Source organism: Alloalcanivorax profundimaris (genome assembly GCF_015265435.1).
Classification (GTDB): Bacteria; Pseudomonadota; Gammaproteobacteria; order Pseudomonadales; family Alcanivoracaceae; genus Alloalcanivorax; species Alloalcanivorax profundimaris.
The window spans coordinates 56934-113239 of the sequence record NZ_JABJWH010000005.1; the positions used below are offsets into that span (position 1 = coordinate 56934).

Sequence of the window (56306 nt, forward strand, 5' to 3'; positions counted from 1 at the left end):
CGCCCGGGTGCCCGAGCCGGAGGACACCGGCGCCGGCGGCTGTTTCACCGTGGAGCGAATCACGCTGACCACGCCGGGCCAGGAGCCGGTGCCCTTCGGCCACTGGCTGAGCGCGCCGCTGGCGCCACTGCGCGGGCAATGCCTGAGCCTGGATGACATCCGCGCCCTGCAGGCGGCGTTGAGCAACCTGCTGATCGATCGTGGCTACGTCACCAGCCGGGTGCTGCTGCCGGAGCAGGACATCGGCGACGGCGAACTGACGCTGCGGGTGGTGCCGGGCAGGGTGGAAGGCTGGCGCGGCGAGGGCCTGCCGGACCGGGTACTGGAATGGGCCCTGCCGTTGCGCGACGGCGACCTGCTCAATCTGCGCGCCCTGGAACACACCGTGGAAACCCTGGCCCGGCTGCCGCACCTGGACGCGGAGATGGATCTGGCGCCGGGCCAGGCGCAGGGCGGCACCGTGATCGTCGGCCACGCCAATTGGCCGCGACGCTACCAGGGCAGCCTGATTCTCAACGAAAAACACTACGGCGACGTCACCCACGGCACCGGCCAGCTCAACCTGGACTGGGGCAGCCCTTTCGGCGTCACCGATCGCTTGTCATTGGGCGTCAACGGCGACCTGGATCAGGAGTTCTCCGACCGCGCCTGGGGCGCCAGCCTGGACTACGACATCAGCCTGGGCTACTGGAATCTGGCCGTGGGCTACAGCCGCCAGGCCTACCAGAACGAGGTGGCGGGCATTTTCCAGCGCTTCGATTCCTCCGGTCTCACGGAAATTTCCCGCTTCGAGCTCACCCGGCTGCTGCACCGCTCCCAGCGCACGCGGTTGTCCCTGGCGTTGCTCGGCGCTTACACCGACGTGGACAACCGCATCGAGGAGACCACCATCCAGGTGAGCAGCTATCAACTGCGCACCGGCGGCCTGCGTCTGAGCGGCAAGTCCCGGCTTGGCCGGGTGCAACTGGCCGGCAACCTCACCGCCGAACGGGCCTGGACCGCCGGCCCGGCCACCCGGCTGCCGGACGGCGCTGAAGTGGCCGACGCGGTGCATGACCGCTACCAACTGTTTCTGTCCGCCACCCGTTTCATCCAGCCGCTTTACGGTGCCCTGCAGTTGCGGCTGAACAGCCAGTACAGCCGCCACGAACTGTTCCCCTCGGAACGCTTGTCCCTGGCCTCCAGCGCCGCCGTGCGCGGCTACGACAGCCTTTCGGTGAGCGGCAACAGCGCCACCGCCGGCAGCCTGCAATTCGATTTCTACCCGCCGATCACCGGCCCGGTAAGCCTCAAGCCGTTCGTCGCCTACGACCTGGGCGTGGTGCCCGACAACGGCAACGAGGACGACTTTACCCGCCTGGCCTCGGCCACCGCCGGGCTCGGCCTCGGCTACCGCGACATTCAGTTGACCACCCAGATCACCTGGCCCATGGAGCAGCATTCAACGGAGATGACGGATCATGAATACACAGTCCTGGCGAGCCTGTACGTCCAATTCTAACGCCCACGGAAGGGCGCGGCGCGGCCTGGTTTACGGCCTGTCGCTACTGCTCATCTGGCAGCCGCTGCTGGCGGCCGCCGACGGTGTCACGCCCACCCGGGGCGCCACCGACCGGGCCGGCAACGGCGTGCCGGTGGTCAATATCCGGAACCCCAACGGCGCCGGTGTCTCGCAAAACTTCTACCAGGATTTCAACGTCGACGAGCGCGGGCTGATCCTCAACAACGGGCGCCAGCTCAGCCGCACTGAGCTGGCCGGTTACATCGAGGCCAACCCCAATCTGCGCAACGGCAGCGCCAAGGTGATCCTTAACGAGGTGATCGGCGCCAACCCCTCGGCGTTGCACGGCTATCTCGAAGTGGGCGGCGCCAAGGCGGACATCGTGGTGGCCAACCCCAATGGCATTTCCTGCCAGGGCTGCGGCTTCATCAACACCGACCATGCCACCCTCACCACCGGCCGCGCCATCATGGACGAGGACGGCGCCCTGCGCGCCTTCGACGTGCAAGGTGGCCAGGTGCGCATCGGCGAGGACGGCGCCACCACCACCAACGTGGACCGTTTCGACCTGATCGCGCGCTCGGTGTCGATCAGCGGCGAGATCAACGCCGACCGGCTCAACGTGGTGGCCGGTCGCCAGCAAGTGGACCGGGAAAGCCTCGCCACCCAAGCCCATGAGGACGACGGCGACGGGCCGGAGTTCGCCATCGATTCCGCCGCCCTGGGCGGCATGTACGCCAACCGCATCCGCCTGATCGGCAACGACAAGGGCGTGGGGGTTCGCCTGGACGCGCCGGTGGCGGCCCAGAATGGCGACGTTACCCTGAGCGCCAACGGTCAGCTGCGTTTCAAGGAAATCAGCGCGTCCGACTCGATCCAGCTCGCCGCCAACGACGTCACCGCCGAAGGCAATCTGGTGGCCGGCGACCGCATCGACGTGCAGGCGGAGGCCTACCACGCCGTGGCCGGCACCACCTCCGCCAACCATCTGAAGATGGCGCTGGGCAGCGTGCGCCTGGATCAGGACGCGCGCTGGCTGGGCGTGGAAGACCTGACCCTGGACGCGGGCACGGTCGATAACCAAGGGGAACTGGCCGGCGCCGAGGTGACCGTGGGCGCCGAGGGCCACCTGGACAACGGCGGGCAAATTCTCGCCGACGGGCAGGCCGACGTGCGCGGCGGCACCCTGGACAACAGCGGCACCGTCTCCGCCAACGGCGACGTGGCGCTGAGCGCGGACGGCGCCCTGCGCCAGGCCGGCTCGGTTACCGCCGGCGGTGGCGCCCGGCTGGACGCCACCGAACTGACCCTGGACGACGGGTCCGAAACCATCGCCAACGGGACCCTGGCGGTGAGCGCCGACACCGTCACCAACCAGGGCCTGGCCCACGGTGGCGAACAAACCACGGTCACCGCCACCAACCTGGAACACCGGCAAGGGCGCATCCAGTCCGCCGGCGACGTCACCCTGAACGTGGCCGACCGCCTCGACAACCGCGCCCTGGTGACCGCCGGCTCCACGCTCACCGTGGACGCCGGCGAACTGGACAACCAGGGCACCCTGGTGGCGGAGGAGCAACTGGCGGTCTCCGTGGACGATGCGCTCATCAACCAGGGCGCGCTGCAGAGCCTGGGCGACGCCGGGATTGAGGCCGGCTCCCTGGACAACAGCGGCCAGGTGCTGGCGGTGGGTGACCTGGCCATCGACACCGAGGACGCGCTCGCCAATACCGGCGCCGTGCAGAGCGAAGGCAATCTGGCTGTGAACGCGGGCGGCCTGGACAACGACGGCGAGCTGCTCACCAACGGCGACCTGGCGGTCCATACCGACGGTGCGCTCACCCAACGCGGGCAGATGATGGCCGGCGGTAACGGCACTCTCAGCGGCGGCGAGCTTAACAATGACGCCGGCCTGATCAGCGTGGCCGGAGACCTGACTCTGGAACAGGCCGCCATCACCAATACCTCGACCCTGGAAGCCGGCGGCGTGCTGACCCTCACCGAGAACGTGGCGTCGCTACGCAATGAAGGTACCGTGGCCGGCGCCCAGGGCCTGTCACTGGCCGCCGATGAAATCGACAACCGCGCCGGTGCCATCCTGCGCAGCGGCGGCAACGCCGTCGTCACCGGCGAGCGCCTGACCAACCACGGGCTGGTGTTCGCCGCCGGCAACCTGGCGCTCCAGGTCGACGAACTGCTCAACGAACGCGCCGCCCAGGCCAGCGGCCAGGACGGCACCCTGGGCGCCGCCGGCGATGTGCTGTTCCAGGGCGAGCGACTGATCAACCGCGACGGCGCCCTGATCGGCAGCGGCGGCGCCATGGCGCTGCTCGCCTCGGAGCGCGTCACCAACGACCGCGCCGACATCGTCGCCAACGGCAACCTGCTGATCGCCGCCGACCAGGAGCAGGGCAAGACCGGCGAGGTCATCAACCATTCCGGCACCATTACCACCAACGCCGGTGACCTGGCGATTTTCACCCACTCCCTGGACAACAGCCGGGAAGTGACGCTGGGCAAAAGCGACCCCCTGACCATCGCCCAGCTGATGGAAATGATGCAGGTCGGGCTTGTCATCGATGACATCACCTTCAGCGAAGACGATTTGGCCTTTATTTATGACCCGGATCTGGAGTCGTCGCTGGTTCGCTTCGCCACTAATGGCGCGCAGCGTTTCCGCTGGGTGGATTACTGGGTTGAGGAATATACGGATTATATCAACGACGAGATGAGCGGCCTGCTTTCCGATGATGACATCCAGTATATTCAAGAAACTTTGCGTGGTCCCTCCTGGGAAGTGGAAATAGAAGGGGTATGGCATGAGATTTTTGACGGAGGCGGGGAGGCCTTCGGGGGAACCGACACAAACAAGATTCGAAATCCGCTGGCTGAAACCTTCTATCTAGTTGTCCGGGTTACTCAGCTTCTCAAGGAGCGGGCGCCGCTAAAATACCAGCGTTTCCTGGCCCATACCCGGGCCAAACTGGATGAGGATGGCGGAGGCCTCTACCTGCGTAACTTCACCTGTGGGGCTACCCGGAATGACTGGCGAACGGGAAATGAAGCCTGTGACAACGGCTCGATTCATTACTTCCGCTTTGGCTCCCAGGCCTACGACGACGTCATCGATCCGTCCTCCGAGGACGTACAATCAGTCCTCTCCTCCGCCGGTAATCTGACCATCAACGCGGACGTGCTGCGCAATGAATACAGCACCCTCGCCGCCGCCGGCGATCTTCACCTTGAGGGCGGCCGTCTCATTAACAAGGCGGTGGAGTTGAAACGTCATGCCTCCCTGAGCACTGGCCGCCGCGATTGGCACAATGCTGGTGATGCGCCCAACCCGGGCGCGGGCATGGTGAGAACGGATACGCAGCCTATCAGCGTCGATCTGGGCGAACAGGTGGCCAGTGTGATCTCCGCCGGCGGCAACGTGACCCTGGATTTTCAGGAAGAGGCGGGCAACTACACCGAGGAGCGCTTCGACCAGGAAGTGGTCTTCGACGACGGCGATTATCAGGACGAGGACGGCGGCGGCAGCGCCGGCGGTGGCGGGGAAGAGGGCGGCGACTCGCCCGGGCCGGTGTCCTGGGATCTCAGCGACGACAGCCGGGTCATCGACACCCTCAACGCCGGCCTGCGCGACATCCTCGACAACCGCAGCAGCCTCTACACCGTGGTGGACGACGCCGACCACCCCTATCTGATCGAAACCAACCCGCTGTTCGCTTCCCTGGATGGCTTCCTCGGCTCGGACTACCTGCTCGACCGCCTGAACACCGACCCGGACCGGCAACTGCGCCGCCTCGGTGACAGCTACTACGAAACCCAACTGGTCCGCGACGCCATCCTCGCCGCCACCGGTCGCCGCTTCCTGGACGCCGACGTCCAATCCGACCAGCAGCAATACCAGCGCCTGATGGACAACGCCCTCTCCGAAGCGCAACGGCTGGAGCTGTCCATGGGCGTGGCGCTCACCGCCGAACAGGTGGGCAACCTGCGCCAGGATCTGGTGTGGATGGAAGAGCGCCAGGTGGACGGCCACGCCGTGCTGGTGCCGGTGCTCTACCTGGCCCCGGGCAGCAGCCGGCTCACCGCCGAAGGCGCGGTGATCGCCGGTGACACCATCAACGTGCGCGCCGGCGGCCTCGGCAACAGCGGCATCATCGCCGCCGCCAACGGCCTCAATGTACAGGCCGGCAACAAAGGCGTGGTGAACCTGGAAGGTACCTTGCAAGCGGGCACCGGCCTGGCCATCGATTCCCTCGGCGACGTCAAGAACCAGAGCGGTACCGTCCGCGCCGGCCAGGTCTCGATCCGCAGTCAGGGCGACATCGTCAATGAGTCCTGGACCGAGCAAGTAGTCACCGAGTGGGACCACGGCACCCATCGCCGCACCGACCACGGTGACGCCGGCCTGATCCAGGCCGCCGACACCGTTTCCCTGGACGCCGGCCGCGACATCGTCGTCACCGGCAGCCGCGTCCAGGGCGACGCCGTGGGCCTCAACGCCGGCGGTGACGTGCGCATCGAAAGCCAGACCCTGGAACGGGGCTTCGACGGCCGCGCCAACGGCGGCCGCTACCAGACCCAGACCATCGAGCAGATCGCCAGCCAGGTGGACGCCACCGGCGACCTGCTGATCAGCGCTGGCGGCAACATCGGTGTCACCGCCTCCGACGTCAGCGCCGGCGGCAGCGCCAGCCTGGCCGCCGGCGGCGACGTCATCATCCAGTCCGCCGCCAACCGCGACTACGAAAACTACCACCGCGAAACCAGCCACGAAGAAAAACAATACACCCACGACACTGTCCGCCAACGCAAAGCCAGCGTCAGCGCCGGCGACGATCTGCGCATCGACGCCGGCCGCGACCTGCTGGTGGCCGGCAGCGACCTGAGCAGCGGCGACGACATGGGCCTCGCCGCCGGCGGCAGCATCGCCTTCCTGGCCACCCAGGACCGCGACTACCACTTCTCCATGAGCGAGAAAGACGGCGACTACGGCGCGCACAGCTTCAAGCGGGACGAAGTCACCCACGTGGACAACGTCACCAGCACCGCCACCGCCGGCGGCGACCTCACCCTGACCAGCGGCGGTGACCAGCTCTACCAGGCCGCCCGCCTGGAAAGCGGCGGTGACACCACCCTGAAAAGCGGCGGCCACATCACCTTCGAATCGGTGAAGGACCTGGTCCAGGAAAGCCACGAAAAAAGCCAGGGCGACCTGGCCTGGCAGAAGATGGAAGGCGAAGGCTTCACCGACGAAACCCTCCGCCAAACCGAAATCGTCGCCGCCGGCAACCTGGCCATCGACGCCGCCGAAGGCCTCCACATCGACGTCAAACAAGTGGACCAGCAAACCGTCGAGCAAATGATCGACGGCATGGCCGCCGAAAACCCGGACCTGGCCTGGATGAAGGACGCCTACCAACGCGGCGACGTGGATTGGCGCCAGGTCCGCGAACTCCACGACAGCTGGGAATACAGCAGCCAGGGCATGGGCCCCGCCACCGCCCTGGCGGTGACCATCGTGGTCACCGCAATGACCGCCGGCGCAGGCGCGGCAGCGGGCGGCGCCGTGGCCGGGGGCACCACCGGCGCCACGGCCACCGCCATCAGCTCGGCCACCTCCGCCGTGGTGACCAGCGCGGCCAGTACCGCCGCCGTCAGCACCATCAACAACGGCGGTGACCTGGGCGCCACCCTGGACACCCTGGGCAGCGGCGACACCCTGCGCGGCCTGGCCGTCGGCGGCGTCACCGCCGGCCTCACTTCGGGCCTGCTGGACCCGGCCTTCGACAACATGGAGTTCGGTAAAGCCGCCGGCATCCAAAGCGACCCGATCAACTCCATCACCCGCGGCTTCGACCTGGGCACCGCCCAGGGCGCCCTGGGCTTCGCCGCGCACAGCGCCGGCCAGGGCCTGATCAACGCCGGCGCCACCGCCGCCATCCAGGGCGGCAGCTTCCAGGATCACCTGATCGGCAATCTGGAAAGCCAGGGCAATAACGTGCTTTCCGCGTTGGCGTTCAATCAGGCGGGCTCTTTCGCCGATTATTTGGCGGAAACCGCTGGGTCAGGTGGCCACACCGCGGGATTTGACCTGTTCGTTGAAGGTGGGTTTGGCAGGACCGGTTTGCACGCCTTCACCGGCGGTGCGGTCACGGAGCTGACCCAGGGGGACTTCATCACCGGTGCGGCTGGCGCGGGTTCCAACCAGTTGCTATCTGGGGCTTTCGGCAACCTTTCAGGTGGTAACAATACGGTGCGAACCGCCGGCGCGCAGTTGGCGGGTCTGTTGGGCGCGGTCTCGACTGGAGGGGACGTGGAGACCGGTGCCTGGATCGCTAAACAGGCGGACACCTACAATCGGCAGCTACACAAGGCCGAACTCAAGCTCATTGCGGATCACTACCAGGACTACGCCGACGAACGGGGCATATCCGATGAGCTGGCGTTGAAAGAGCTGCTTTATCAAGCCCAGAGTCAAGTGGATGGCGCCTATGCGGGAGATAGCGGTCAGCGTGATCTGGCCATCCTGCGTGGCTATGATCAACAAGCCGCCGGTGATTTCCTCTCGACCCTGGCAAGCCAATCAGGAACCATCGTCCATGACGACGGTGAAGTAACAGCGCTCTTCGAAGCGACAGAGGAGCAATACGGCGATAGCTACGTTAACGCGACGCATCTCCATGATATCGAAGACGGGGCCTATGGCGAACAAATGTTTGGCTATCCCGCACCGATTCTAAAGAACATGGAATCCGATATTGGCGCCGGGAATTACCTCGATGTCATTGGGGATGCGCGGCTGGATGCATCAAACGAGATGTTCTCTCAGGGAGCGACCGTCCTCGGCGGAGCAGTATTGACACCTGTCGCCGCCAGTATCGGTAGCGCGGCTACTGTACAAGCGCCCTTCTGGGGTGGGGTTGGGGCTCAAACTGCTGCAACCGGTTCTCGCGCGCTGGGCGCCAGGTTGATTGTAAATGCGGCTGCGGCGGAGGAAGGCATGGCGGTAGGGGCATTGAGGGCCAACATTGTCTTGACTGATATGGTTTATGGGTCTGGATTATTATCGGAGTATTATGTCTTTGGAACTGGTATGGCCGGATTTGTCGATGGCTTTTACGGTGGGACTCCGGGGCCTCCTGCGTATGTGCCTGATGGATTACCCAGTCACCCTGTGTTTGCGCCATATAAAGCTAGCCAGGAGGCAGGTGCTATGTTGAAAGATGCTTTTCATTTTTATACGCAGAAGGTGGGTGATGACTGATCAAATTTCTGCCTTTAAGATTCTTTTTGTGCTTTTCTTTGTCGCGGGTCTTTCGATTTTTTTGGTTCTGAGGAGGCGCAGAGTTTTTGTCTCCGATCGTGCTTGTATGTATGTCAGCATGGCTGTTGCTATTCATTTATATAACCTTCTGCCTGTTATTGTGGAAGGGGGTGTTGTTTCTTATCGCGATGGGGAAAAAGTTAGCTCTTTGGAGGTTTTTGGTTTTTTGTTTTTGCTTTCTCTTGTTCCTTACTGGATAGCCGTTTTGTCAGAGCGCTCGCTAAAGAAAACATTGGGTAAGCAAAAAAAATAAGGGGCGTATTTGGGGGTGTGTTCAGTTTTCTAATGAAGGGGGCGTATTGTCTTCCCGCTTGCCGCGATGTTGGTTCTGGGAGGCAGCGCCACAACAGACCCAGGAGAAGAGGGATTATCAATGTCCAACCACGCCGCTGATTTAGTTGGGAAGTCGTTTCATGCTTCCATCGGTGAATCATGGGGTTTTGAGTCTGGTGCTGGCCAGGATCGACTGGAGGGGAAGATTCAGAAGGTGCTTTTTCGATAGGTCGGGAGGTCCGCTGCTTCTCTGTAAGGTGACTCCATTTTCATCGTTTTGGAAAAGATTGGTTGTGTCGTGGTGGTGATAGGAGTAACCAAGATCTCATTGATGTTCTGAGTAAGTCCGGTTTGCGGCGTTTATTTTTATGTCCCGGCGATCGGGAGGAGGATTTTTAGCTGAAGATGCTAAGTCCGCTCTCAGTAGAGAAAAAGATTGCAGCTTTTTAATTGGAAATATGAAGCTGAAATGGTCGCTTTGGATTTAATGGATTGATCAGGAGTATTATGTTGGCTGAGGTGATGGTCCTTTTATTTATTCTTCTGGAGGTCGTGTTTGTGGTCCTCTATGTGAGGTTTAGGTTTGAGGGGGTTGGCGAATTTAAGGATTTGTTTTCAATTGTGCATCCGTTTTCAAATAAGCATATATATGGAAAAGTGCCGGACGAATTTCTTCCAATTTTTGAAAAAATAAGAAGGGCGCAGGTCTGCGTGTTTTTTGGCGTATTGTTCTTTTGGTTGTTTTTTTAAATTTTAATGATTATTGGAGAGTGTAGATGAAAAGGATGTTTTCGCTTGCCGCGATGTTGGTTCTGGGAGGTTGCGCCACGGTGAAGCCGGTGGCGCTGGATGTGAAGGCCTTGGAGGGCAGGGGGATTGATAAGGTGGCCGCCACCGAACATCCGATGCCGGTGATGTCGGCGATCACGCCGACCAAGGCGCAGTTCGGGTTCCTGGGTGGCCTGGCGATGAACGCCGCCGGCAAGAAGATCATCGAGAGCCACGATGTGGCGGACCCGGCTTCCTCCGTGTCCCGCAGTCTGGCGGGCCAGCTGGCGACTATTTTTGGCGGCGAGGCGTTGCCGCCGGGTGGTGTGGTTGAGGGGGCGGACGCCGCCGAGATCGTGGCGGCGAGCGGCGACGCGGATGTGGTGGTGGACGTGCGGACCAGTGTCTGGCAGTTGATCTATTACAAGTCGGCCTGGGGCACCTATTCGATCACTTACCGGGCCAATGCGCGTTTTATCGACGCGGCGTCCGAGGCGGTGCTGGGGACCGGTAGTTGCGCGGTTCGTCCGGAGAAAGGTTCCGAGTGGACAGCGGCTTATTCGGACTTCGAGGAGAATCGGGACGGCATCCTGACCCGGACCCTGAGTCATGTGGCGGAGCAGTGTGCCGAGCAGATCGGCGGGCAGCTGGCGGAGTACCAGGTTGGGCGTCGCTAGCTAGAAAAAGGCCGGGTCGCGGTTTTGATCGCAGCCCGGCCTTTCATGTCCCTTAACTCTTAATCCTCGATCATGGCCACGGAGTAGGGCGTGCCGCGTTCCCGGGGGAGCAGGAGCAGGGCGGTGCGCTCTTCGGTGTCGCCGTGGAGGCCCTGGAACAGGACGCGGTAGGTGAGCACGGCCTGGACGTAGGCGCGGGTTTCCCGGAAGGGGATGGACTCGATCCAGACGTCCACGGGCACGGCGTCGTCTTCTTCCTCGGCGAGCCACCGTTCCACCCGGTTGGGGCCGGCGTTGTAGGCGGCCAGGGCCAGGATGCGGTTGCCGTTGAACTGTTTGAGCAGGTCGGCGAGGTAGCGGCTGCCCAGGGCGAGGTTTCTTTACGACGGAGGGCGTCTCGGTTGGTGGGGCTTATCTTAGTAGTCAACTGAAAGGAACGGACGCGACGCCGGCAATGCTGGGTGCCGGCGCTGGGGCTGGTGCGATGACGAGCGAGAGTGTCAGTTCGGTGGTTCAGGAAGGAGTAAATAAAAATGAAAGATGAAACTAAGTGTCCTGGCTTTAAGGAGTTTTTTGTTTTGGTTCTTTCCGGTTTCTTTATTGTTTTCATTTCGATTTTTCTGGCTAGGTTTGGGGTTTATATTTATCACTTTTTTGAAGGAAGGGGGTGGCGATTTGACTTTGCTTATGAAATTTTGTCTTGCGCAAAAAAAATCTATATTGGGTGGTGGTTTTTTTGGGGCTGGTGCCTGGGTGTTGTCGAGGTATTATTATGAAAAGGATAAGCGTAATTAATATAAATAGATTGGTGTCGAGGCCTGAGTGGATGGAAAATGATGAAAGGTGAAGTTTAATGCTCGGCCGGCAGGTAACTTTCTGGTTTATTGTTATTTGAGTTTTGATGAAAGAGCTGCTGTAACTTTTGAAACATGTCCTGTTTTATGAATGGTTGCCATGAGAGGATAGGCGAACGAAGGTCGTATTAATGATGCCTCTTCATATGATCATCCAAAGACTGTATGGAAATTCGAATCCGTTCTGTGTTTATTTGTTGGGTGGGGTGATCTGTGCTTTTGCTTGTTGGGTTTTGGGGGTTTTTTGCTACATGCATTGTTTGGGTTTTTCTTTATCTTTACTTTAAAGAACCGACGCCTGAGGAGGATAGGAATTTCTTCTATTTTTTTAGGAGTTCGCCGCTTTTTTCTACTTCTGATGTTAGGCGGTTGGTGCCTGGGGATAAAATTCATTATTTTGAAATCTTGATTAAAGTTAGAGTTTTCTTTTTTGCTGTTTTGGTTTTGGGTTTTTTGACTGGGTGTTGCTTGGATCAGAATTGGCCATATAGATAAACGCGGAGTGGTATCCGGTCGCTAGCGCGCCAATACGCGCTTTATCGGAGGGGCTTTAGAGGCGGTATTGGGGGCTGGCAGTTGCGCGGTTCGGTCGGAGTTAATCACAAAAAAAGCCGGGTCGCGGTTTTGATCGCGACCCGGCCTTTTATGTCCCTTAAGTCTTAGTCCTCGATCATGGCCACGGAGTAGGGCGTGCCGCGTTCCCGGGGGAGCAGGAGCAGGGCGGTGCGCTCTTCGGTGTCGCCATGGAGGCCCTGGAACAGGACCCGGTAGGTGAGCACGGCCTGGACGTAGGCGCGGGTTTCCCGGAAGGGGATGGACTCGATCCAGACGTCCGCGGGCACGGCGTCGTCTTCTTCCTCGGCGAGCCACCGTTCCACCCGGTTGGGGCCGGCGTTGTAGGCGGCCAGGGCCAGGATGCGGTTGCCGTTGAACTGTTTGAGCAGGTCGGCGAGGTAGCGGCTGCCCAGGGCGATGTTGGTGTTGGGCTCCAGGATCTGCTGTTCGCCGGGCACGGCCTGGCCGGCTTCCCGGGAGACCTTGCGGGCGGTGCCGGGCATCAGCTGCATCAGGCCCAGGGCGCCCACCGGGGAGCGGGCGTTGGGGTAGAAGGCGCTTTCCCGGCGCGCCACGGCCATGGGCAGCCAGGGGTCCAGGTCGTTGCGGCGGGCGGCTTCCTGGAAGCGTTCGCGGTGGGCGGCGGGGAAGCGCCAGGCGAGCACGTCCCAGGCGCGGGCCTGGATCGAGGCTTGCACCGCCAGGTCGTACCAGCCGGCGTCCACGGCGTATTGGGCGAGCTCCCGTTGGCGGCGTTCGTCGCTGTGCCACATCAGCCAGTTCCATTCGCTCCAGGCGAGGCCGGGTTCGTCCTGTTCGCGCAGCAGTTTGACGCGGGCCAGGGCGGGCAGGTCCGGCAGGGCGCGGTCGCCGGTGGGGACGGCGTTGCCGAAGCGGTAGGGTTCGCCGAGGCGGTCGGCGGCCAGGAAACCGTAGAAGTTGCGTTGCCCGGCGGCCTGTTGCCACAGGCTCTTGGCTTTGCCGTCATCGCCGTTTTCCTCGGCGGCGCGGCCCAGCCAGTACAGCCAGCGGCTGTCGTCGCGCTCGCTTTGCGGCAGGCGCGCGATCCAGTCCGGAAGCTCGTCCCAGTTCCGTTCAATGACGGCGCGGCGGGCGCGCTGGTCCAGCAGGTCGTTGCCGCCGTGTTCGCGCAGCCATTGGTCCAGCCAGTCGCGGTTGTCTTCCACGCCACGGATGGTGGAGTACCAGGCGATGCGCTGGCCGGCGCGTTCCACCAGGGCGGCGTCGGTGAAGCCCAGATCGCCGCGTTTGTCCTCGAACCATTCCCGGGCGGTTTCGGTGTCGGTGTAGGCGAGGCGGCGGAAACCGGCGGCGAGCAGCACCTGGCGTTGATCGTCCGGCAGGTCCTTGGGCAGGTCGGTGAGGGTTTCCGGGTCGCCGTAGAGGTCCAGCAGCAAGTCGGCGGCGGTGGCGTAGGCGCTGTCGTCGAGCATCGGACGCAGGTAGCGCATCAGGCCCGGGCTGCGTTCGTAGAAGGCCAGGTCCATGCGCTCCCAGATTTCCTGGTCGCCGATTTGCCCGCGCTGGCGGGCGGCGTTGAAGATCGGATCGCAGGCGGAGGGGCGGGAGTTGCCGGATAGCCACAGTTCGCGGGCCTGGTTCAGGGCTTCCTGGTTGCCGGCTTGCCATTGGGCATGCCAGTACAGACAGCGCAGCTCCGTGGAACGGGGGGCGCTGTCGTAGACGGCGCGGGCGGCGTCCCAGCGTTGATCCCGGGCGTAGGCCACCAGGGCCAGCTGGCGGATGTCGTTGGGCAGCGGGGAATCCGGGTAGCGCTCGGCGTAGTCCTGGACCCGCTGGGGGTTGAGATCGGGCAGGGCGGCGCGCAGCCGGTGAAAATCCAGGTAGGCCTGCAACGGGTGCGCGTCACCGAGGCGGGCCTGGGTGCGGCTGAGGGTTTCCCAGTCATCGTTGCGGGCGGCGTGCAACGCTTCCTGGAAGGGGGTATCGGCGGCCTGGGCCGGCATGGCGACGATCAGGGCGAGCGCGGCCAGAACTGCGGAACGGAACATCCTTGCCTCCACGACTGCATCTGTTCGCCCTATTCTAGCCAGGAGCGGGCGGGCCCGCGTCGTGTTTATGTAAAACTTGGCGGCCGGCGCCGCGCGCCTGGGTCTGGCCGCGCCGCTTCCTTTATACTGCCGCCTTCATTCATGGCGGGAAGAGGCATGGAAAACAGCACGCAATTGCTTCGGCGGCAGGAGCAACTGCTCGCCGGACGGCGCGCCCTGGTGGTGGAAGCGAACGATCCGGCTTTGGCGGCGCTGCCCGCCGAGCAACTCTATGTGCACGCCGACGACTACACCGTGGGTGCTCATCAGTGGGCACCTCTGCCCACGCTGCCGGACGACGTGGACCTGGTGATCCTGCCGCTGCCCAAGGCCGCCGAGCGTCTGGAGTTGCTGCTGCGTGCCCTGGCCGGTGCCGTGGACGCGCCCCTGGAGCTGTGGCTGGTGGGCCCGGCCAAGGGCGGCATCCGTGGCGGCGTGACGCGCCTGTCCCGGTTCGCCGACGAGGTGACGCTGGTGGACAGCGCCCGCCACTGCAAACTCTATCGCGCCCTGCTACGGCCCGGGCCGGCGCTGACCCTGGAGGACGTGGCGTCCTGGATCGAGGTCCGCGACCTGCGGGTGGTCAGTTATCCGGGGGTATTCAGCCACGGACGCCTGGACGAGGGCACGGCCTTGCTGCTGGATGCGCTGGACGACGGGCTGCCCCGGGGCAAGGTGCTGGACATGGGCTGCGGGGGCGGCGCCTTGAGCGCCACCCTGGCCCATGGCGGCTGCCACGTGACCGCCACGGACGTGAGCGCCACCGCGGTGGCCGCCACCACCGCCACCCTGGAGCGCAATCATTTGCAGGGCAAGGTGGTGGGGGGCGATCTTTACGATGGCGTCGCCGGCCGTTACCAGGCGGTGATCACCAACCCGCCGTTCCACGATGGCCGCGAACGCACCACCGCCATCACCCGTCGGCTGATCGAGGAGGCCCCGGACCACCTGGAGGGCGATGGCGTGCTGTGGATGGTGGCCAACCGGGAGCTGCCCTATGTGCAATGGCTGGACGGTGCCTTCAAGCACGTTCAGGTGATGCGCGAGACCAACCGCTTCCGGGTTTACCGGGCGGTACGCTGAGGGGCGCTCAGCGCACATAACCCGGCCCCCGGCTGCGCGTGCGCAGATAGCTGGCGAAGCGGGGCAGGCCGTTCTTGGTGTGGCCGTGGAATTGGTAGGTGACGATGCTGCCGATCGGCGGTGGGTTCTCCCGCTCCGCGTCACTGAAGCCGGTGCCCAGCCGGAAATGCTGCCCGGCCGGAGTTTCCACCAGCAGGGCGCCCATCATTCCCTCCAGCCGGCCCTCGCCGGGCAGGTGCGCCACCACCCGCCCCTCGGCGTCCCGGTAGGGCTTCAGTTTGAGCAGGTCGTCGGAGCGGTAGCCCCGGTAGGGGGCGCTGCCGCGATGCAGCATCAGCCCCTCGCCGCCGGCGGCCACCACCTGGTCCAGCCGGGCCATCAGTTGCGACCGGGTCGCCACCCGTTGCTGGGGCACCGGCTTCAGGTGGGGCGCCGGATGGGCCTTCAGAAGGGCACGCAGTGCGCGCAGCCGGCGGTCGAAGGGACCCTCGGCGCGGGGCAGATCGAACACCATGTAATAGATGTTCTCCCACTGCTCGGGCTGGGGCTCGGTGCGGCGCAGCGCGCCCATCAAGCGGGCGAAGGTGCCGCGTCCGCGCCACAGTTCACCGTCCAGGGGTTGGTCCGGGAAGCCCTCGGTGAAGCCGGGCGGGGTGCGGATCACGTTGCCGTTGCGGCTCACCAGCCGCTCACCGTCCCAGTAGGCGCGCACGCCGTCGAACTTTTCGCTGACCCAGTAATCGGTCAGGTCCACGTCGTCCTGGTAGACATTGGCCAGCATCAGCGCCGGGGTGGTTTTGCCGTGGCCCACGGTGGCCGCCACGGTGAGAAACACCACGATCACGGTGACCACGAAATACACAATCGGTCGGGACATGCTTCCTGCCTCCCTGTTCGTGTTCAAATCCTGAACAGGCAGTCTCGGCCGCCGGCGCGGTGCCGGCTATCGGCATGGCGCTGAAAGTCGTGTAAGCGAAATCCCAAGCCGGATGGTGCTTTTCGTCGGGTTTCGTAGGCGAAAACCCCGGTTCGTGCTCTCCCGCCGGCGCCAAACGAAAAAGGGCCGCATTGCGCGGCCCTTTTCGATTTGGAGCGGGTGAAGGGAATCTGCCGCTCCAAACGGAGGTTGGTAGGCAACGATCAATCAGCCAATGCCTGGATAACATGCTGGGGGTCCTTGTGAATCGCCCGCAGCAGTGCCTTGGCGGGTCCCGTTGGTTCACGTCGTCCCTGCTCCCAGTTACGGAGCGTGGCAAGTTGCACGTCGATCACTTTGGCAAACTTGGCCTGGCTGAGACCGGTTGTCTGGCGGATAGCCTTCACCTGCATTGCATCCACGGTGAACTCCCGTGAAGGCTGACGCTCACCACGGTGGATTTCATCCATCTGCTGCACGCTTTCCATGAGGTCATCAAAGATTTTGCCCATAGTGATTACCTCCATTGCTCGATAATGTGTTTGAGCGCCTTGCGCTCGGCCGCGCTCAGATCATCTTTTTCGTTTTTCGGATAGATCAGCAGTAACGCGATCTGTGAAGCCGACACGAAATGATAGTAGATAACCCGTGCGCCGCCCCGTTTCCCGCGTCCACTGGTGGCGACCCGTACCTTGCGGAGTCCGCCGGTTCCCTGGATCACGTCACCCATTTTGGGGCTGTCGGCGAGATCCTGCTGGAAGGCGGCGTAACTCTCGTCATCAAGCAGATCACGCAGGCGCTTGGTGAATACCGGGGTCTCGATAAAGATCATGGGAGAATGGTACGCCAGTGGCGTATATCACGCAATAAGGGTCCGAAGCCCCGGGTGGTGATTACGCTAGTGCGTGAGGCGATTGCCTTGAATCCGCTCTCTTTCGTCACTTCTTCGACGCCGAAGGGTGGTGAAGGGTTATAACCCGTTGATAAGGAAGGGAAAATTCTGGAGCGGGTGAAGGGAATCGAACCCTCGTCGTAAGCTTGGGAAGCTTCTGCTCTACCATTGAGCTACACCCGCGATGGGCGGCTATTACACCGGGAAACCGGGCCGCTGTCCAGGGGGTGGGAGAAGCTCCTGTTTCGACGCTTGGCCCTACACGGCGACCGTTTCGCGGCTGAAGCCGCTCCCACGGCGAGGGTTTGTCGCGGTAGGAGCGGCTTTAGCCGCGATAAGGCCTTTAGCCGCGCTTGGGCTGCTTGACCATGCGCAGGTAGGGTTTCTTCTCGTCCCAGCCTTCCGGGAACAGCTTGGCGGCTTCGTCGTTGTTCAGGGACGGGACGATGATCACGTCGTCGCCTTCGTTCCAGTTCACCGGAGTGGCCACCTTGTAGCCATCGGTGAGCTGCAGGCTGTCGATGACCCGCAGGATCTCGTCGAAGTTGCGGCCGGTGCTGGCCGGGTAGGTGATGGTCAGACGGATCTTCTTGTTGGGGTCGATCACGAACACGCTGCGCACGGTGAGGGTGTTGTCGGCATTGGGGTGGATCATGCCGTACAGATTGGACACGGTGCGGTCGGCGTCGGCGAGCAGCGGGAAGTTGAGGGCGGAGCCCTGGGTTTCCTCGATGTCGCCGCACCAGGCGTTGTGATCGTCCAGCGGGTCCACGGACAGGCCGATGGTCTTGACGTTGCGTTTGTCGAATTCCGGTTTCAGACGCGCCACTTCACCCAGTTCGGTGGTGCACACCGGGGTGAAATCCTTGGGGTGGGAGAACAGCACCACCCAGCTGTCGCCGGCCCAGTCGTGGAAGGAAATGGGGCCGTCGGTGGAGTCCTGTTTGAAATCCGGGGCGGTATCGCCGAGTTGCAGTGCCATGTCGTGCCTCCTGGTCAGTGGAATCGCGAATCCGTTGAATACGAATGTCCCAAACATAGAGGCTTGCGCGCCACCTTTAAAGGGGGCGGCAAAGAAGGAATCGCGCTAAGCAAATAGCGCCGGGGGGTACCCGGCGCGGGCTTATACCGTGGCCACCATCTGCAGACGGTTGAGGGTGCGTTCCTCGAGGCGGTCCAGGCGCTCGCGGCAGGCGCGGAAGGTGCGGCTGATGCGGGTGGTGTTGCCGATCATCCACAGCTTGGGCCAGGTGGTTTTCTCGCCGGCGCGGACGAAGGCGCGCACGTCGTCCAGGGACGGGTTGCTGAGCACGCGCAGGGCATTGAGCGGTTGGCGCGGCGGGATCAGGTTGATGTCGCCGATGTAGCGCTGCTTCACCACGGTCTGGGCCTTGTCGACGATCAGCCCCAGGTCGTTGGAGTGCACCCGGCGGCGCACCAGCTCCAGGGCGTAGTGCAGGTTCATGGACACATTGCGGATCGCCCAGTCGCCCAGGGTGCTGAGGCTGGAGTTGGTGCTTTCGCTGCGCGGCAGGAAGGGCACCACGTGGGGGTTGGTCTGGCTGACGATGGAATGGTTGACGCCGAACAGCCGCGACAGGCGGCGGATCGGCAGGTCGTCCTGGATCGAGCCGTCCACGAACTTGCGGCCGGGGATGTAGGGCACCCGCTCGCCGTCCAGGCTCTTGGCCCACAGGGTCACCGGCGGGTAGATGCCGGGAATCGCGCAGCTGGCCAGGGCCGCCTTGCGGATCAACACGTTGGGCGAGGTGCGCCAGTTGAGCAGGCGGGCGTGCTGGTTGCGGTCATAGGGGCTGACCGTGATGTTGATCTCGCGGCCGGTCTTGCGGTACGCCTCCTCGAAGGTCAGATCCTGGATGTTCTCTTCCAGGCAGGCCTCCAGATGGTCGCCGTCGAGCACCGGGGTGCCGCGCAGCACGCCTTTCCAGCCGATCGCCTTGAACGCTTCCAGGTACAGATTCTCCGGCTCCAGTTTGGCGGCCAGTTCGTTGTCGTTGTGGGTGCCGACCACGGCGGCGACGATGCTGCCGGCGCTGGAGCCGGAGATCACAGAGGGCAGCAGGCCGTGCTCCCAGAGCGTTTTCACCACGCCCACGTGGAACAGGCCCAGGGCGGCGCCGCCGGAGAGCATCAGGCAGCTTTGCCCGAAGGCGGCCCCGGTGGTTTCAAAGAAATCCAGCTTCTGCTTCAGACCGAAATTCTTGAAGTCGCCGTCGCAGACGTACTCCAGCGCGGTGCAGACCTCGTCCAGATAGCGTTCGATGAGTTGCTTGGTGCCCACCCGGGTGTGGCCGTAGAGGGCCGGGTTGGAGATGTTGCCCAGGTTGCCGTGCAGGCCTTCGTGGAGGTGGAAGACCAGTTTGTTGACGTCGCCGCGTTCCCGGGCCTGGCGGATCTGCCAGAGCCGGTTGCGGATCAGTTCGTAATCGTAGTGCGGAGAACGGTCGATTTCCTTCCAATCGTCGGCGCCGGACAGCCGGTCGTGCTCGCGGCTGGCCTCCAGCCATTCCTGATGGGTGCTGGCGTGCTCGATGGCGCGCTCAAGCTGCTTGAGCGTGCGTTTCATTGGCGATTCTCCCTGGCACTTTTGTTGTGTTTGCGGGCCAGTCTAGCGGCGGGCGACGCGGCTGTTGGGCTTGGATTGTCCGACAAAACATTAATATTGACATCGAGCGATGTCAAAAAAGGGAAACCGGGAAACCCGGCGATACGGTCAACCGGCGTCCCGCGGGGCGCGGCGCCATTGGCCCGGCGTCTGGCCGGTGCGCCGTTTGAAGCTGCGTTGAAAGCAGCGGATGTCGGCGTAGCCCAGGTCCTCGGCGATCTCGCCCTGGGGGCAGTCGCTGTCGCGCAGATGTTGCTTGGCGCGCTCCAGGCGCACGTCGTCGAGGATGCGCTGCCAGCCGGTGCCCTCGGCGGCCAGCCGGCGGTGCAGGGTGCGGGTATTCAGGCGCAGGGCACGGGCCACCTGGTCGCGGTCCGGCAGGCGCCCACCACCCAGGGCCTCCTCCAGGCACTGGCGCACGCGCTGGCCCAGGCTGGTGGCGATGCCCAGGGCTTCCAACTGGCGCGCGGCGTGAGCCTCCAGGGTGGAAAGCAGCGTGGGATCGGGCTGGCGCAGGGGGTAGTCCAGCAGCCGGCGCGGGCCGATCAGCGCCGAGTAGGGGCGGCTGAAGCGCACCGGACAGCGGAACACCCGTTCGTACTCGCGCTGCTGGTGCAGGAAGCGGGGCCCGGGATGCTCGAACCACACCTCGCCGGGGGCCAGCTTCAGGTCGCCGGTGAGCCAGCGGGTGTAGTGCAGCCAGGAGCCGAACACGTTCTCGATCAGGTGCCGGCGGGCCGGCTGGCGGGGGTAACGGCAGTGCCAGAGGATTTCCGAGTGTTCATCGTGCAGGCGGGTTTCGGTGGTGCCCATGTCGCCGACCAGCTTCTCGTAGCGGGACACCTTGGACAGTGCCTCGCCCACGGTGCCGGCGCTCATGGCGATGTAGCCCATCACGTTGTAGGAGCCGGGCTGCACGTGTTCGCTGGTGTGCAGCCCGAACAGCGGATCGTCGCCGCGGCGCACCAGCTCGTTGAGCAGGCGCTCGAAGCGGGCCCCGCGGATGCGCGCCTCCGGGTCGGAGAGCTCGCCGGCATCGATGCCGGCGGCGGCCAGGGCCTGGTCCACGTCCACGCGCCGGACCCGGGCGCTGGCCAGATACTGGCGCAGCGCCGCCACCGAGATGAAACCCAGCGGATCCATGCCGGCGGTCAGTCCAGTTCGAAGGTGATCTGCACGGTGGCGGTAACGTCCTGTTCGCCGGGGCGGTAGCTCTGGGCGCTGTCTTCCTTGGTGCTGGCGGCGCGCATCATCACCGGCTGGGGCATGCGGTAGCCCTGGGCGTTGATCTGCATTGCCTCGCCCAGTTCACGGCCGGCGGCGCGGGCCAGGATTTCCGCCTTGTCGCGGGCATCCTTCACGGCGTTTTCCAGGGCCTGGTGGGCGAGCTCGTCGGCGTTGCTGATTTCGCTGCCGGCGGGGCGCAGTTCCTTGAGGCCCAGCCCGGCCAGGCCGTCGGCCAGCTCCGCGTAGCGCTCCACGCCGGACACCTTGAAGGTGACCTCGCGGCTGACCTGGTGGCCGATCAGTTTGCGCTCTGGCTGGTACTGCCATTCCGGGCTGATCTGGATGTCACTGGCGGTGACGCTCTTCTCCGGGATGTCCAGATCGTCGGCCAGGTCCAGCATGGCCTGGACCTGATCGTCCACGGTGCTCTTCATGGCGGCGATGTCGTCACCCCGTTCGCGGGCCACGGCGGTCAGCGAGAACAGATCCGGGCGCGCCTTGACGCTGCCCTCGCCGGATACGTTGACGGTGTCCCGTTGCTCCGGGGTGGCGGGGGCGCCGCAGGCGGTAAGCAGCAGGGCGGCCAACAGGCCGGCGAACAGCGGTGCGGGTTTTACCATGGTGATCTCCTTGGTCGAGGGCTGGTCCAGTCCAGCCTGCAACTTTATCATTCCCTCCCCGGATGCAGGAGGTCCTGAAATGCGAATCGAACAGGCGGTTAGACAGTCCCTGGCGGATTTGATCCCCGAGGATCTGGGCGTGGACCTGGTTTCCGCGGGTGCGGTGAAGGAAATCGTCGAGAGCGACACGACGCTGCGCCTGGTGGTGCGCCTGGGTTATCCCTGCCAGTCGCGGCTGCCGGCGCTGCGCGCGGCCATCGAGGAAAGGGTGACGCCGTTGCTGGACGGTCGCGACCTGGACCTGGATCTCGGCGTGCACATCAGCCCGCACCGCGCGCAACACGACATGCCGGCCATGTTGCAGGTGGCCAACGTGATCGCGGTGGCCTCCGGCAAGGGCGGCGTGGGCAAATCCACCACGGCGGTGAATCTGGCCCTGGCGTTGCACGCCGAGGGCGCCCGGGTGGGCCTGCTGGACGCGGACATCTTCGGCCCCAGCCAGCCGGTGATGCTGGGTCTGCCCAAGGGCACCCGGCCGGAGGTCCGCGACGGCAACACCTTCATTCCGGTGCCCGCCCACGGCCTGCAGACCATGTCCATGGGGTACCTGGTCACCGAGCAGACCCCGGTGGTGTGGCGCGGGCCCAAGGCCAGCGGCGCGCTCACCCAGATGATGCAGCAGACCGCCTGGCACGATCTGGACTATCTGATCGTCGATCTGCCGCCGGGCACCGGCGACATTCAGCTGACCCTGGCGCAGAAAATTCCGGTGGCCGGCGCGGTGGTGGTGACCACGCCCCAGGACATCGCCCTGCTGGACGCCATCAAGGGCGTGGAAATGTTCCGCAAGGTGGACGTGGGCGTGCTCGGCGTGGTGGAGAACATGGCGGTGCACATCTGCTCGAACTGCGGCCACGAGGAGCACATCTTCGGCCAGGGCGGCGCCGAGCGCATGAGCCGCGAGTACGACGCCCCGGTGCTGGGGTCGCTGCCGCTGTCGCTGCGCATCCGCGAGCAGGCCGACGGCGGCACGCCCACGGTGGTGGCGGAGCCGGACAGCGCCGAGGCGCGTATTTACCGGGACACCGCCCGGCGCATGGCGGCGCGGCTGTCGCTGACTCGCGCCGGCCGCCGCCCGTTTCCCAAGGTGGTGACCCAGCATTGAGCAGGGTACCATTGCCCGATTCCGTCGACACCGACATGTAAGGATTCCCATGAGCATCAAAGCCGACCGCTGGATCAAACGCATGGCCCTGGAGCACGGCATGATCGAGCCGTTCCAGGACGGTCAGATCCGCGCCGACCAGAACGGCGACAAGCTGATTTCCTACGGGGTATCCAGCTACGGCTACGACGTGCGCTGCGCCGACGAATTCAAGGTGTTCACCAACATCCACTCGGCCACCGTGGACCCCAAGCATTTCGACGAGAAGAGCTTCGTGGACATCAAGGGCGACTACTGCACCATCCCGCCCAACTCCTTCGCCCTGGCGCGCACCGTGGAATACTTCCGCATTCCCCGTAACGTGCTCACCATCTGCCTGGGCAAGTCCACCTACGCGCGCTGCGGCATCATCGTCAATGTGACGCCGCTGGAGCCGGAGTGGGAAGGCCACGTCACCTTGGAATTCTCCAACACCACTAACCTGCCGGCGCGCATCTACGCCAACGAGGGCGTGGCGCAAATGCTGTTCCTGGAATCCGACGAAATCTGCGAGACCTCCTACAAGGATCGCGGCGGCAAGTATCAGGGGCAGAAGGGCGTCACCCTGCCGCGCGCCTGAAACCCATCGCGGCTGAAGCCGCTCCTACGGAGCCCGTGTAGGAGCGGCTTCAGCCGCGATAACCAGGGCCGGAGCAACCCCTCCGCGTCCGCATCCCGCACCCGTCTTATTCCGGCAAGGGCCCGTTGTACTCGCGCATGATCAGCTCGCCATGGAGCAGGGCGCTTTCGATGTGGCGGGCCTTCACCACCATGTAGCCCACCTTGGGCGCCACCCAGAACAGGGTGCGGCGCTTTTCGTCCTCGTCCTTGTCCCGCTTCTTCTCCACCACCAGGGTGTCCAGTTCGCCCATGGGGGTGTCGATGGTTTCCCGGTCCACCACCACGAAATGATGGTGGCGCAGGTCGTCGCCGTACACGCTGGTGGCGTCGTATTCCTTGTCGCCGCCGGCGAACACGCAGCGTGCCCGCAGCAGCATGCTCAATTCGTCCAGGGCGTCCTCGGGAATGGCGAAGGCCTCCACGCCATCCTCGGATTCGGTGGTCACGCCGGGTTTGTCCCAGTCGAAATCCGTGTGGTAGTAGCGGTGCTTGCCGAAGCCGTTGAACTCATGCTCGTAGCGGATCGTGCGTGGCGCGCAGCGGTTCCAGCGGAACCAGCTTTCCTCGCGGTTGTTGAGCAGCCAGGAATGGGCCTCGAACAGCATGTGGTAGCGGTCGTCGCCGGCCACCGGCTCCAGGATCAGGGTGGCCTTGATGGGGGTGGGGATCTTGTTGACGTAGATGCGGTACTCGGCGGAGAACGGTGCCAGGGGGGCGGCGCCGGCGATCAGCGGCGCCAGCCAGAGCAGCGCCGCCAGGATCAAGGGCGCTCGCATTACGGAAAGGTCTCCAGGCGCAGAACATGGCGTCCGTCATTGTTGCGCTGCACCAGCTGCACCAGGGCGTGGTCATGCTCCGGGGCGAACCACAGGAAGGTTTCGCGTCCGTTGTCGCGCTCGCGCACGCGGCGCACCTTGATGGTCTTCACCTCGCGGTCGGCGACCTCCAGGGTCTCGCGGCCTTCCACCCGGTAGCGGTGGGTCTCCACTTCCCGTTCGTCCGCCACCCGCAGGGTCAGCGCGTCCTCGCCCCGGGACAGCATGCACTGCAGCGCCAGGGGCAAAGCGATCTCGTCGGTGGCGCCGGGGCCGGCGTCGTAGGTGCGCGGCTCATGGTCGCTGCGTTCGCTGGTGGCCTGGTGGCTGGCCGGGTCGATGCGCAGTTCGGCGGTCTTCACCCGGCCCAGGCCGGCGCGGCGGTAGCCGTAGTAGCGGGTCACCGGCACGCAGCCGTCCCACTGGAAGACCGAGGTTTCGCGGATTTCGCCGATGAAGTTCTTGGCTTTCACTTCCATTTTCCAGCCGCCGCCGGCGGCGGGGGCCAGTGAGCGGGTGGCGCCCACGGAGAACGGGAAGCCGGCGGCCTTGAGTCGGTATTCGCTCTGGAAAGCGGCCACCGGCGGGTCCGCCGCCATGGCCGTGGCGCCCAGCGTCAGGGCGGCGAGCAGGCCGCTAAGCCGGAGTGCCCAGTGAAAGGCCCGAGGCGGGCAGGGTTTCGCCATCCAGTTCCACTCCCTGGTCGGTAAGATGCAGGCGCCCCTCGGCGCGCCAACGGAGAACCCGAGGGTACAGGCTGTGTTCCTGTGTCTGAACCCGTTTTGACAGGCTTTCCACGCTATCGTTCTCGTTCACCGGCACGGCGGCCCGGGCGATCAGGGGGCCGCCGTCCAGTTCGTCGGTGACGAAGTGCAGCGAGCAGCCGTGTTCGGCGTCGCCGGCGGCCAGGGCCCGGGCATGGGTATCCAGCCCCGGGTATTTGGGCAGCAGGGAAGGGTGGATATTGAGCAGCCGGCCCTGGTAATGGCCCACGAACAGGGGCGAAAGAATGCGCATGAAGCCGGCCAGCACCACGGTGTCGGCGCCGGCGGCGTCGATGCGTTCGATCATGGCCCGGTCGAAGGCCTCGCGGCCGTCGTAGTCACGGTGGTTGATCACCGCCGTGCTTAGGCCGGCCCGTTCCGCCCGGGCCAGGCCGGGTGCTCCGGCGCGGTTGCTGAGCACCAGGGTGACCCGGGCCGGCAGGTCGCCGGCGGCGATGGCATCGAGAATGGCTTGCAGGTTGGTGCCGGCGCCGCTGATCAGCACCGCGAGCCGGTGGGTCACGGCGCCACGCCTTCCAGCAGCACCTCCGGCTCCTCGTCGTCGCTGGCGCGGATCTCGCCGATCAGGAAGGCGGATTCGCCGGCGGCGGCGAGCAGCGCCAGGGTCTGATCCACGGCGTCGGCGGGCACCACCACGGCCATGCCAACGCCGCAGTTGAAGGTGCGGTACATCTCCGGCACCGGCACCTGGCCCTGTTCCTGCAGCCACTGGAACACCGGCGGCCATTGCCAGGCGGCGGTGTCGATCACCGCGCGGGTGCCGTTGGGCAGCACCCGGGGCAGGTTCTCGGTGAGGCCGCCGCCGGTGATGTGGGCCAGGGCGTGCACCGGCACCTGCTTGATCAGCTCCAGCAGGGGCTTCACGTAGATGCGGGTCGGCTCCAGCAGCAGGTCGATCACCGGCCGGCCGTCGATTTCGGTGCTGTCCGCCTGTTCCAGGATGCGGCGGATCAGGGAATAGCCGTTGGAGTGGGGGCCGGAAGAAGCCAGGCCGATCACCTTGTCGCCGGCTTCCACGGCGGCGCCGTCCAGCACGCCGTCCCGTTCCACCACGCCCACGCAGAAGCCCGCCAGGTCGTAGTCCTCGCCCTGGTACATGCCGGGCATCTCCGCGGTCTCGCCGCCGATCAGCGCGCAGCCGGCCTGTTCACACCCCTCGGCGATGCCGCTCACCACCCGGGTGGCGGTGTCCACGTCCAGCTTGCCGGTGGCGTAGTAGTCCAGGAAGAACAGGGGCTCGGCGCCGCCCACCACCAGATCGTTGACGCACATGGCCACCAGGTCGATGCCCACGTTGTCGTGGCGGTCGTTTTCCAGGGCCAGGCGCAGTTTGGTGCCGACGCCGTCGGTGCCGGCCACCAGCACCGGGTTCTTGTAGCCCTCGGGCAGGGCACAGAGGGCGCCGAACCCGCCCAGGCCGCCGAGCACTTCCGGACGGCGGGTGCGTTTGGCCACCGGGGCGATGCGTTTCACCAACTCGTTGCCGGCATCGATGTCGACACCGGCGTCGCGGTAGGTCAACGGCCGTTTCTGTTCGCTCATGGCAAGGGGCTCCTGGGGGTCTTGAAGGCTGCGTATTCTAGGGCCTGTTCGGGCTAAATGCGATGGGCGGAGCCGGCCCGGGGCAATTTATCCGGTCCCGGGAATCCGGTTCGCCAGAGGCGGTCATATCAGGGATAATGGCGCGCGCTCACAAACCCGGTTTTGGACGTATCGATGTATCGCTTGTTGTTGAGTCTGGTGATGGTGCTGCTGGCGGCGACGCCGGCCTGGGCGTCGGAGGCCGGCCAGGTGTCCGTGCCCCTGAGCGGAGAGCAGCCGCGCGGCGACGAGGCCCGCCAGGCGGCCCTGCGCCAGGGGCTGGAAACCGTCATCACGCGGCTCACCGGCCGCGACCGGGTGGCGGACCTGCCCGGCGTGGCCGAGGCCCTGGACGCGCCCCAGCGCTGGTTGTCCCGCTATTCCTACCAGCCCGGCGAGCCGTTGCGCCTGAGCGCGGTGTTCGACGACCGGGCCCTGACCCACTATCTGGCCGACCGGGGCGCGCCGGTGTGGGGCGGCAGCCAGCCGCCGGTGCTGGTGTGGCTGGTCACCGAGGGCACCGGCCGTGGCGATCTGGTCACCGCCGGGGACCCGCTGGCCGAGCGCCTGGCCGACGTGGCCGCCCGGCGTGGCGTGACCCTGGTGCTGCCGGAGTGGGACCAGCGCGACCGGGACACCGTCACCGTGGCCGATGTGCGCGGCCAATTCGACGGCCCGCTGCTGCAGGCCTCGCGCCGCTACGACACCGACTGGGTGGCCACCGGCGTGCTCTACGACGGCGCCGCCACCACCCTGAACTGGCGCCTGCTGGACGGCGGCGAGGCGGTGGCCGGCGAGCGCGCCCGGGCCGAGGGCACCGACGCCGCCCTGGACGCCTTCATCGCCGCCTTGTCCGATCAGATGGCCGAGCGCTACGCGGTGGGCGGTAATGACAATGCCGGCGCGGACCGCGACGCGCCGCCGGCCGGCGACGGTCCCGCGCCGCCGCCGGTGATCGGCGGCGACAACCCGGCCGGTGGCGACATCCTGCTGCGCGACGACCGGGTGATCACGGTGCGTGGCGTGACTACCTTGAGCGCCTGGCACCGTCTGCGGACGCAACTGGCCGGCCTGGGCCCGGTGCGCGACGTGGCGTTGCGGGTGGCCAGCGACGACCGGGTGCAGTTTGAAATGGCGTTTTCCGGTGGCCGCGCCGAACTCGCGCGCCTGGTGAGCAGCCTGGACGCCCTGCGCGACTGCGGCGATCCCTCCGCGCCGCCGCTGACCTACTGCCTGCGATGAGCCAACTGCCCCTGGCCCTGGAACTGCGCGAGGGCCACGCGCTGGACAACTTCCACGCCGGCCCCAACGGTGCCGCCCTGGCCACGGTGCGCGCCGCCGCCGAGGGCGAAGAGCGCCAGGCGTTCATCTGGGGCGCCGCCGGCCAGGGCCGCAGCCATTTGCTGGAAGGCGCCGTGCGCCGGGCCCAGGAGCTGGGCCGTCATGCCTGCCTGCTGCCCGCCGGCGAGCTGCTGCCGCTGGTGCCGGACGTGCTGGAATCCATGGAGCAGTTCGACCTGCTGGCGGTGGACGACGTGGACCGCTTCGCCGGCGAGGCGGCCTGGGAAGAAGCCCTGTTCCATCTCTACAACCGCATGATGGCGCGCGGCGGCACTTTGCTGTTCAGCGCCACGGCGGCGCCGGGGGCGCTGGGCTGGTTGCTGCCGGACCTGGCCACGCGCCTGGCGGCGGGGCCGGTGTTCCGGCTTCAGCGCATGGAGGAGGAGGATCTGGCGGCCCTGCTCGCCGAGCGTGCCCGGGAGCGGGGCCTGAAGCTGGGCCCGGAGGTGGCCCGTTTCATGGTGATGCGTAGCGAGCGCTCGCCGGCGCTGCTGCTGGAGCGGCTGGCCACCCTGGACCGCACCGCCCTGGCCCGGCAGCGGGCGCCCACCATTCCGTTCGTCAAGGACGTGTTTGGCTGGTAGCGCCAGTGTCCTTCGGGGTGGCGCCATGGCGCCGCCCGGGTTTCAGCCAGCGCCGGCGCAGGCCCTCCCAGACCAGCGCGCCCACCACCATGCTCAGCAGCATCAGTACCAGCTTGGGCAGCGCCGCCACGGTCCAGAACAGCAGGTCGATGGAGGTGGGTTCCAGATTCTGGGCGATCACCACCAGCACCAGAATCAGTAGCAGAATCTGCAGCGCCCCGAGCGGGTGACGGCGCAGCCAGCGACCGCCACCCTTGGCGGCGCGGCCCAGTTTCGAGCCCGGGCGGGGGCTGTCGTAGGGATCCGGTTCCATGACTTGGCTCCTTGCGGTTTTCCCCCAATCTTTCACAGTATCGATTCAGCAACAAGGGAGGCGAGCAGCGTCTATGGATATCAGCTCCGGATGGGATCTGGTGGTGCTGGGCAGCGGCCCCGGCGGGGAAGCGGCGGCCATGCAGGCGGCCAAGGGCGGCCTGCGGGTGGCGGTGATCGACCGCGGTGACCAGATCGGCGGCAACTGTACCCACTGGGGCACCATTCCCTCCAAGGCGCTGCGTCACCAGGTGCGCCAGGTGATCCGCTCGCAGCGCAACCCGCTGCTGCGCGGCCTGATCAACCCCCGCCAGGTGCGCTGGCAGGATCTGATCAAACGTTCCGGGGAGGTGGTGGACGCCCAGGTCCAGGTGCGCGGGGATTTCTACATCCGCAACCGGGTCAAGGTGTTCGCCGGCCGGGGCGTGATCCAGGCCCCGGACCAGGTGCGCGTGGACGATGACGCCGGCCGCCAGTGGCTGCTGCACACCCGCAATATCCTGATCGCCACCGGTTCGCGGCCGTATCATCCCGAGGACGTGGATTTCGACCACCCCCGGGTGTACGACTCCGACTCCATCCTGCGCATGGATCACACGCCGCGCCACATCATCCTTTATGGCGCCGGCGTCATCGGTTGCGAGTACGCCTGCCTGTTCACCGGCCTGGGCATGCGCGTGGACCTGGTCAACAGCCGCGAGCATCTGCTGGATTTCCTGGACACGGAAATCTCCGACGCGCTCAGCTACCACCTGCGCGAGCAGGGCGCCACCATCCGCCACAGCGAGCATTACAGCCGGGTGGTGGCCGATGACGACGGTGTCACCCTGGAGCTGGAATCCGGCAAGCGGCTGCGCGCCGATGCCCTGCTGTGGAGCAACGGCCGTTCCGGCAACACCCAGGACATCGGCCTGGAGAACATCGGCCTGGAAGCCAACGGCCGGGGCCAGCTGGCCGTGGACGAGCGTTACCAGACCGCCGTGGAAGGCGTTTACGCGGTGGGCGACGTGGTGGGCTGGCCGTCCCTGGCCAGCGCCTCCTACGACCAGGGCCGTTTCTGCGCCGCCGGCATCGTCGACGGCGGCCCGGTGAAGCAGGTCACCGACGTGCCCACCGGCATCTACACCATCCCCGGCATCAGTTCCGTGGGCCGCACCGAGCAGGAGCTCACCGAGGCCAAGGTGCCCTACGAAGTGGGCCAGGCATTCTTCAAGAGCCTGGCCCGGGCGCAGATCACCGGGGAGCGGGTGGGCATGCTCAAGATCCTGTTTCACCGCGATACCCTGGCGGTGCTGGGCATTCACTGCTTCGGTTACCAGGCCATGGAGATCGTGCACGTGGGGCAGGCGGTGATGCGCCAGCCGGCGCCCAATAACACCATCAACTATTTCATCGACACCACCTTCAATTACCCGACCATGGCCGAGGCCTATCGGGTGGCGGCGATCAACGGCATTAACCGGGTCAAGCGTTAGAGGGCGTCGCGACGATTGCTTACCGCTGGGCGCGGCTGCGCTCGTAGAAGAACTCCCGGTTCTTCTGGCTGGCCACGTCGGTCTTGCGCAGCAGCACCAGGGTGACGCCGGCGCCGCCCTGGTTGGCCGGCGCGCTGTGGAAGGCCAGCACCTGATCGAATTCCTCCAGCCAGTGCAGCACATAGCTTTTCAGCAGGGCGGGGCGCTCGCTGTGCTGGCCCTTGCCATGGTTGATCAGCACCGTGCGCAGACCGCTCTGCTGGGCCTCGCGGATGAACAGGTAGACCTGATCGCGGGCGTCCGCCAGCCGCACCCGGTGCAGGTCCAGCCGCGCCTGGGGTTCGTACTTGCCGAGCCGCAGCTTGCGGAACACGCCTTCCTGCACGCCGTTCTTCTTGAGGCCGACGATGTCATAGGGATCGGCCTGGGGCACGCGCTCGGGCAGGGAAAGGGGGTTGGGGTCCCGGTTGGGCCGGGCGGTGGCGGACGCGCGCCGCAGGCGCTGGGCCAGGGTCGGCTCGCGGCGCCGCTCCGGGTGCACGCGGTCGTCTTCCTTGAGGGGCGCCACGCCGGTCATTTCGCGTTGGAACAGGTCGTCGTCATAGTCGCCCATGGCTCGTCGCCTCCTACATGCCCTCAAGGAACCCTTCATACTAGAGGCACTTAAACCGCAATGCCATGGAAGGCGGCGTGAAAGGGCTTGCGAAAACAGCGGCAAAAGCCGCCCCACGGAGCAGTGAACTGCCCCGTCGACGGACCCGGCCGGGGGAGGGGTCAGTGCGGCTGGCGCTGGGCGCGGGCTCGGCCCATGGGGGCGTCGTCCGCGTCGTCGACCTGGTGGCGCTGTTTCTTGGCGTCCCGTTTACGGCGTTCCTTGCTGACGACCCGTTTGTGCTCTTCTTCCCACTCGCGGGCGTCGTAGTCATCAAAGTGGCGACGACTCATCGTTCACTACTCTTAAAGCTGGGTTAGGGTGGGATGATTCCCACCCCTATATAGCACCGAATTCCGACACGGAGAAGGCACCCGCCCAACAAAAAAACGCTTTTTCAGCGGCCGTAGTGCTGGTCCAGGTAGTCGAGAATGCGTTCCGACTCGAACAGCTCCTCGCCGTTGTTCGGGTCGATCAGATAGGGCACCGCCACCCGGCCGGCCCGGGCCATCAGTTCCTGGCGGTGGCGCTGGGTGGGCAGGTATTGCATTTCCAGGGCGTTGCGCACCGGCGGCAGCACCCAGTCCTGCCACTGGTCGCGGCCACACTGGCGCACCAGGTAGGGAATCTGCATTTCGCACAGGCGCTCGCGCACCAGACGCGCGAACGGGCTGCCCTCGAAGGAGTAGAGGATCAGCGGCTGCTCCGGCACCGCCGCGTCGCGGGCGCGCAGGCCGTGGCCGGCGCGCGGCACGGAGGCCGCCAGGGAAGCGGCGGTGCGTGCCCGCAGCCGCCAGCCGCCCGGCGCCGTCCGGCCGCCGTATTCCCGATACAGGTAGTCGATGATGTCGGCGGATTCGTACATCGCCACGCCGGTGTTGGGGTCCATCAGATAGGGAAACAGCTGCTTGCCACCCAGTTTTTCCACCAGCGGCCGGTAGCGGTCGCCACCCTTGGGGCAGGGGTAGGTGAGCACGTCCAGATCCACGTCGGTGAGGGCCTCGCGCACCAGGCGGCAGAACGGGCAACCTTCCATATCGTAGAGTTCCAGCGGCTCCGCCGGCTGGCGGGCGGCGCCTCGGGTGGCGATGCCACGGCCCTGCTGGGCCAGGGTGGAGGCCAGGGAACGGGCCACGTCCAGGGAATGCATGGGGGTCTCCTGTTACGGTTTGCGGGATACCCTGAGGCCGCCTTGGCCGGCTTGCAATGGCCGTTGCGCCGGGGGGATCGCGGCTGAAGCCGCTCCTACAGCGCGCATGGAACCCGTAGGAGCGGCTTCAGCCGCGATCCGCGATGCGCTGGCCGTTCCGCTCAGCCGGCCTGAGCACTCCCGTCATTGTCGCCGCCCCGGCCCTGGGGCACTCTGGCCGCCTGCTTTTCATCGACGCCGGTGCCCGGGCCCCGCCCGCGCCGCGCCGGTTACTGCCCAAGGCGAGAGGAAAGGTTACATGACCGAAGCCTATATTTACGACGCTATCCGTACCCCGCGGGGGCGCGGCAAGAGAGACGGCTCCCTGCACACCGTCAAGCCGCTGGACCTGGTGGTGGGCCTGATCGACGAAGTGCGCGAGCGCTTCCCCGACATGGACGTGAACCGCATCGACGACGTGCTGCTCGGCGTGGTCACGCCGGTGGGCGACCAGGGTGCCTGCATCGCCAAGACCGCCGCCCTGGCCGCCGGCCTGCCGGACACCGTGGCCGGCTATCAGCTCAACCGGTTCTGTGCCTCCGGCCTGGAAGCGGTCAATACCGGCGCCCAGAAAGTGGCGTCCGGCTGGGACGACCTGATCCTGGCCGGCGGCGTGGAAGCCATGAGCCGCATTCCCATGGGCTCCGACGGCGGTGCCTGGGCCATGGACCCGATCACCAACTACGAGACCGGCTTCGTGCCCCAGGGCATCGGCGCCGATCTGATCGCCACCATCGAGGGCTTCTCCCGCCGCGACGTGGACGAGTTCGCCGCCGAGTCCCAGGCGCGCGCCGCCAACGCCTGGGAAAAAGGCTATTTCCAGCGTTCCGTGGTGCCGGTCAAGGACCGCAACGGCATGGCGGTGCTGGAACAGGACGAGCACGTGCGCCCCGGCACCACCGCCGACAAGCTCGGTGAACTGAATCCTTCCTTCGCGGTGATGGGCGAAATGGGCGGCTTCGACGCCGTGGCCCTGCAGAAGTACCACTCCGTGGAAAAAATCGACCACGTGCACACCGGCGGCAACTCCTCCGGCATCGTCGACGGCGCCGCCCTGGTGGTGCTGGGCAACGAGCAGGTGGGCAAGGACTACGGCATGAAGCCGCGCGGCCGCATCGTCGCCACCGCCATCAGCGGCGCCGACGCCACCATCATGCTCACCGGCCCGGCGCCGGCCTGCCGCAAGGTGCTCAAGAAAGCCGGCATGACCGTGGATCAGATGGACCTGGTGGAAATCAACGAGGCGTTCGCCTCCGTGGCCATGCGTTTCATGAAGGACATGGGCCTCGACCACGACAAGGTCAACGTCAACGGTGGCGCCATCGCCATGGGCCACCCGCTGGGCGCCACCGGCGCCATGATCCTGGGCACCGCGCTGGATGAACTGGAGCGCCGCGACAAGAAATACGCGCTGTGCACCCTGTGCGTGGGCGGCGGCATGGGCATCGCCACCATCATCGAGCGTCTGTAAGGACCCAACGGAGAGAGAATGACCATGAGTGAATCGACTATCCGCTGGGAACAGGACGCGGACAACATCGTTACCCTGATCCTGGACGATCCCCAGCAATCCGCGAACACCATGAACGAGCGCTACATGCGCTCCATGGAAGAAACCGTGACCCGCCTGGAAAAAGAGAAGGACGACATCGCCGGGGTGATCATCACCTCCGCCAAGAGCACCTTCTTCGCCGGCGGCGACCTGCGTGATCTGGCCAAGGTGACCAAGGAAAACGCGCCGCAATTCGCCAAGGGCGTGGAAGCCGGCAAGGCGCAGCTGCGCCGCCTGGAAACCCTGGGCAAACCGGTGGTGGCGGCGCTCAACGGCACCGCCCTGGGCGGGGGCCTGGAAATCGCGTTGGCCTGCCATCACCGCGTGGCCCTGGACAACCCCAAGGCCCAGTTCGGCTTTCCGGAAGTGACCCTTGGCCTGCTGCCCGGCGCCGGTGGCGTGGTGCGCAGCGTGCGCATGCTGGGCATCCAGGACGCCCTGATGCAGGTGCTGATGCAGGGCCAGCGGCTCAAGGTGGCCAAGGCCAAATCCCTGGGCATCATCGATGAGGTGGCCGACAGCGAGGACGACATGCTGGCCAAGGCCCGCGAGTGGATCAAAGCCAATCCCAAGGCCAAGCAGCCCTGGGACGAAAAAGGCTTCAAGATCCCCGGCGGCACCCCCAGCACTCCGGCGTTCGCCCAGAACCTGCCGGCGTTCCCGGCCAACCTGCGCAAGCAGCTCAAGGGCGCCAACTACCCGGCGCCGCGCAACATCATGGCCGCCGCCGTGGAAGGCGCCCAGGTGGGCTTCGACGACGCCCTCACCATCGAAGGCCGTTACTTCGTGGAACTGGCCCGTGGCCAGGTGGCGAAGAACATGATCAACGCCTTCTTCTTCAACCTGCAGGCGATCAACGCCGGCGCCAGCCGTCCCCAGGACGTGCCCAAGTACAAGGCGGAAAAAGTGGCGGTGCTGGGCGCTGGCATGATGGGCGCGGGCATCGCCTACGTCACCGCCCGCTCCGGCGCCCAGGTGGTGCTGAAGGACGTTTCCATGGAGAACGCCGAGCGTGGCAAGGGTTACTCCGAGAAGCTGCTCGACAAGGAAGTGTCCAAGGGCAAGATGAGCAAGGAGAAAAAAGAAGAAATTCTCGCGCGCATCACCCCGGCCGCCGACGCCAAGGATCTGGAAGGCGTGGACTTCGTGATCGAGGCGGTGTTCGAGAACACCGAACTCAAGCACAAGGTGTTCCAGGAAATCGAGGACGTGGTCAAGCCGGACGCGGTGCTCGGCTCCAACACCTCCACGCTGCCGATCACCGGCCTCGCCGAGGGCGTGAAAAAGCAGGACAACTTCATCGGCATCCACTTCTTCAGCCCGGTGGACAAGATGCCGCTGGTGGAAATCATCCGCGGCAAGAACACCAGCGACGAAGTGCTCGCCAAGGTGTTCGACTACACCCTGCAAATCAAGAAAACCCCCATCGTGGTACACGATTCCCGGGGCTTCTTCACCAGCCGCGTGATCGGCACCTTCATCAACGAGGCCATCGCCATGGTCGGTGAAGGGCAGAACGCCAACTCCATCGAGCAGGCCGCCACCCAGGCCGGCTATCCGGTGGGCGCGCTCAAGCTGATCGACGAGATCAACATGAAGCTGTCCCTGAAGATCGCCGGCGAATACAAGGAAGCCGCCGAGAAGGAAGGCACCCAGCCCCAGCGTCATCCGGCCCTGGCGGTGATGGAGAAAATGGTCAACGACCTGGATCGCCCCGGCAAGCTGGACGGCAAGGGCTTCTACGAGTACCCGGAAGGCGGCAAGGCGCACCTGTGGCCGGGCCTGAAAGAGCAATTCCCGGCCAAGGACCCGATCCCGTTCCAGGACATGCAGGAGCGCATGATGTTCGCCGAGGCCATCGAAACCGTGAAGTGCTTCGAGGAAGGCGTGATCGATTCGGTGGGCGACACCAACATCGGCTCCATCTTCGGCATCGGTTTCCCGGCCTGGACCGGCGGCGTGGTGCAGTACATGAACCAGTACGAAGGTGGCCTGCGCGGCTTCGTGGCCCGTGCCCAGGAATTGGCCAACACCTACGGCGAGCGCTTCACGCCGCCGAAGCTGCTGGTGGAAAAAGCGGAAAAAGGCGAGATCTTCAAATAACAAAAAAGCCGCTTCCCGCGACCCCGGAGCCCCGCCGCAAGGCGGGGCTTTTTTTGGGGTCATCGCGCCCCGGCTGGAACGAGACTTCCCGTCAAAGCGCGATGAACTTTTTTGTTGCCATCTTCATCGCGGCTAAAGCCGCTCCTACAGCAATAGACCGACCTACGGAGCCGCGCGGGATGCTACCTCGTAGCGTGTCGTCGTGGTCCCCCTTCCGGGACCCTGTTTGACAGGATGTCAAACCGGGAGCCCCCAGGGACGGGTTCACGGCGTTCCCGGAAGGGGGACCACGACGACACGCGGTCCTGATGGAGGGGGCGGCCTTGTTTCCCGCGAAGGCGCGCGCTCTTTCTCAGGCGATGCCGGCCAGGTATTGCTCGCGCAGGGGCAGCTGTGCCGTCTCGATGTGATCCACCAGATGCTCGGCGTCCTCGGCGATGGCGTAGATGCGCCCGGAGCCCCAGGTGTGCAGCCACGGCAGGCCCAGGAAATACAGCCCCGGGCTGGCGGTGACGCCGCGCCGGTGCTTCGGATAGCCGCTGGCGTCGAACGCCGGGGCGTCGATCCAGGAGAAGTCCGGCGCGTAGCCGATGCACCAGATCACGGCGGCGATGCCTTCCGCTTCCAGATCCAGTTCCCGCTCCGCGTCCCGGGGCGGTTCCCACACCGGCTCATAGGGGGCCTCCGCCGGCGCCTCGATGCCCTGGCGGGCGATATGGTCGTCGATGCTTTTCTTGATGCGGGCGTTGGTGGCGTCGGCCTGGTCCAGGTTGTTGGTCAGGTCATCGCCGAAGCGGGCGTGCCCGGATGCAATGTTCTCCAGCCGGCCGTGCAGGCGCATGCCCTCCAGGGCGAAGCGGCGCAGGTCGATGTCGCGGCCGCCGTCGCGGCCGGTGACATAGTGGTTGGCCTTGGCGCGCACCTGTTCCTCGGTGAGGTGTTCCTGCACCGGAATCCGGTAGTGGCCCATGTCGTCCAGCCAGTCCACCACGTCGCGGCCGCGATAAAAGCGCGACACCCGGGGCGCCGGGCCCACCGCCAGATGCACCCGGCGGCCGGCCAGGTGCAGGTCCTCGGCGATCTGGCAGCCGGACTGGCCGGTGCCCACCACCAGCACCGCGCCCTCCGGCAGGGCCGCCGGGTTGCGGTAGGCGGAGGCGTCCACCTGCTCGATAGCGGGCGGCAGCCGCCGGGCGTAGTCCGGCACCTTGGGGCGGTGATAGCTGCTCACCGCCATCACCACCTGGTCGGCGGTGAGCGGGCCGCGATCGGTGTCCAGGCGGTAGCCGCCCACCGGCAGGGCGCGCACCGCCTGGACGGTGATGCCCTCGATCAAGGGCGGCTCGAAGGAGGCGCGGAAACGCTCCATCCAGGCGACGATTTCCTCCTTGACCATGAAGCCGTGGGGATCGTCGCCGTCATAGGGATGGTCCGGCAACTGGCACTGCCAGTTCGGCGTGACCAGGCAGAAGCTGTCCCAGCGCTGGTTTTTCCAGGCGTGGAAGGCCTCTTCCTTTTCCAGCACCAGGTGCTCGATGTGCCGTTGCTGGAGCAGGTAACTGGTGGACAGGCCGGCCTGGCCGCCGCCCACCACGATTACCGGGTAATGACGTTTGGCGAAGGTCATGGGGTTTCCTCGTTGAAGGTGGAGGACGGCGCCGGCGTGGCGGTGCCCACCCGGGTCACGGTGACGCGGGCATCCGGTCGGTCGGCGAATTGCCGGCCCCGGGTTTCCAGGGCCAGCAGCTGGCTGTCGGCGCTGGTGCAGCGGAAGCCGTACTTTTGCTCCACACGGTCGCCGGCCAGGGTCAGGGCGTCCCGGCTCAGGGCCAGGAACTCGGCCAACGGGTAGCTTTCGCCGGCGCGCAGAAAATCGTGAATGACCGTGGACGGCGAGTAGCAGCTTTGTTCGCTGCGGTCCGGCCAGCGCACGTCGAAATGCACTTCAGGCATGGTGACCTCCTTGATGGCGGGGTGGGGAAGAAGCGGAAAAGGGGCGGCCGATGTAAGGCGTGATGCGGTGATCCCAGAAAGGCGCGCGGCGGCCGTCCAGGGTCAGTTCCAGCCGGTCGCCGGCGGTGACCCGGCCCACCTCGGCCACCGCCAGGTCGCGGGCGCGGAAGCGGCGTGTCACCTCGGCGGCGCGGTCCGGCGCCACCGACAGCACGAAGCCGTAGCTGGGGAAGGCACGCAGCCAGCGTTCCAGTGGCACGCCGGGTGGCCGGGGCAGGGCATCCAGATCGAGCACCGCGCCCACGCCGGAGGCTTCCAGCAGCATCAGGGCGGTGCCCACCGGCCCGGCCATGGAAATGTCCTTGCCGGCCCGGCACAGGCCGTCCTCCGCCAGGCCGGGCAGGATCGCCAGGTCGCCGCGCAGGCGCGCTCCGGGAGCGTCGCTGCTGGCGTCCCAGTTGTCGCCCACGGCGCGGAAACGGCCGCGCAGGTCGCAGGCCACCATCAGGGTGTCGCCGGGGCGGGCATCGAAACTGGTGAGCAGGGTCCCGGCCCGGCCCAGGATCGCCACCGACAGTTGCGGCCGGTCGCAGTGGGCGTTGCTGTGGCCACCCACCAGGGGCACGCCGTATTTGCCCGCCGCCTCGCGCAGGCCCGCCAGAATCGCCGCGCTCTGATCGTCGCCCCGGCTCCACAGGGCATCGGTGACCGCCAGGGCGCGCCCGCCCATGGCGGCGATGTCGCTGACGTTCACCATCACGCCACAGTAGCCGGCGAAGAACGGCTCGGCGGCCACGAACTCGTTGACGAAGCCCTCCATGGCCATCAGCAGAAAGCCGTCGCCGTCCGCCAGGGCGGCGGCATCGTCGCCCAGGGGCAGGTGGCCGCTGTCGAGGCCGGCCAGGCCGTCCATCACCGGGCGGATGTCGCCCTTGTGGCCGAACGCCGGCGCGGCGCGCAGGGCGTCCATCAGTGCCTCGAGGGTCATGACGGCGCCCTCATGAAGCCCGCCGGCCGGTGGCCAGCAGCGGCAGCCGGCCGTCCGGCAGCGGCGGATAGTGGGACAGGCGCGCGCGCATCAGCACGTGATCGCGACCGTGCAGGGCCAGGGGCCGAAGGCTGTCCCAGTGCAGGGCGCGGAACAGCGCCTCGTTGGCGGCCTGCACCTGGGCGAAGAACGCCTCGCCACCGCGCGCCCGGGCGCTGCCCACCGCCAGGCGGATCAGGGCGCTGCCCAGGTGGGCGTCGCGCCGGTAGCCGCGCGCCACCGCCAGCCGCGAGCCGTACCAGATGCCCGGCCGGTCGCTGTGGATGCGCACCGTGCCCACCACCTCGTCCGGGCCGCCGGCCACGTAGGCCAGCGCCACGATGGTCAGCGCGCGGCGATCCAGAGCATCGCCGTCGTCGCCGTCGAACAGGCCCTGCTCGTGGCAGAACACCCGGCGACGCAGGTCACGGGCGGCCTGGTATTCCCAGGCCTCGGAGGTCAGCTTCACCGCGTACTCGCGGCTGCGGAACGGGGTCACCGGCTCCAGGATCATGAGGCTTGCTCCACGTCCTCGAAGGCGGACAGCGACGAGCAGGCGCCGCAGCGGCCGCAGCCGGCCTTGATGTCCGCCGAGCGCAGCCCGCCGTCGCGCAGCAGCGCGCCGAGGGGTTCCAGAATGCGGCGCATGTGCGCCGCCGAGGGCGAGGGGTGCCGTTCCAGCGGGGTGCCGGAAATCGGCACGAAGGGCACCACGAACGGGTACACGCCCAGCGCCACCAGCCGCTCGCACAGCGCCAGGGTGTCCGCCACGGTGTCGCCCAGGCCGGCCAGCAGGTAGGTGCTCACCTGGCCACGCCCGAACACGTCCACGGCGTCGGCGAACGCTTCCAGGTACTGGTCCACGCTGATCGACGCCTTGCTGGGCATGATCCGTTCGCGCAGGGCCGGGGTGGCGATTTCCAGATGCATGCCCAGGCTTTCGATGCCGCTGTCGCGCAGCCGCCGGAACCAGGCGCGGTCGTCCGGCGGCTCGCACTGGCCCTGGATCGGCAGATCCACGGCGGCGCCCACGGCGCGGGCGCTGTCGCACAGCACCCGGGCGCCGCGGTCCTGCAGATTGGGGGTGCCGGTGGTCATCACCATGTGCTTGACGCCGTCCAGTTCCACCGCCGCCTTCGCCACTTCGGCCAGTTGCGCCGGCGTCTTGTGGGCGATGGTGCGGCCCTCGTCCAGGGACTGGCCGATGGCGCAGAACTGGCAGGACACCTTGCGGTTGTTGTAGCGGATGCAGGTCTGCAACACCGTGGTGGCCAGGACGTCCCGGCCGTGCAGGGTGGCGATGTGGGAATAGGGCACGCCGTCGGCGGTGCTCAGGTCGTAGAAGCGCGGCCGGTCGGTGAAGGCCATGCGCGCGATCTCCTCGCCACCCCGGGTGACCCGTTCGCCGTCCAGCTCATAGGGGGACGCGCCGGCGCCGGCGGTGTGCACCGGAATCATCACCACCTTGCCGCCGATTTCCACCGCCTTGTGGTCGGAGGGCCCGGCGCCGCCACGGCGGCTGGGGGCACCGGCGGCCGGGTCGCTCAGCCGCACGCCGTGGGTTTGCAGCTCATTGATGAGCCGTTGGTTGAAGCGGCCAGGCTTGCTGCTCATCGTCGTTGCTCCGGGAAAGGGCCTCGGCGGCGTCGCCGTCCGGGCCGTGAATGGGGTGCCGGTCATGGAAAGTGGCCGCCGGCCGCCGGTCGATCAGCAGGCTCAGCAGTTCCGGGCGGGCGTAGTGCCCGACGGAATCCATCATCCGCTTGCGTTTGAGAATCAGGGCCAGGTCCAGGTCCGCCACGCACAGCCCCTCGCCCTCGGTGACCGGTTCGCCCAGCACCTTGCCTTCCGGTGACACGATCATCGTCATGCAACCGCCGCGCAGGGCCTTTTGTTGGGCCGGGTCGTCGGTGATGGCGCTGATCTGGTGGTCCTCCAGCCAGCCGGTGGCGTTGACCACGAAGCAGCCGGACTCGGCGGCGTGGTGGCGCATGGCGGCCTGGATCTGGTCGGCGAACACCTGGCCGACCATGGAACCGGGGAACTGGGCGCAGTGGATTTCCTCGTGCTGGGTCATCAGCGCATAGCGGGCCAGCGGGTTGTAGTGCTCCCAGCAGGCCAGGGCGCCGATCCGGCCCACGGCGCTGTCCACCACTTGCAGGCCGCTGCCGTCGCCCTGGCCCCAGATCATGCGCTCGTGGTAGGTGGGCGTGATCTTGCGGCGCTTGAGCAACAGGCGGCCGTCGGCGTCCAGCACCACCTGGGTGTTGTACAGCGTGCCCCGGTCGCGCTCGTTGACGCCCAGCACCACCACCATGCCGTGGCGGCGGGCGCGCTCGGCGACCCGGTCGATCTCCGGGCCCGGCACCGTCACCGCCCGCTGATACAGGGCGAGATGGTCCGGGCCGGAGAACGCCGGGGCGCGCACGAACGAGAAGTAGGGGTAGTAGGGCACCAGGGTTTCCGGGAACACCAGCAACTCGATGCCCCGGGCGGCGGCGTCGTCGATCCAGGCGCACACCTTGTCCAGGGTGCCGCCGGCGCTGTCCAGGTCCGGCGCGATCTGCGCCGCCGCCGCCCGTACCGTCCTTGCCTCGCTCATGGCGCCCTCCCTACAGGGTCCAGGTGTCGAGGATGAAGGCATTGTCCCGGCGGTGGAGCAGCACCAGGTCCAGCACGTCCAGGGGATTGATTGGTGTTATGCCCTCAATCAATGACGGTTCGCCGTGGCCGTAAAGCGCCTGCAGCGCGAACCGGCAGGCGTACACCTTGCCGCCTTCGCCCATGAACTTGGTGAGCTGGTTGTTGACCGCCAGGTGGCCCGGGAAAGCCTCGTCGCCCAGGGTCGGGAAACCCCGCTGCAGGCCCAGGGTGACGCCGGGGCCGTACAGCAGCACCGAGGTGTCGAACCCTTTGCGCAGCAGGCGGGTGGCCTGCAGCATGTTGACCAGGCCGATGGAGCCCTCGAACGCCACGGTGTGGAACGTCACCAGGGCCTTTTCGCCGGCTTCCGCCTTGACGTCCTCGAACACTTTCTCTTCGTAGTCGACGAAGAAATCGCCTTTCTGATGCGCTGCTTTTTCTACGGTGGGCATAGCCGCCTCCCTCTGCGTATGTCGTTGTGTCGCCCATGCGGGCACCCAAACAACTGCAATCAAGATGCCAATCAACCTGTAAATTGATTGATTGGTCATGGCCGTTGTGGCCCAATGGGCGGCGTTTGGCCCGGGTGCGTCGGCGGCGCGGAAAGCGGTGACCAATCAAAGCGTCCCCGGCCGCCGCTGCTGGCCGGTGTGGGGTGAACAACCCTGGTGCAGGCAATGACCATCGATAGTGCGAAAACGACGGGGAGGGCGGCCATGAACAGCGCCGGTGACGGCTGGAAACCGGAACTCAAAACGAACAACAAGCCGGTCTATCTTCGTATCGCCGACGCCATCGGCGATGACATCCTCGCCGGGCGGTTGACCGTGGGCGAGCGCTTGCCGCCACTGCGCGACCTGGCCAGCGCCCTCAAGCTCAACTACGCCACCGTGTCCCGGGCCTACAACGAGGCCCAGCGGCGCGGGCTGATCTATTCCCGGGTCGGGCAGGGCTCCTTCGTGTGCCAGCCGGGCCGGCCCAGCCGGCGCAGCGCCAGCGCCGCCCGCGCCGTGGACATGACCATGAATCTGCCGCCGGAGCCTCGCGACCCGCTGCTGCGAGAGCGCATGGAAGCGGGCCTGCGAGCCCTTGGGCCGGATCTGCAGCCGCTGATGCGTTACCAGGAGTTCGGCGGGTCCGCCGAGGACCGGGACGCGGCGGTGGCCTGGCTGCAACGCCGGCCCCTGCGCGTCAGCGAGGACCGGGTGCTGGTCTGCCCCGGGGTGCAGAGCGCGCTGCTGGCGGTGCTCGGCAGCCTGGCGCGGCCCGGCGACGTGGTGCTGTGCGAGTCCCTCACCTATCCCGGCCTGCGCGCCATCGCCGGCCAGCTCGGCATACGCCTGGTGGGCCTGCCCCTGGACGACGACGGCTTCGATCCGGACGCCCTGGCGCGGCTGTGCGCCGAGCATCACCCCAAGGCGCTGTACTGCAATCCGGTGCTGCTCAACCCGGCGGTGGTGACGCTCAGCGAGGAACGGCGCCACCGGGTGGTCCAGGTGGCCCGCAAGCACAACCTGCCGATCATCGAGGACGACGCCTATGGCCTGCTGCCCGGTCACCGGCCCCCGGCCCTGGCCAGCCTGGCGCCGGAACTGACCTATTACTTGTGCGGTTTCAGCAAGTCCCTGGGGGCGGGGCTGCGCGTGGCCTACCTGGCGCTGCCGTCCGCCCGGGTGCGCTCCCGTCTCACCGTGACCCTGCGCGCCACCACCGTGATGGCCTCGCCGATCACCACGGCGTTGGCCTCCTGCTGGGTGCAGGACGGCACCGCCGACCTGGCCCTGTCGCTCACCCGCCAGGAATCCCAGGCCCGCCAGGCGCTGGTCACCGACATCCTCGCCGGCGCCGATTACCGCTCCCACCCGGAGGCGTTCCATGTCTGGCTGAAGATGCCGGAGGCCTGGAGCCGGGTGGCGTTCGCCGCCCGCTTGCGTGCCCAGAACATCAACGTGGTGGTGAGCGACGCCTTCGCCGTCAACGGCAAACCGCCGGAAGCGGTGCGGCTGTGCCTGGGCGGCCCGGCCAGCCGCCAGGATCTGGCCCAGGCCCTGCACCAGATCGCCGACGCCCTGGAACAGCCCGGCGCCGCCAGCGCTGGCTTCTTCTGAGCCGGGGCGACGTCCGCGTTACTGGTTCATGGCGTAGGCAAGTTTTCTGGGAAAAAGTCCGTTCTCGTTCGTTGTAGGGGGAAGGGGCCTGAATGGCCCGCCCCTGTTTGACGACCACGAGGAACGCTGATGACCACGCTTGCCGACCCCGCCCAAGCGGACCGCACGCTGTCCGCCCGCCTGAAACAGGAAACCCACGCCATCCACGACGCGCTGGACAGCCGCATCAGCGCGCTGTCGCCGTTCCTGGATCGGGACCACTACGCCCGTTTCCTGCGTGTGCAGCTGCGCTTTCAGACCGCCACCGCGCCGCTCTATGAGCGCGACGACCTGCAGGGCCGGTTTCCCGGTCTGCTGGAGCGCAGCCGGGTGGATCTGATCGAGGCGGACTGCCGCGACCTGGGTATCGCCGAGGCCGACATCGCGGCGGACCGCGCCGCCGGCCGGGCGGCGGCCATCGGCGGCGGCCAGGCCGTGATCGGCTGGCTGTACACCAACGAGGGCTCCAATCTGGGCGCCGCCTTTCTGTTCAAGCGCGCGCAGAAGGAGCTGGACCTGAGCGCCGATTTCGGCGCCCGGCACCTGGCCGGCCATCCGGATGGCCGCGGCCTGCATTGGAAGCGCTTCAAGGCCCAGCTGGACGAACTCGGCCTGAACGATGCGCAGCAGGACCAGGCGGTGCGCGGCGCCCGGGCCGCGTTCGCGTTCGTGCGGGAATCCGTGGAAGCGGTAATGGCATGAGGGATGGCATGCGAGTTCTGATCGGGCTGCTGGCACTGTGCATGGCGGTGGCCGGCCAGGCCCAGCAGCGTCTGGTGGTGGCTGGCGGTGAATTGACTGAGATCGTCTACGCGCTGGATGCCGACGAGCGGCTGGTGGCGGTGGACTCCACCAGCAATTACCCGGCGGCGGCGCGGCAACTGCCCAAGCTGGGCTATGTGCGGGCGCTGCCGGTGGAGGGCACCCTGGCCCTGAAGCCGGACCTGGTGCTGCTGTCCGGTGAGGCCGGCCCGCCGCCGGCGGTGGTTCAGTTGAAGCAGGCCACGGAAGTACGCGTGATCGATCCGGAGTGGAGCCCGACCGGGCTGTTGGCCCGGGTCGAGCAGGTGGCGCAGGCACTGGATCTGCAAGAGCGGGGCGAGCAACTGAACGCCGAGCTGCGCGAGCGCTTCGCGACCCTCGATAAAAGGCTGCCGCTGGCGGACCCGCCGCGCACCCTGCTGGTGTTGTCCGCTGGCCGCCACGGCGTGCAGGTGGCGGGCAAGGGCACCCAGGGCCAGGCCCTGCTGGATGCCCTGGGTCTGCCTAATGTGGCGGAAGGGGAGGGCTACAAGCCACTCAACGCGGAAGCGGTGCTGGCCGCGGACCCGCAGTTGATCATCATCGCCGAGACCCGCCCCGGCAGCTTCCAGCCGGAACAGTTGCCCTTGCTGGAAAGCACGGATGCCGGTGCCCATGGCCGGGTGCTGGTGGCCGATGGCATGCGCCTGCTGGGTTTCGGCCCGCGCCTGCCGGACGCCATGGAAGAGGTGCTTGAGGTGGCCACCGGTGAGGGCCGCTGAGCCCCGGCGCTGGCCGGTGGCGCCCACCCTCGCCGCGCTGACGGCGCTGCTCGGCCTGGGCATGGTGATCGCCGCCCTGGCCGGACCGCTTTCCGTGGCGCCGGCGACGCTGTGGCGGGGGCTGTGGGAAGGCCAGGACGCGCCCGGCTACCTAGTGGTGCGCGACCTGCGCCTGCCGCGCATCCTCATGGCCGCCCTGGTGGGCGCGGCGCTGGCCTCCACCGGCGCCGCCCTGCAGGGGCTGTTCCGCAACCCGCTGGCCGACCCGGGGCTGATCGGCATCTCCGCCGGCGCCGCCCTGGGGGCGGTGGCGGTGATCGTGCTCGGCGGTGGCGCCCTGGGCCACCAGGCGATTCCGCTGGCCGCCTTCGCCGGTGCGCTGGTGACCACCTTCCTGATGTGGCGCATCGCCTCTCGGGGTGGGGAAACCCGGGTGGCCCTGCTGCTGCTGGCGGGCATCGCCATCGGCGCCATCGCCATGGCGCTCACCGGCGTGCTCACCTTCCTGGCCGACGACAACGAACTGCGCACCCTGACGTTCTGGGCCATGGGCAGCCTGGCCCACAGCCGCTGGTCCGATGTCGCCCTGGTGGCGCCCTGGCTGCTGGCGGGCATCGTGCTGATGCCGCTGCTGGCCCGGCCGCTGAACGGCCTGATGCTGGGCGAGCAGGCGGCGTTGCACCTGGGCTTCGCGGTGCCCAGGGCCAAGCGCGCGGTGATGGTGCTGGGGGCGGTGTCGGTGGGCGCGGCGGTGGCCGCCGCCGGCCAGATCAGTTTCGTGGGCCTGGTGGCGCCGCACCTGGTGCGGTTGCTGATCGGCGTCGATCACCGCTGGCTGATCCCCGGCGCCGCCGCCCTGGGCGCGGTGCTGACGGTGTTCGCCGATACCCTGGCGCGCACCCTGGTGGCGCCGGCGGAGCTGCCCATCGGCCTGGTGATGGCGCTGCTGGGCGGGCCTTTCTTCCTGGTGCTGCTGCTGCGCCGCAACGGAGTCTGAGCGATGAATGACGCGCTGCTGAACGTGGCCGGCGTAACCGTGCGCGCCGGCGACCGCGCCCTGCTGTCCGAGGTGAGCTTCCAGGCCCGCGCCGGCGAGCGGCTGGCGCTGCTGGGCCCCAATGGCGCCGGCAAATCCACCCTGATGCGGGCCCTGGCCGGTGATCTTACCCCGGACGCCGGCGCCGTGACCCTGCACGGCAGGCCGCTGCCGGACTGGCCGGTGGCGGAACTGGCCCGCCGGCGCTCGGTGATGATGCAGCAGACCCCGGTGGGTTTCCCGGTGCGCGCCGATGAAGTGGTGGCCCTGGGGTTGCCGGGCCGCCGCCACGGCAACGCCGCCGACCCGTTGGTGGGGGAGCTGCTGGCCCGCTTCGGGGTAGCGGCGCTGCGCGCCCGGGCCTGGCCGTCCCTGTCCGGTGGCGAACAGCAGCGGGTGCAACTGGCCCGGGTACTGGCCCAGGTGTGGGACAGCCCCGGGCCGCGCCTGTTGCTGCTGGACGAAAGCACCTCGGCGCTGGACCCGGCCCGGCAGTATCGGGTGCTGGAGGAACTGGCGGCGCTGGCGGAGCAGGGCGACTACCTGATCGTGCTGGTCTGCCACGATCTCAACCTGGCCAACGCCTTCGCCTCCCGGGTGCTGATGCTCGACCAGGGCCGCCTGCTGGCCGATGACGTCCCCGCCCGGGTGCTGACCCCGGAACGCCTGGCCGCCGTCTACGGCCTGCGCAGCCGCTGGCTGACGCACCCGGACGGGCCGGTGCTGCATGTGGAGGGCGCGCTGCCCTAGTGCCGACCCGTGCGCGGATCGCGGTCGGTCGCCTGGGCTTAACCGGGGGGCTGCGCTACTATCCGGCCGGTTGGTCCGGCGGCATCGCGGGAAGCCGGAGGTTGAAGGTGTTAAGGGGTTAGTTGGAATGAGTCAGGTAAGCGGAATATGGCGCCTGTTCGGGTTGATGGCGGCGCTGCTGGCCAGCGGCGTGGGCGTCGGAGCGGAGGGGGAACGCGCCCCGGCGGTACCGGTGGTCACCGCCGAGGTGACCGAGCAACCCCGTGATCGGAGCACGGAATTCGTCGCCCGGGTGCGCGCTATCGAGGCGGTGGACGTGCGCGCCCGGGTGGAGGGCGTGATCGATCAGGTGAACTTCACCGGCGGCGAACGGGTGGAAGAGGGTGATCTGCTGTTCGCCCTGGACCGGCGCCGCTACGAGGCGGCCCTGGCCGCCGCCGAGGCCGGGTTGGCCCGGGCCCGCGCCAGCCGCGACAACGCCCGCCAGAGCCACGAGCGCATCGCTACCCTGGCGCGGCGTGGCACCGTGTCCCGGGCGTCCCTGGATGAGGCGCAGGCGACCCTGCGGGTGGCCGAGGCGGAAGTGGAAACCGCCCAGGCCCAGGTGCGCGCCGCGCGGCTGGATCTGGCCGACACCCGCCTGCCGTCGCCGATCACCGGCCAGGTGAGCGCGCCGGCGCTGACCCGGGGCAATCTGGCCGGGCCCGGTTCCGGGCCGCTGGCCCGGGTGGTGCGGACCGACCCGGTCTATGTGGCGTTCGATCTGCCCGAGGGCCAGGTGGTGTCGCTGCGGCAGCGCTACGGGGCCCTGGACGACCTGGACCCGGCCTCGGTGTCCATGCGCCTGCGGTTGCCCAATGACAGCCTCTATCCGGAGCGCGGCGAACTGGCCGTGGTGGGCAACGAGATCAATCCGGGCACCGGCCTGCTCGGCTTCCTGGCCCGCTTCGACAACCCGGACGGCCTGCTTGTCCCCGGCCAGTACGTGACCCTGCTGATCGGCGCCGCCCAGGCGGACTCGGCGCCGGTGGTGCCGCAGTCGGCGATTCTGCGCGACCGGGAAGGGGAATACGTGTTCGTGGTGGATGGCGACGGCATGGCCCGCCTGCGGCGCCTCCAGACCGGCGAGCGCCATGACCTGGGCTGGTTCGTGCGCGACGGCCTGCGCGCCGGCGAGCGGGTGGTGGTGCAGGGCACCCAGCGCCTCGCCGACGGCGTGCCGGTCACCGCAAGCGGGGCCGGTGACGCGACGCCGGAGCAGCCATGATTTCCGGTGTGTTCATCCGCCGCCCCCGGGTCGCACTGGTGGTGGCCATCGTTATGTTCCTGGCCGGCGCGCTGGCGCTGAGCGCCATACCGGTGACCCAGTATCCGCAGATATCGCCGCCCACGGTGCGGGTGGCGGCGGTGTATCCGGGCGCCAGCGCCCAGGTGATCTCGGAGGCGGTGGGTGGCCCCATCGAGGACGCGGTCAACGGCGTGGAGGGCATGCTGTACATGTCGTCCAACGCGTCCAACGCCGGCCTGTATTCCCTGTCGGTGACTTTCGCCGTGGGCACCGATCCGGACCTGGCGCGCATCAACGTGCAGAACCGGCTGCAGCCGGCGCTGACCCGATTGCCGTCCTCCGTCACCGAGCAGGGCGTGACCGTCAACACCAGCTCCCCGGACTTCATGATGGTGGTGGGCTTCGTGTCGCCCAACGGCGGCATGGATGCGCTGGCTTTGTCCAACTACGCCTCCAACAACATCGTCGATGTGATTTCCCGGGTGCCGGGGGTGGGGGAGGCGTCGGTGGTGGGCACCTCCAAATACGCCATGCGGATCTGGATCGACCCCGGGCGGCTGGCGGCGTTGTCGCTGACCCCGGAGGACGTGACGGCGGCGATCCGCGCTCAGAACGTGCAGGCGTCCCTGGGCCAGGTGGGCGGCGCGCCGGCGCCGGAGGGCACGGCGCTGGAGTACGCGCTGACCGCCCAGGGCAGCCTGTCCGACCCGGAACAGTTCGAGGACATCGTGATCCGCGCCGACCCAGAGGGCGGTATCGTGCGACTGCGCGACGTGGGCCGGGTGGAGCTCGGCGCCCAGAGCTACAGCGCCAGCGCGCTGCTCAACGGCCAGCAGACCGCCATGCTCAGCATCAACCAGGCGCCCGGCTCCAACGCCGTGGACACGGCGGCGGGGGTGCGCGCGGAACTGGAGCGGCTGTCCGCCACCTTCCCGGACGATTTCGAGTACCGCACCGTCTATGACGCCACCCGTTTCGTGGACGTCACCATCCGCGAGATCATCATTACCTTCATCGTCACCTTCCTGATCGTGGTGGCGGTGGTGTTCGTGTTCCTGCGCGATTGGCGCTCCACGTTGATCCCGTCGCTGACCGTGCCGGTGTCGTTGATCGCCAGTTTCGCGGTGCTGCTGGCGGCGGGTTACTCCGCCAACACCGTGACGCTGCTGGCGATGATCCTCGCCATCGGCGTGCTGGTGGACGACACCATCCTGGTGCTGGAGAACGTGCAGCGGATCATGGAGGAAGAAGGGCTGGCGGCGCCGGAGGCCACCTGGAAGGCCATGGGGCAGGTCACCGGCCCGGTGATCTCCACCACCCTGGTGCTGCTGGCGGTGTTCGTGCCCACCGCCTTCATTCCAGGCATCAACGGCCAGCTGTACCGGCAGTTCGCGGTGACGCTGTCGTCGAGCATGGTGCTGTCCTCGGTGCTGGCCCTGACCCTCAGCCCGGCCCTGTGCGCCACCCTGCTGCGGCCGCCGCGCCCGGCCCGCGGGCCGCTGCGTCTGTTTTCGGACAACCTGGACCGGGTGCGCGGCGGCTACGCGCGGCTGGTGGGGCGTCTGGTGCGTTACTGGTGGGCCACGGTTCTCGGCATCGGCCTGGCGGTGGCGCTGGCGCTGCTGGCGTTCTCGGCACTGCCTTCCAGTTTCCTGCCGGACGAGGACCAGGGCGCGCTGTTCGTCGATGTCCGCCTGCCCGACGGCGCCTCCCTGCAACGCACCACGGCGTTGATCGGTAACGTGGAGGAGCGCTTGCTGGCGACACCGGGGGTGGAAAACGTGATTTCGGTGGCCGGTTTCAGCCTGTTGCAGAGCGCCTCCAGTCCCAATGGTGGCTTCATGCTGGTGACCCTGGACCCGTGGAGCGAACGGGAGCAGCGGTCCCTGCGCCTGGCCGCCCTGCAGTCCCGCATCCAGGGGGAACTGGGCGCTTTGCCCGGCGCCATTATTTCCGTGTTCGCGCCACCGCCGATCCCCGGCGTGGGCGCCGTGGGCGGTTTCGACCTGCGTTTGCAGGCCCTGCAGGGGCAGCCCCCGGAAGAGCTGGCCCAGGTGACGCGGGCCTTCCTCGCCGGGGTTAACGGCTTGCCGGAGGTGGCCGGCGCCACCACCGCCTTCAGCGCCGACGTCCCGCAGCTTTATCTGGACGTGGACCGGGACCGGGCGCTGGCCATGGGCGTCCCGGTGACGCGCATCTACTCCACCCTGGGAGCGGTGTTCGGCAGCCGCTACGTCAACGACTTTACCCGCGAGGGGCGCATCTTCCAGGTCAGCGTGCAGGCGGATTCCGCCTTCCGCGCCTACCCGGAAAACGTGCTGGCGGTGCGGGTGCGCAATGACAACGGGGAAATGGTGCCGCTGCGGGTACTGGCCAGTGTGCGCACCGTGCTGGCGCCCTATGCGCTGTCCAGCTACAACCGCTATGTGGCGGCGCCGGTGAACGGCGCCGCGGCGCCCGGAGTGAGCTCCGGCGACGCCCTGGAGGCGGTGGAGCGGCTGGCCGCCGAGGAACTGCCGGCCGGTTACGGCTTCGAGTGGTCCGGCCTGTCGTTCCAGGAAAAGCAGACCGCCGGCTCGGCGCTGCTGGTGTTCGCCCTGGCGTTGGTGTTCGCCTACCTGTTTCTGGTGGCCCAGTACGAGAGCTGGACCCTGCCGGTGAGCATCCTGCTGTCCCTGGCCGTGGCGGTGGCCGGTGCGGCGCTCGCCCTGTGGGTATCGGGCCAGGCCAATTCCCTGTACGCGCAGATCGGCATGGTGCTGTTGATCGGCCTGGCCGCCAAGAACGCCATCCTGATCGTGGAGTTCGCCCGCGTGCAACGGGAGGAGGCCGGCCAAACGATCCAGGCGGCCGCCCGCATCGCCGCCGAACAGCGTTTCCGGGCGGTGATGATGACGGCCCTGTCGTTCATCCTCGGCATCCTGCCGCTGGTGTTCGCCACCGGGGCGGGCTCCGGTGCCCGCCGCGCCCTGGGCACCACCGTGTTCGGTGGCATGCTGGCGGCCACGCTGGTGGGGGTCGTCCTGATTCCCGGCCTCTACGTGCTGGTGCAGACACTCACCGAACGGGTCAGCGGCGCGCCGGACCGGGACAACGGGCGGCCCTAGAAGGTCAGGTCGGCCCGCGCCCAGACGGTGCGGCCCGGTTCGTTGATGCGCTCGTCGCCGGGGAAGCCGAAGCCGGCGTTGCCGGCCAGGTTCAGGTGCTCGGCGTAGGCGCGGTCGAACAGGTTGTCGACGCCGGCGCTCAGCCGCAGGCTGCGGTTCACGCGCCAGGCGCCGTTCAGGGCCAGGGTGGCGAAGCCGCCGCTGTCGCCCAGGTCCCGGCCCACCACGGTGCCGTTGCCGGCGTCGACGCGGTGCTGGCCGTCCACCAGCCGGGCCAGGGCGGCGGCGCTCCAGTCGCCGCGCTGGTAGTTCAGCCCCAGACGGCTTTCCAGCGGTGGGATCTGCGGCAGCGGTTCGCCGTCGTCCCGGTTGTCGCCACGGGCATAGGCCAGGCTGGCGTCGGCGCTCCAATGGTCGGCGAAGCGCCAGGTGGCGCCCAGCTCACCACCCATGATGCGCGCGTCCACATTGTCCGCCTGACTGGTGGCGCCCATCATGCCGTCCTGGTAGCGGAACAGAATGTAGTCCTCGATGCGCCCCACATAGGCGGACACCCAGGCGTCCAGGGCGTCGCTCCGGTACTGGGCGCCCAGGTCGAGCTGGGTGGTCTTCTCCGGCTCGACGCCGTCGAAGGCGTTGGCGCTGGCCGCCGGGCCGGCGTCCGGGGAGAACAGCTCCCAGTAGTCCGGGAAGCGCTGGGCGTGGCCCAGGCCGGCGTAGAGGGTGGCGCCCCGGGCCGGCAGGTCGCGCTCGTAGCGCAGGAAGCCGGAGGGCAGGGTGTCCCGGCGTTCGTCGCCGGCGGTGGGGTTGGCCATTGGCATGCCCATGCCGCCGCCCAGGGTGGCGCGGTGGTCCTCCACCGTGTGGTGGTCCAGGCGGGCGCCGGCGATCAGTCGCGCCGGGCCGTTCAGATGCCGGGTCAACTCGGCGAAGGCGCCATGGCGCTGGAACTCGGCGTCCTTGGTCCAGGGCTCGGCGTGGTAGGCATCCACGCCCATGGCGCTGCGTTCCCGGTGGGTGCTGGTCTGGGCGTCCACTCCGGCGACCAGCTCGGTGCCTTGCCACAGCCAGGTGCCCTTGAGCCGGGCGCCCAGGGTGCGCCGGTCCACGTTGGCGGCCATGGGGCCGGCCATCATGCCGGTGCCGGAGGGCGTGCGCAGGCTGTAGTTGTCCATCACATGGTCGGCGTAGTTGTAGTAGACCTGACCCTCGATGCGTTCCAGCACCTCGCCGAGGGCGCCGAAGCGCCAGCGCAGGCCCAGGCTCTCCCGGTCGAACTGGCTGCCGTCCATGCCGCGCCCGGCGTAGCGGGCTTCGCCGTCGCCGCGCCCGGCGCGCAGTTCGATCAGGGCGTCCGGGGTGGGCGTCCAGCCGGCGCTGACGTCGGCGTTCCATTTCTCCCAGCTTGATGGCACCCGGTCGCCGTTGCCGTCACGGTAGTCGTCCGCCTCGCCGTGGTTGCCGCTGAAACGCAGATAACCGGGCCGTGCCCCCAGGGTCGCGTCCAGCACCTGGTCCCGGCGACCGTGGGAACCGGCCAGGAAGGCGGTGTTGAGTTCCCGGTGGGCGGCGTCGAAATACAGCGGCTCCCGTTCGAACAGCACCGTGCCGGCGGAGCCGGTGGGCCCCCACTGCACGCTTTGCGGGCCCTTGATCACGGTGAGCCGGTCATAGGTTTCCGGGGCGATGTAGGAGCTGGGGGCGTCCATGCGGTTGGGGCAGGCACCGATCATCTCGCCGCCGTCCACCAGCAGGTTCAACCGCGAGCCGAACTGGCCGCGCAGTACCGGGTCGCCGTTGCTGCCACCGCTGCGCACCGCCGAGAAACCGGGGATGGTCTTCAGATAGTCGGCGGCGTCGCTGGCCGGCACCGGCTGGCGCGGCTCGCCCGGGTCGGTTTCCAGGGTGAGCGGGGACGACGGCGCCACCGAGGTAATCACCACCGGTGCCAGAAGGTGGTCGGTGGTGGCGTCGCCGGCCGGTTCGGCGGCGTGCAGGGTGGCGGCCGGGGCCAGGAGCAACAGGGCGCCGGCGCGGCGATGGGGTGCTTTCATGGGCGGGTCTCTCGCGGTCCAAAAACCCGCGAGACTCTAGCAGGATCGGCCCGCCGGCGGATGCGGTATAACGCCGCACCGGGGGCCGCGCGCTCCCTTCCCGGTTCAGGCGGCTTGCGCCGTGCGCGCCGGGGTCGGCCACAGCGCCGTGATCACCAGGGCGGTGGCCGCCACCGCGTAGGGGACCCCCGGCGCGATCTCATAGAACAAGCTGCCGGCCAGCGGGCCGAGCACGATACCGAGGCCCTGGGCGGCACCCACGGAGCCGGCGGCGGCGCCCTGTTCCGAGGGGCCCACGGCGTTCGCCGCCAGCGCCGCGAAGGCCGGGAAGACCCAGCCCATGCCGGCGCCGGCCACGAAGAAGCCGGCCATCAGGGTGGCCCGGTCGTGGCTCAGGGCCACCAGGGCGAAGCCGGCGGCGGCCACCAGCAGGCCGGCGCGGATCAGCGGTGCCGGCGGCCAGCCCAGCCGTCGCACCAGCAACTGCGCCAGGATCAGCGCCACGCCCACCACGGTGAGCGCCAGGCCCGCCGCCCGGGCCGCCGCCTCTGGCGACAGCTGCAGCCGGTCGATGGCGAAGAAGCCCACGGTGATTTGCGCCACCGATACCGCGCCCATGGCCAGGAACGCCACCATCATGGGCCGGCGCAGGCGGCGGTCGGTAAGGGGCAGGATGGGGGCGGCGTCACCGGTGCGTGCCGGCCCGCCGCGCGGCAGACGCCAGACCAGCGCCAACGCCAGCACCGGCAGCACGGTGGTGGCCAGCAGCGGCAGCCACAGCCCCTGGCGGGCCAGCAGGGCGGCCAGCGCCGGCCCCAGCACCACGCCCACGGCGTTGGCGGCGCCCAGCGAGGCCATGGCGCCGGTGCGCCGGCCCACTGGAAAATGATCCGCCACCAGGGCCTGGCCGGTGGTGGGCACGGCGGCGAAGAAGGCACCGGCCAGGCCACGGGTCAGCAACAGCCCGGCGAACACCCACAGCGGCGCGACGCCCCCTTGCAGGCAGGCGATCAGGAAGGCGCACAGCCCCCAATAGGCGAGGGTGAACCCGGCCAGACCGGAGAGCAGCACCGGTCGCCGTCCGCGCCGGTCACTCAAGGCGCCCCAGGGCCGTGACAGCAGCATCCACAGTACTCCGGCCACGGACACCACGGTGCCCGCCTGCCAGGCCGGCAGGCCCAGTTGGCGGGCGATCGGTCCGATCAGGGCGACGAAGGCCATCATCGCCATGGTGCAGCACAGGTAGGCGCCGAGCAGGGGAGAAAGGCGGAAAGCCGGTGCGGGGGAGGCGGGGCTCATGGGCGTTGGTCCAGGCTGAAAATGGCCCCGTATTGTCGCCCTCGGGCATCGCCGGCGCCGCTGGCCGGTGTTCGCTAATCGCTGCGCGGCGCGCGTTTTAGGGCCTGTGAACAGGCCCAGGCCCTAGCGCCAGCGGCTGGGCACCGTGCCGAAACGCCGCTTGAAGGCGGCGGCGAAATTGTTGGCGTGGCGGTAGCCGGTGCGCTCCGCCGCCTGTTCCACGCTCCAGCCTTCCCGGCGCAGGCCGTGGCTGGCCCGCTCCAGGCGCCGGTCGCGCAGGTAGTCGAACACGCTCTGCCCATAGGCGCGCCGGAACTTGCGGCGCAGGGTGCTGCTGCTCATGCAGGCCAGCCGGGCCAGGGCATCCAGGGTGTGGTCGTGCTCCGGCTGCTGGTGCAGCGCTTCCCGGACACGGGCCAGGGCGCGCCGGTCGCGCTCGCTCAGCCGTGCCGGCGGTGGCGTGTCATGGTCGCCCACGGACAGGGCCTGGGCCAGCATTTGCAGGGCCACGCCTTCCCGCCAGAGGCGTCCGAGCGCGCCGTCCCAGCGGGGCTGGAACAGGCTTTCCGCCAGCGATCGAAGGTGGGCGTCGGCGCGCCAGCCGTTCAGGCTGAAGCCCTTGTGGGCCAGGCGCTGGCGCAGGGGCGCCGGCGCCGCCTGGTGGCTGAGCGTGGATTCCCGGGCCAGCAGCGACACGCTGCGCAGACGCAGACCGGCCTGGTGCTCGCCGCTCATGGCCTGGGTGTCGTCGTGGCTGACGGTGATGGCGTCGTTGTCATTGAGGGTGAGCCGCTTGGCGCGGCCACCCAGCCGCGCCTCGGCGTGGCCTTCAAGCAGCAGGATCGAGGTGAAACCCGGCGCCATCATGGAGCGGGCGCCGTAGCGGCGATGATTGAGCACGTCGGAGAGCACCAGGGTCAGGCCGCCGGCCACCGGCACTTCCTCCATGACGCCTTCCGCCAGGCACGGGTCGTCGTCGCCCTGCAGGTCGTGCCAAAGGTATTCGAAGCCGTGGCGTTCACCGAAACGCTGATAGTCGGACAGGGTGAAGCGTCGAGGGGCGGGCATCGCCGTCATGGGTGGGCTCCGGATCATCGGTGTTGTTGAGAATGGTTATCAACTATAAGGATGGGGCCGCCGGGGCACAAGCGCGGTCAGGCGCCGTACTGCACCATGGCCATGTAGGCGCCGGTACCCACCACGATGGAGATCAGCACGTTGCGCCGCCACAGGTGCAGGATCACCACCAGCGCGCAGGCTAGCAGCAGGGGCGTGCCCTTGGGGTCGTGGAGTTTGAGCGGGCGCAGGTCGGCCAGGGAATAGACCACCAGAATCACCATGATGGCGGTGGGCAGGTAGCGGCCCAGCCAGGCCAGCAACGGATGGTCGTGGTGCCGGGACAGGGCCAGGAATGGCAGGGCCCGGGAGGCGAGACTCGCCAAGGCGGCGATCGCCACCGCGAGCAAAACCGTGTCGGTGCTCATGGCCGCTGCTCCACGGGGCGTGGCGCGCGGCGGCGGTAATCCAGCAGCAGCACCAGGCAGGCGGCGCCGATGGCGGCCAGAAGCATGTGCCGCTGGGGCAGCAGAAGCAGGGCGCCGAGCCCGCAGGCCAGGCCGATGGCGAACGGCGCCATGCGTTTGACCGTGGCCATCAATTCCAGGGTGAGTACGATGAACAGGGCGGTGAGGGCGAACTCCATGCCGGTGCTGTCGAACGACAGCAGGCTGCCGGCCAGGGCACCGAGCAGCGAGCCCAGCAGCCACCAGCCCTGGTTGAGCAGGCTGATACGGAAGGCCACCGCCGGGTCGCGGGTTTCCTCCCGGGAGCTGAGCAGCGAGTAGGTTTCATCGGTGAGCGCATAC

General features: G+C 67.3%; 49 protein-coding genes and 1 tRNA gene (2 of these 50 cut by a window edge). 20 read left to right on the top strand and 30 right to left on the bottom strand.

What is annotated here, in order from left to right:
* The 4 genes from HMJ39_RS01715 to HMJ39_RS01730 form a co-directional block, all read left to right on the top strand.
* A protein-coding gene (locus tag HMJ39_RS01715) for a ShlB/FhaC/HecB family hemolysin secretion/activation protein (RefSeq protein ID WP_194296042.1) crosses the window boundary here: on the top strand, positions 1-1501 show its 3' portion. The gene continues 143 nt to the left of window position 1, outside the view; the window shows 1501 of its 1644 coding nt (coding positions 144-1644); the start codon falls outside the window, past its left edge; its stop codon occupies positions 1499-1501.
* Positions 1461-8777 carry a two-partner secretion domain-containing protein gene (locus HMJ39_RS01720; protein ID WP_194296043.1) on the top strand — a complete coding sequence of 2439 codons (7317 nt, stop codon included), beginning with the start codon at positions 1461-1463 and terminating at the stop codon, positions 8775-8777. The genes HMJ39_RS01715 and HMJ39_RS01720 overlap by 41 nt, the downstream gene beginning before the upstream one ends.
* Positions 8770-9090, top strand: a complete 321-nt coding sequence (locus HMJ39_RS01725) for a hypothetical protein (protein WP_194296044.1) — start codon at positions 8770-8772, stop codon at positions 9088-9090. The genes HMJ39_RS01720 and HMJ39_RS01725 overlap by 8 nt, the downstream gene beginning before the upstream one ends.
* A 796-nt stretch (positions 9091-9886) precedes the next feature.
* Positions 9887-10555 carry a hypothetical protein gene (locus HMJ39_RS01730; RefSeq protein WP_194296045.1) on the top strand — a complete coding sequence of 223 codons (669 nt, stop codon included), beginning with the start codon at positions 9887-9889 and terminating at the stop codon, positions 10553-10555.
* A gap of 59 nt (positions 10556-10614) precedes the next feature.
* On the opposite strand, the gene HMJ39_RS01735 is transcribed toward HMJ39_RS01730, so the two are convergent.
* Entirely contained in the window at positions 10615-10923 is a 309-nt protein-coding gene (locus tag HMJ39_RS01735; RefSeq protein WP_194296211.1) for a transglycosylase SLT domain-containing protein, read from the bottom strand.
* Positions 10924-11088: 165 nt separating this feature from the next.
* Here HMJ39_RS01735 and HMJ39_RS01740 point away from each other — a divergent pair, with 165 nt between their 5' ends.
* Positions 11089-11331 (top strand): hypothetical protein, encoded by a 243-nt coding sequence (locus HMJ39_RS01740; protein WP_194296046.1) that lies wholly within the window; start codon positions 11089-11091, stop codon positions 11329-11331.
* A 737-nt stretch (positions 11332-12068) separates the two neighbouring features.
* On the opposite strand, the gene HMJ39_RS01745 is transcribed toward HMJ39_RS01740, so the two are convergent.
* On the bottom strand, positions 12069-13997 hold the full coding sequence (locus HMJ39_RS01745; RefSeq protein ID WP_194296047.1) for a transglycosylase SLT domain-containing protein: 1929 nt from the start codon (positions 13995-13997) through the stop codon (positions 12069-12071).
* Positions 13998-14153: 156 nt separating this feature from the next.
* On the opposite strand from HMJ39_RS01745, the gene HMJ39_RS01750 reads away from it, so the two are divergent.
* Positions 14154-15119 carry a methyltransferase gene (locus tag HMJ39_RS01750; RefSeq protein WP_161383751.1) on the top strand — a complete coding sequence of 322 codons (966 nt, stop codon included), beginning with the start codon at positions 14154-14156 and terminating at the stop codon, positions 15117-15119.
* A gap of 7 nt (positions 15120-15126) precedes the next feature.
* Here the strand turns inward: HMJ39_RS01750 and HMJ39_RS01755 are convergent, their stop codons facing one another.
* From HMJ39_RS01755 to HMJ39_RS01790, 8 genes are all read right to left on the bottom strand, one after another.
* On the bottom strand, positions 15127-15996 hold the full coding sequence (locus HMJ39_RS01755; protein WP_161383752.1) for a DNA ligase: 870 nt from the start codon (positions 15994-15996) through the stop codon (positions 15127-15129).
* A gap of 263 nt (positions 15997-16259) precedes the next feature.
* Positions 16260-16547 carry a NadS family protein gene (gene nadS / locus HMJ39_RS01760; protein WP_161383753.1) on the bottom strand — a complete coding sequence of 96 codons (288 nt, stop codon included), beginning with the start codon at positions 16545-16547 and terminating at the stop codon, positions 16260-16262.
* A 5-nt stretch (positions 16548-16552) separates the two neighbouring features.
* Positions 16553-16867, bottom strand: coding sequence for a type II toxin-antitoxin system RelE/ParE family toxin (locus HMJ39_RS01765; protein ID WP_194296048.1), 315 nt, complete (start codon positions 16865-16867; stop codon positions 16553-16555).
* A 169-nt stretch (positions 16868-17036) separates the two neighbouring features.
* Positions 17037-17110: transfer RNA gene (locus HMJ39_RS01770), tRNA-Gly, on the bottom strand.
* Between the two features lie 160 nt (positions 17111-17270).
* Positions 17271-17909 carry a peroxiredoxin gene (locus HMJ39_RS01775; RefSeq protein WP_194296049.1) on the bottom strand — a complete coding sequence of 213 codons (639 nt, stop codon included), beginning with the start codon at positions 17907-17909 and terminating at the stop codon, positions 17271-17273.
* A 141-nt stretch (positions 17910-18050) separates the two neighbouring features.
* The gene (locus tag HMJ39_RS01780) at positions 18051-19514 is read right to left on the bottom strand and encodes a DUF3336 domain-containing protein (RefSeq protein WP_194296050.1); all 1464 of its coding nucleotides are present in this window, start codon (positions 19512-19514) and stop codon (positions 18051-18053) included.
* Between the two features lie 147 nt (positions 19515-19661).
* A complete protein-coding gene (locus tag HMJ39_RS01785) occupies positions 19662-20696 on the bottom strand; it encodes an AraC family transcriptional regulator (protein ID WP_161383757.1) in 1035 nt (344 codons plus the stop codon).
* A gap of 8 nt (positions 20697-20704) precedes the next feature.
* On the bottom strand, positions 20705-21400 hold the full coding sequence (locus HMJ39_RS01790) for an SIMPL domain-containing protein (RefSeq protein WP_161383758.1): 696 nt from the start codon (positions 21398-21400) through the stop codon (positions 20705-20707).
* 79 nt (positions 21401-21479) lie between these two features.
* On the opposite strand from HMJ39_RS01790, the gene apbC reads away from it, so the two are divergent.
* Positions 21480-22565: an iron-sulfur cluster carrier protein ApbC gene (gene apbC / locus HMJ39_RS01795; protein ID WP_194296051.1), complete on the top strand. Its 1086-nt coding sequence runs from the start codon at positions 21480-21482 to the stop codon at positions 22563-22565.
* A 49-nt stretch (positions 22566-22614) separates the two neighbouring features.
* A complete protein-coding gene (gene dcd / locus HMJ39_RS01800) occupies positions 22615-23184 on the top strand; it encodes a dCTP deaminase (protein WP_194296052.1) in 570 nt (189 codons plus the stop codon).
* Between the two features lie 106 nt (positions 23185-23290).
* Here dcd and HMJ39_RS01805 read toward each other — a convergent pair whose 3' ends face one another.
* From HMJ39_RS01805 to purM, 4 genes are read right to left on the bottom strand one after another with little or no spacing between them, the layout of a single operon-like run.
* Positions 23291-24001 carry a DUF3108 domain-containing protein gene (locus HMJ39_RS01805; RefSeq protein WP_194296053.1) on the bottom strand — a complete coding sequence of 237 codons (711 nt, stop codon included), beginning with the start codon at positions 23999-24001 and terminating at the stop codon, positions 23291-23293.
* The gene (locus tag HMJ39_RS01810; RefSeq protein ID WP_161383762.1) at positions 24001-24726 is read right to left on the bottom strand and encodes a DUF3108 domain-containing protein; all 726 of its coding nucleotides are present in this window, start codon (positions 24724-24726) and stop codon (positions 24001-24003) included. Before HMJ39_RS01810 ends, HMJ39_RS01805 begins: the two co-directional genes overlap by 1 nt.
* On the bottom strand, positions 24677-25327 hold the full coding sequence (purN, locus tag HMJ39_RS01815; RefSeq protein WP_194296054.1) for a phosphoribosylglycinamide formyltransferase: 651 nt from the start codon (positions 25325-25327) through the stop codon (positions 24677-24679). Before purN ends, HMJ39_RS01810 begins: the two co-directional genes overlap by 50 nt.
* Positions 25324-26367 carry a phosphoribosylformylglycinamidine cyclo-ligase gene (gene purM, locus HMJ39_RS01820; protein ID WP_194296055.1) on the bottom strand — a complete coding sequence of 348 codons (1044 nt, stop codon included), beginning with the start codon at positions 26365-26367 and terminating at the stop codon, positions 25324-25326. The genes purN and purM overlap by 4 nt, the downstream gene beginning before the upstream one ends.
* A gap of 174 nt (positions 26368-26541) precedes the next feature.
* Between purM and HMJ39_RS01825 the strand changes: the two genes are divergently transcribed.
* Complete coding sequence (locus HMJ39_RS01825) at positions 26542-27648, top strand: DUF2066 domain-containing protein (protein WP_194296056.1); 1107 nt, start codon at positions 26542-26544, stop codon at positions 27646-27648.
* The gene (gene hda / locus HMJ39_RS01830) at positions 27645-28331 is read left to right on the top strand and encodes a DnaA regulatory inactivator Hda (RefSeq protein WP_194296057.1); all 687 of its coding nucleotides are present in this window, start codon (positions 27645-27647) and stop codon (positions 28329-28331) included. The genes HMJ39_RS01825 and hda overlap by 4 nt, the downstream gene beginning before the upstream one ends.
* Here the strand turns inward: hda and HMJ39_RS01835 are convergent.
* The gene (locus HMJ39_RS01835) at positions 28309-28644 is read right to left on the bottom strand and encodes a LapA family protein (protein WP_161383767.1); all 336 of its coding nucleotides are present in this window, start codon (positions 28642-28644) and stop codon (positions 28309-28311) included. The genes hda and HMJ39_RS01835 overlap by 23 nt on opposite strands.
* Before the next feature lie 73 nt (positions 28645-28717).
* On the opposite strand from HMJ39_RS01835, the gene sthA reads away from it, so the two are divergent.
* Positions 28718-30118, top strand: a complete 1401-nt coding sequence (gene sthA / locus HMJ39_RS01840) for a Si-specific NAD(P)(+) transhydrogenase (RefSeq protein ID WP_161383768.1) — start codon at positions 28718-28720, stop codon at positions 30116-30118.
* A gap of 19 nt (positions 30119-30137) precedes the next feature.
* On the opposite strand, the gene smrA is transcribed toward sthA, so the two are convergent.
* The 3 genes from smrA to HMJ39_RS01855 all read right to left on the bottom strand — a co-directional run bounded on the left by smrA (position 30138) and on the right by HMJ39_RS01855 (position 31920).
* Positions 30138-30731, bottom strand: coding sequence for a DNA endonuclease SmrA (gene smrA, locus HMJ39_RS01845; protein ID WP_161383769.1), 594 nt, complete (start codon positions 30729-30731; stop codon positions 30138-30140).
* A 161-nt stretch (positions 30732-30892) separates the two neighbouring features.
* Positions 30893-31063 (bottom strand): hypothetical protein, encoded by a 171-nt coding sequence (locus HMJ39_RS01850; protein ID WP_194296058.1) that lies wholly within the window; start codon positions 31061-31063, stop codon positions 30893-30895.
* Positions 31064-31167: 104 nt separating this feature from the next.
* Positions 31168-31920: a glutathione S-transferase N-terminal domain-containing protein gene (locus HMJ39_RS01855; protein WP_194296059.1), complete on the bottom strand. Its 753-nt coding sequence runs from the start codon at positions 31918-31920 to the stop codon at positions 31168-31170.
* A gap of 298 nt (positions 31921-32218) precedes the next feature.
* Here HMJ39_RS01855 and HMJ39_RS01860 point away from each other — a divergent pair, with 298 nt between their 5' ends.
* Positions 32219-33430, top strand: coding sequence for an acetyl-CoA C-acetyltransferase (locus tag HMJ39_RS01860; RefSeq protein WP_161383772.1), 1212 nt, complete (start codon positions 32219-32221; stop codon positions 33428-33430).
* 24 nt (positions 33431-33454) lie between these two features.
* A complete protein-coding gene (locus HMJ39_RS01865) occupies positions 33455-35614 on the top strand; it encodes a 3-hydroxyacyl-CoA dehydrogenase NAD-binding domain-containing protein (protein ID WP_194296060.1) in 2160 nt (719 codons plus the stop codon).
* A gap of 352 nt (positions 35615-35966) precedes the next feature.
* Here HMJ39_RS01865 and HMJ39_RS01870 read toward each other — a convergent pair whose 3' ends face one another.
* From HMJ39_RS01870 to HMJ39_RS01900, 7 genes are read right to left on the bottom strand one after another with little or no spacing between them, the layout of a single operon-like run.
* A complete protein-coding gene (locus HMJ39_RS01870) occupies positions 35967-37241 on the bottom strand; it encodes an MSMEG_0569 family flavin-dependent oxidoreductase (RefSeq protein WP_194296061.1) in 1275 nt (424 codons plus the stop codon).
* Positions 37238-37567, bottom strand: a complete 330-nt coding sequence (locus HMJ39_RS01875) for an MSMEG_0570 family nitrogen starvation response protein (protein ID WP_161383775.1) — start codon at positions 37565-37567, stop codon at positions 37238-37240. The genes HMJ39_RS01870 and HMJ39_RS01875 overlap by 4 nt, the downstream gene beginning before the upstream one ends.
* Positions 37560-38555, bottom strand: a complete 996-nt coding sequence (locus HMJ39_RS01880) for a sll0787 family AIR synthase-like protein (protein ID WP_194296062.1) — start codon at positions 38553-38555, stop codon at positions 37560-37562. The genes HMJ39_RS01875 and HMJ39_RS01880 overlap by 8 nt, the downstream gene beginning before the upstream one ends.
* Positions 38556-38565: 10 nt before the next feature.
* A complete protein-coding gene (locus HMJ39_RS01885) occupies positions 38566-39108 on the bottom strand; it encodes an MSMEG_0567/Sll0786 family nitrogen starvation N-acetyltransferase (RefSeq protein ID WP_194296063.1) in 543 nt (180 codons plus the stop codon).
* Complete coding sequence (locus HMJ39_RS01890) at positions 39105-40208, bottom strand: MSMEG_0568 family radical SAM protein (protein ID WP_194296064.1); 1104 nt, start codon at positions 40206-40208, stop codon at positions 39105-39107. Before HMJ39_RS01890 ends, HMJ39_RS01885 begins: the two co-directional genes overlap by 4 nt.
* Positions 40165-41196: a Nit6803 family nitrilase gene (locus tag HMJ39_RS01895; RefSeq protein ID WP_194296065.1), complete on the bottom strand. Its 1032-nt coding sequence runs from the start codon at positions 41194-41196 to the stop codon at positions 40165-40167. The genes HMJ39_RS01890 and HMJ39_RS01895 overlap by 44 nt, the downstream gene beginning before the upstream one ends.
* 10 nt (positions 41197-41206) lie before the next feature.
* Positions 41207-41689, bottom strand: coding sequence for an MSMEG_0572/Sll0783 family nitrogen starvation response protein (locus tag HMJ39_RS01900; RefSeq protein WP_161383779.1), 483 nt, complete (start codon positions 41687-41689; stop codon positions 41207-41209).
* Between the two features lie 264 nt (positions 41690-41953).
* On the opposite strand from HMJ39_RS01900, the gene HMJ39_RS01905 reads away from it, so the two are divergent.
* The 7 genes from HMJ39_RS01905 (at position 41954) to HMJ39_RS01935 (ending at position 51088) form a co-directional block, all read left to right on the top strand.
* Positions 41954-43345 (top strand): aminotransferase-like domain-containing protein, encoded by a 1392-nt coding sequence (locus HMJ39_RS01905; RefSeq protein ID WP_194296066.1) that lies wholly within the window; start codon positions 41954-41956, stop codon positions 43343-43345.
* A 129-nt stretch (positions 43346-43474) separates the two neighbouring features.
* Complete coding sequence (locus HMJ39_RS01910) at positions 43475-44086, top strand: biliverdin-producing heme oxygenase (RefSeq protein WP_194296067.1); 612 nt, start codon at positions 43475-43477, stop codon at positions 44084-44086.
* An 8-nt stretch (positions 44087-44094) separates the two neighbouring features.
* On the top strand, positions 44095-44907 hold the full coding sequence (locus HMJ39_RS01915) for a heme/hemin ABC transporter substrate-binding protein (protein ID WP_194296068.1): 813 nt from the start codon (positions 44095-44097) through the stop codon (positions 44905-44907).
* On the top strand, positions 44894-45904 hold the full coding sequence (locus HMJ39_RS01920; protein WP_323370806.1) for a FecCD family ABC transporter permease: 1011 nt from the start codon (positions 44894-44896) through the stop codon (positions 45902-45904). The genes HMJ39_RS01915 and HMJ39_RS01920 overlap by 14 nt, the downstream gene beginning before the upstream one ends.
* 3 nt (positions 45905-45907) lie before the next feature.
* Positions 45908-46693: a heme ABC transporter ATP-binding protein gene (locus HMJ39_RS01925; protein WP_194296069.1), complete on the top strand. Its 786-nt coding sequence runs from the start codon at positions 45908-45910 to the stop codon at positions 46691-46693.
* A 127-nt stretch (positions 46694-46820) separates the two neighbouring features.
* The gene (locus HMJ39_RS01930; RefSeq protein ID WP_194296070.1) at positions 46821-47960 is read left to right on the top strand and encodes an efflux RND transporter periplasmic adaptor subunit; all 1140 of its coding nucleotides are present in this window, start codon (positions 46821-46823) and stop codon (positions 47958-47960) included.
* Complete coding sequence (locus tag HMJ39_RS01935) at positions 47957-51088, top strand: efflux RND transporter permease subunit (RefSeq protein ID WP_194296071.1); 3132 nt, start codon at positions 47957-47959, stop codon at positions 51086-51088. Before HMJ39_RS01930 ends, HMJ39_RS01935 begins: the two co-directional genes overlap by 4 nt.
* On the opposite strand, the gene HMJ39_RS01940 is transcribed toward HMJ39_RS01935, so the two are convergent.
* The 5 genes from HMJ39_RS01940 to HMJ39_RS01960 all read right to left on the bottom strand — a co-directional run.
* Entirely contained in the window at positions 51085-53142 is a 2058-nt protein-coding gene (locus HMJ39_RS01940; RefSeq protein ID WP_194296072.1) for a TonB-dependent copper receptor, read from the bottom strand. The genes HMJ39_RS01935 and HMJ39_RS01940 overlap by 4 nt on opposite strands.
* Positions 53143-53247: 105 nt before the next feature.
* Positions 53248-54441: an MFS transporter gene (locus HMJ39_RS01945; RefSeq protein WP_194296073.1), complete on the bottom strand. Its 1194-nt coding sequence runs from the start codon at positions 54439-54441 to the stop codon at positions 53248-53250.
* A gap of 123 nt (positions 54442-54564) precedes the next feature.
* Entirely contained in the window at positions 54565-55518 is a 954-nt protein-coding gene (locus HMJ39_RS01950; RefSeq protein WP_194296074.1) for a helix-turn-helix transcriptional regulator, read from the bottom strand.
* Between the two features lie 77 nt (positions 55519-55595).
* Positions 55596-55925 carry a branched-chain amino acid transporter permease gene (locus HMJ39_RS01955; RefSeq protein WP_194296075.1) on the bottom strand — a complete coding sequence of 110 codons (330 nt, stop codon included), beginning with the start codon at positions 55923-55925 and terminating at the stop codon, positions 55596-55598.
* Positions 55922-56306, bottom strand: partial view of an AzlC family ABC transporter permease gene (locus tag HMJ39_RS01960; RefSeq protein WP_194296076.1) — the 3' portion only. It continues 311 nt past the right edge of the window; the window shows 385 of its 696 coding nt (coding positions 312-696); its start codon lies beyond the right edge, outside the window — the gene reads right to left on this strand; it ends in the stop codon at positions 55922-55924. The genes HMJ39_RS01955 and HMJ39_RS01960 overlap by 4 nt, the downstream gene beginning before the upstream one ends.

Excerpts from the sequence above, each read along its gene's own strand:
- HMJ39_RS01720 (WP_194296043.1), top strand. The coding sequence starts at position 1,461 with ATGAATACACAGTCCTGGCGAGCCTGTACGTCCAATTCTAACGCCCAC.
- HMJ39_RS01895 (WP_194296065.1), bottom strand. The coding sequence starts at position 41,196 with ATGAGCGAGGCAAGGACGGTACGGGCGGCGGCGGCGCAGATCGCGCCG.
- HMJ39_RS01905 (WP_194296066.1), top strand. The coding sequence starts at position 41,954 with ATGAACAGCGCCGGTGACGGCTGGAAACCGGAACTCAAAACGAACAAC.
- HMJ39_RS01885 (WP_194296063.1), bottom strand. The coding sequence starts at position 39,108 with ATGATCCTGGAGCCGGTGACCCCGTTCCGCAGCCGCGAGTACGCGGTG.
- HMJ39_RS01780 (WP_194296050.1), bottom strand. The coding sequence starts at position 19,514 with ATGAAACGCACGCTCAAGCAGCTTGAGCGCGCCATCGAGCACGCCAGC.
- HMJ39_RS01755 (WP_161383752.1), bottom strand. The coding sequence starts at position 15,996 with ATGTCCCGACCGATTGTGTATTTCGTGGTCACCGTGATCGTGGTGTTT.
- sthA (WP_161383768.1), top strand. The coding sequence starts at position 28,718 with ATGGATATCAGCTCCGGATGGGATCTGGTGGTGCTGGGCAGCGGCCCC.
- HMJ39_RS01790 (WP_161383758.1), bottom strand. The coding sequence starts at position 21,400 with ATGGTAAAACCCGCACCGCTGTTCGCCGGCCTGTTGGCCGCCCTGCTG.
- HMJ39_RS01865 (WP_194296060.1), top strand. The coding sequence starts at position 33,455 with ATGAGTGAATCGACTATCCGCTGGGAACAGGACGCGGACAACATCGTT.
- HMJ39_RS01785 (WP_161383757.1), bottom strand. The coding sequence starts at position 20,696 with ATGGATCCGCTGGGTTTCATCTCGGTGGCGGCGCTGCGCCAGTATCTG.
- HMJ39_RS01730 (WP_194296045.1), top strand. The coding sequence starts at position 9,887 with ATGAAAAGGATGTTTTCGCTTGCCGCGATGTTGGTTCTGGGAGGTTGC.
- nadS (WP_161383753.1), bottom strand. The coding sequence starts at position 16,547 with ATGGGCAAAATCTTTGATGACCTCATGGAAAGCGTGCAGCAGATGGAT.
- HMJ39_RS01915 (WP_194296068.1), top strand. The coding sequence starts at position 44,095 with ATGCGAGTTCTGATCGGGCTGCTGGCACTGTGCATGGCGGTGGCCGGC.
- HMJ39_RS01875 (WP_161383775.1), bottom strand. The coding sequence starts at position 37,567 with ATGCCTGAAGTGCATTTCGACGTGCGCTGGCCGGACCGCAGCGAACAA.
- HMJ39_RS01935 (WP_194296071.1), top strand. The coding sequence starts at position 47,957 with ATGATTTCCGGTGTGTTCATCCGCCGCCCCCGGGTCGCACTGGTGGTG.
- HMJ39_RS01880 (WP_194296062.1), bottom strand. The coding sequence starts at position 38,555 with ATGACCCTCGAGGCACTGATGGACGCCCTGCGCGCCGCGCCGGCGTTC.
- smrA (WP_161383769.1), bottom strand. The coding sequence starts at position 30,731 with ATGGGCGACTATGACGACGACCTGTTCCAACGCGAAATGACCGGCGTG.
- HMJ39_RS01835 (WP_161383767.1), bottom strand. The coding sequence starts at position 28,644 with ATGGAACCGGATCCCTACGACAGCCCCCGCCCGGGCTCGAAACTGGGC.
- HMJ39_RS01850 (WP_194296058.1), bottom strand. The coding sequence starts at position 31,063 with ATGAGTCGTCGCCACTTTGATGACTACGACGCCCGCGAGTGGGAAGAA.
- HMJ39_RS01750 (WP_161383751.1), top strand. The coding sequence starts at position 14,154 with ATGGAAAACAGCACGCAATTGCTTCGGCGGCAGGAGCAACTGCTCGCC.
- HMJ39_RS01890 (WP_194296064.1), bottom strand. The coding sequence starts at position 40,208 with ATGAGCAGCAAGCCTGGCCGCTTCAACCAACGGCTCATCAATGAGCTG.
- HMJ39_RS01810 (WP_161383762.1), bottom strand. The coding sequence starts at position 24,726 with ATGGCGAAACCCTGCCCGCCTCGGGCCTTTCACTGGGCACTCCGGCTT.
- purM (WP_194296055.1), bottom strand. The coding sequence starts at position 26,367 with ATGAGCGAACAGAAACGGCCGTTGACCTACCGCGACGCCGGTGTCGAC.
- HMJ39_RS01775 (WP_194296049.1), bottom strand. The coding sequence starts at position 17,909 with ATGGCACTGCAACTCGGCGATACCGCCCCGGATTTCAAACAGGACTCC.
- HMJ39_RS01945 (WP_194296073.1), bottom strand. The coding sequence starts at position 54,441 with ATGAGCCCCGCCTCCCCCGCACCGGCTTTCCGCCTTTCTCCCCTGCTC.
- HMJ39_RS01740 (WP_194296046.1), top strand. The coding sequence starts at position 11,089 with ATGAAAGATGAAACTAAGTGTCCTGGCTTTAAGGAGTTTTTTGTTTTG.
- HMJ39_RS01870 (WP_194296061.1), bottom strand. The coding sequence starts at position 37,241 with ATGACCTTCGCCAAACGTCATTACCCGGTAATCGTGGTGGGCGGCGGC.
- hda (WP_194296057.1), top strand. The coding sequence starts at position 27,645 with ATGAGCCAACTGCCCCTGGCCCTGGAACTGCGCGAGGGCCACGCGCTG.
- apbC (WP_194296051.1), top strand. The coding sequence starts at position 21,480 with ATGCGAATCGAACAGGCGGTTAGACAGTCCCTGGCGGATTTGATCCCC.
- HMJ39_RS01930 (WP_194296070.1), top strand. The coding sequence starts at position 46,821 with ATGAGTCAGGTAAGCGGAATATGGCGCCTGTTCGGGTTGATGGCGGCG.
- HMJ39_RS01745 (WP_194296047.1), bottom strand. The coding sequence starts at position 13,997 with ATGTTCCGTTCCGCAGTTCTGGCCGCGCTCGCCCTGATCGTCGCCATG.
- HMJ39_RS01825 (WP_194296056.1), top strand. The coding sequence starts at position 26,542 with ATGTATCGCTTGTTGTTGAGTCTGGTGATGGTGCTGCTGGCGGCGACG.
- HMJ39_RS01955 (WP_194296075.1), bottom strand. The coding sequence starts at position 55,925 with ATGAGCACCGACACGGTTTTGCTCGCGGTGGCGATCGCCGCCTTGGCG.
- HMJ39_RS01925 (WP_194296069.1), top strand. The coding sequence starts at position 45,908 with ATGAATGACGCGCTGCTGAACGTGGCCGGCGTAACCGTGCGCGCCGGC.
- HMJ39_RS01940 (WP_194296072.1), bottom strand. The coding sequence starts at position 53,142 with ATGAAAGCACCCCATCGCCGCGCCGGCGCCCTGTTGCTCCTGGCCCCG.
- HMJ39_RS01725 (WP_194296044.1), top strand. The coding sequence starts at position 8,770 with ATGACTGATCAAATTTCTGCCTTTAAGATTCTTTTTGTGCTTTTCTTT.
- dcd (WP_194296052.1), top strand. The coding sequence starts at position 22,615 with ATGAGCATCAAAGCCGACCGCTGGATCAAACGCATGGCCCTGGAGCAC.
- HMJ39_RS01860 (WP_161383772.1), top strand. The coding sequence starts at position 32,219 with ATGACCGAAGCCTATATTTACGACGCTATCCGTACCCCGCGGGGGCGC.
- HMJ39_RS01855 (WP_194296059.1), bottom strand. The coding sequence starts at position 31,920 with ATGCATTCCCTGGACGTGGCCCGTTCCCTGGCCTCCACCCTGGCCCAG.
- HMJ39_RS01805 (WP_194296053.1), bottom strand. The coding sequence starts at position 24,001 with ATGCGAGCGCCCTTGATCCTGGCGGCGCTGCTCTGGCTGGCGCCGCTG.
- HMJ39_RS01950 (WP_194296074.1), bottom strand. The coding sequence starts at position 55,518 with ATGACGGCGATGCCCGCCCCTCGACGCTTCACCCTGTCCGACTATCAG.
- HMJ39_RS01900 (WP_161383779.1), bottom strand. The coding sequence starts at position 41,689 with ATGCCCACCGTAGAAAAAGCAGCGCATCAGAAAGGCGATTTCTTCGTC.
- HMJ39_RS01765 (WP_194296048.1), bottom strand. The coding sequence starts at position 16,867 with ATGATCTTTATCGAGACCCCGGTATTCACCAAGCGCCTGCGTGATCTG.
- HMJ39_RS01910 (WP_194296067.1), top strand. The coding sequence starts at position 43,475 with ATGACCACGCTTGCCGACCCCGCCCAAGCGGACCGCACGCTGTCCGCC.